At 62.6% G+C, this 55847-nt stretch carries 56 protein-coding genes (1 of these 56 cut by a window edge); 23 read left to right on the top strand and 33 right to left on the bottom strand.

The window, feature by feature from the left end; all coding sequences use genetic code 11:
• Positions 1–243 precede the first annotated feature (243 nt).
• Complete coding sequence (gene polA, locus ACX82Z_RS18640; RefSeq protein WP_459590520.1) at positions 244–3180, top strand: DNA polymerase I; 2937 nt, start codon at positions 244–246, stop codon at positions 3178–3180.
• A gap of 59 nt (positions 3181–3239) precedes the next feature.
• Here the strand turns inward: polA and ACX82Z_RS18635 are convergent, their stop codons facing one another.
• The 3 genes from ACX82Z_RS18635 to gyrB all read right to left on the bottom strand — a co-directional run bounded on the left by ACX82Z_RS18635 (position 3240) and on the right by gyrB (position 7166).
• Positions 3240–3878 (bottom strand): trimeric intracellular cation channel family protein, encoded by a 639-nt coding sequence (locus ACX82Z_RS18635; protein WP_459590519.1) that lies wholly within the window; start codon positions 3876–3878, stop codon positions 3240–3242.
• Between the two features lie 53 nt (positions 3879–3931).
• The gene (grpE, locus tag ACX82Z_RS18630; protein WP_459590518.1) at positions 3932–4579 is read right to left on the bottom strand and encodes a nucleotide exchange factor GrpE; all 648 of its coding nucleotides are present in this window, start codon (positions 4577–4579) and stop codon (positions 3932–3934) included.
• 112 nt (positions 4580–4691) lie between these two features.
• Positions 4692–7166: a DNA topoisomerase (ATP-hydrolyzing) subunit B gene (gyrB, locus tag ACX82Z_RS18625; protein WP_459590516.1), complete on the bottom strand. Its 2475-nt coding sequence runs from the start codon at positions 7164–7166 to the stop codon at positions 4692–4694.
• 268 nt (positions 7167–7434) lie between these two features.
• On the opposite strand from gyrB, the gene ACX82Z_RS18620 reads away from it, so the two are divergent.
• Positions 7435–9327 carry a PAS domain-containing sensor histidine kinase gene (locus ACX82Z_RS18620; protein WP_459590515.1) on the top strand — a complete coding sequence of 631 codons (1893 nt, stop codon included), beginning with the start codon at positions 7435–7437 and terminating at the stop codon, positions 9325–9327.
• A gap of 10 nt (positions 9328–9337) precedes the next feature.
• Here ACX82Z_RS18620 and ACX82Z_RS18615 read toward each other — a convergent pair whose 3' ends face one another.
• Positions 9338–9787 (bottom strand): response regulator, encoded by a 450-nt coding sequence (locus ACX82Z_RS18615; protein WP_459590513.1) that lies wholly within the window; start codon positions 9785–9787, stop codon positions 9338–9340.
• Positions 9788–10048: 261 nt separating this feature from the next.
• Here ACX82Z_RS18615 and ACX82Z_RS18610 point away from each other — a divergent pair, with 261 nt between their 5' ends.
• Complete coding sequence (locus ACX82Z_RS18610) at positions 10049–11419, top strand: cytochrome P450 (protein WP_459590512.1); 1371 nt, start codon at positions 10049–10051, stop codon at positions 11417–11419.
• 2 nt (positions 11420–11421) lie between these two features.
• Here the strand turns inward: ACX82Z_RS18610 and ACX82Z_RS18605 are convergent, their stop codons facing one another.
• The 7 genes from ACX82Z_RS18605 to rph form a co-directional block, all read right to left on the bottom strand.
• The gene (locus ACX82Z_RS18605) at positions 11422–12246 is read right to left on the bottom strand and encodes a cyclase family protein (RefSeq protein ID WP_459590511.1); all 825 of its coding nucleotides are present in this window, start codon (positions 12244–12246) and stop codon (positions 11422–11424) included.
• Positions 12247–12321: 75 nt separating this feature from the next.
• Positions 12322–12684, bottom strand: coding sequence for a YraN family protein (locus ACX82Z_RS18600; protein WP_459590510.1), 363 nt, complete (start codon positions 12682–12684; stop codon positions 12322–12324).
• A complete protein-coding gene (rsmI, locus tag ACX82Z_RS18595; protein WP_459590508.1) occupies positions 12677–13567 on the bottom strand; it encodes a 16S rRNA (cytidine(1402)-2'-O)-methyltransferase in 891 nt (296 codons plus the stop codon). Before rsmI ends, ACX82Z_RS18600 begins: the two co-directional genes overlap by 8 nt.
• 155 nt (positions 13568–13722) lie before the next feature.
• Positions 13723–14874, bottom strand: a complete 1152-nt coding sequence (hemW, locus tag ACX82Z_RS18590; RefSeq protein WP_459590507.1) for a radical SAM family heme chaperone HemW — start codon at positions 14872–14874, stop codon at positions 13723–13725.
• Positions 14871–15518: an RdgB/HAM1 family non-canonical purine NTP pyrophosphatase gene (gene rdgB, locus ACX82Z_RS18585; protein WP_459590506.1), complete on the bottom strand. Its 648-nt coding sequence runs from the start codon at positions 15516–15518 to the stop codon at positions 14871–14873. Before rdgB ends, hemW begins: the two co-directional genes overlap by 4 nt.
• Positions 15518–15949 carry a VOC family protein gene (locus ACX82Z_RS18580; protein ID WP_459590505.1) on the bottom strand — a complete coding sequence of 144 codons (432 nt, stop codon included), beginning with the start codon at positions 15947–15949 and terminating at the stop codon, positions 15518–15520. Before ACX82Z_RS18580 ends, rdgB begins: the two co-directional genes overlap by 1 nt.
• A gap of 2 nt (positions 15950–15951) precedes the next feature.
• The gene (gene rph / locus ACX82Z_RS18575) at positions 15952–16668 is read right to left on the bottom strand and encodes a ribonuclease PH (protein ID WP_459590504.1); all 717 of its coding nucleotides are present in this window, start codon (positions 16666–16668) and stop codon (positions 15952–15954) included.
• Positions 16669–16806: 138 nt separating this feature from the next.
• Between rph and hrcA the strand changes: the two genes are divergently transcribed.
• Positions 16807–17874 carry a heat-inducible transcriptional repressor HrcA gene (gene hrcA / locus ACX82Z_RS18570; protein ID WP_459590502.1) on the top strand — a complete coding sequence of 356 codons (1068 nt, stop codon included), beginning with the start codon at positions 16807–16809 and terminating at the stop codon, positions 17872–17874.
• 180 nt (positions 17875–18054) lie between these two features.
• Entirely contained in the window at positions 18055–18231 is a 177-nt protein-coding gene (locus ACX82Z_RS18565) for a hypothetical protein (RefSeq protein ID WP_459590501.1), read from the top strand.
• Between the two features lie 73 nt (positions 18232–18304).
• Here the strand turns inward: ACX82Z_RS18565 and rpsU are convergent, their stop codons facing one another.
• Positions 18305–18577 (bottom strand): 30S ribosomal protein S21, encoded by a 273-nt coding sequence (gene rpsU, locus ACX82Z_RS18560; RefSeq protein ID WP_459590500.1) that lies wholly within the window; start codon positions 18575–18577, stop codon positions 18305–18307.
• Positions 18578–18777: 200 nt separating this feature from the next.
• Positions 18778–20805: a putative bifunctional diguanylate cyclase/phosphodiesterase gene (locus ACX82Z_RS18555; protein WP_459590499.1), complete on the bottom strand. Its 2028-nt coding sequence runs from the start codon at positions 20803–20805 to the stop codon at positions 18778–18780.
• A gap of 212 nt (positions 20806–21017) precedes the next feature.
• Between ACX82Z_RS18555 and ACX82Z_RS18550 the strand changes: the two genes are divergently transcribed.
• Positions 21018–22007, top strand: a complete 990-nt coding sequence (locus tag ACX82Z_RS18550) for a class I SAM-dependent methyltransferase (RefSeq protein WP_459911874.1) — start codon at positions 21018–21020, stop codon at positions 22005–22007.
• 17 nt (positions 22008–22024) lie between these two features.
• Here ACX82Z_RS18550 and ACX82Z_RS18545 read toward each other — a convergent pair whose 3' ends face one another.
• From ACX82Z_RS18545 to cysG, 4 genes are read right to left on the bottom strand one after another with little or no spacing between them, the layout of a single operon-like run.
• The gene (locus tag ACX82Z_RS18545) at positions 22025–22558 is read right to left on the bottom strand and encodes a DUF934 domain-containing protein (RefSeq protein WP_459590498.1); all 534 of its coding nucleotides are present in this window, start codon (positions 22556–22558) and stop codon (positions 22025–22027) included.
• Between the two features lie 2 nt (positions 22559–22560).
• Complete coding sequence (locus ACX82Z_RS18540) at positions 22561–24213, bottom strand: nitrite/sulfite reductase (protein WP_459590497.1); 1653 nt, start codon at positions 24211–24213, stop codon at positions 22561–22563.
• Positions 24214–24231: 18 nt separating this feature from the next.
• Positions 24232–24540 carry a DUF2849 domain-containing protein gene (locus ACX82Z_RS18535; RefSeq protein ID WP_459590496.1) on the bottom strand — a complete coding sequence of 103 codons (309 nt, stop codon included), beginning with the start codon at positions 24538–24540 and terminating at the stop codon, positions 24232–24234.
• A complete protein-coding gene (cysG, locus tag ACX82Z_RS18530) occupies positions 24537–25985 on the bottom strand; it encodes a siroheme synthase CysG (protein WP_459590495.1) in 1449 nt (482 codons plus the stop codon). The genes ACX82Z_RS18535 and cysG overlap by 4 nt, the downstream gene beginning before the upstream one ends.
• Positions 25986–26188: 203 nt before the next feature.
• Between cysG and ACX82Z_RS18525 the strand changes: the two genes are divergently transcribed.
• Positions 26189–26641, top strand: coding sequence for a baeRF12 domain-containing protein (locus tag ACX82Z_RS18525; protein WP_459590493.1), 453 nt, complete (start codon positions 26189–26191; stop codon positions 26639–26641).
• Here ACX82Z_RS18525 and ACX82Z_RS18520 read toward each other — a convergent pair.
• The 3 genes from ACX82Z_RS18520 to ACX82Z_RS18510 form a co-directional block, all read right to left on the bottom strand.
• The gene (locus tag ACX82Z_RS18520) at positions 26638–27474 is read right to left on the bottom strand and encodes an alpha/beta fold hydrolase (RefSeq protein WP_459590492.1); all 837 of its coding nucleotides are present in this window, start codon (positions 27472–27474) and stop codon (positions 26638–26640) included. The two genes, ACX82Z_RS18525 and ACX82Z_RS18520, sit on opposite strands and share 4 nt — an antisense overlap.
• A complete protein-coding gene (locus ACX82Z_RS18515; protein WP_459590491.1) occupies positions 27471–28220 on the bottom strand; it encodes an SDR family NAD(P)-dependent oxidoreductase in 750 nt (249 codons plus the stop codon). Before ACX82Z_RS18515 ends, ACX82Z_RS18520 begins: the two co-directional genes overlap by 4 nt.
• 81 nt (positions 28221–28301) lie before the next feature.
• Positions 28302–30518, bottom strand: a complete 2217-nt coding sequence (locus tag ACX82Z_RS18510; RefSeq protein WP_459590490.1) for a transglycosylase domain-containing protein — start codon at positions 30516–30518, stop codon at positions 28302–28304.
• Between the two features lie 210 nt (positions 30519–30728).
• On the opposite strand from ACX82Z_RS18510, the gene ACX82Z_RS18505 reads away from it, so the two are divergent.
• On the top strand, positions 30729–31913 hold the full coding sequence (locus ACX82Z_RS18505) for a GGDEF domain-containing protein (protein WP_459590489.1): 1185 nt from the start codon (positions 30729–30731) through the stop codon (positions 31911–31913).
• 59 nt (positions 31914–31972) lie between these two features.
• Here ACX82Z_RS18505 and ACX82Z_RS18500 read toward each other — a convergent pair whose 3' ends face one another.
• Positions 31973–32230, bottom strand: a complete 258-nt coding sequence (locus ACX82Z_RS18500; protein ID WP_459590488.1) for a DUF1344 domain-containing protein — start codon at positions 32228–32230, stop codon at positions 31973–31975.
• A gap of 330 nt (positions 32231–32560) precedes the next feature.
• Between ACX82Z_RS18500 and ACX82Z_RS18495 the strand changes: the two genes are divergently transcribed.
• Positions 32561–33061 carry a superoxide dismutase family protein gene (locus ACX82Z_RS18495; RefSeq protein WP_459911873.1) on the top strand — a complete coding sequence of 167 codons (501 nt, stop codon included), beginning with the start codon at positions 32561–32563 and terminating at the stop codon, positions 33059–33061.
• Positions 33062–33077: 16 nt separating this feature from the next.
• On the opposite strand, the gene ACX82Z_RS18490 is transcribed toward ACX82Z_RS18495, so the two are convergent.
• Complete coding sequence (locus ACX82Z_RS18490) at positions 33078–34067, bottom strand: adenosine kinase (RefSeq protein WP_459590487.1); 990 nt, start codon at positions 34065–34067, stop codon at positions 33078–33080.
• Positions 34068–34197: 130 nt separating this feature from the next.
• Here ACX82Z_RS18490 and ACX82Z_RS18485 point away from each other — a divergent pair, with 130 nt between their 5' ends.
• Positions 34198–34917, top strand: a complete 720-nt coding sequence (locus tag ACX82Z_RS18485; protein WP_459590485.1) for a sulfate transporter family protein — start codon at positions 34198–34200, stop codon at positions 34915–34917.
• Here ACX82Z_RS18485 and ACX82Z_RS18480 read toward each other — a convergent pair whose 3' ends face one another.
• Complete coding sequence (locus ACX82Z_RS18480) at positions 34918–35859, bottom strand: nucleoside hydrolase (RefSeq protein ID WP_459590483.1); 942 nt, start codon at positions 35857–35859, stop codon at positions 34918–34920.
• Between the two features lie 115 nt (positions 35860–35974).
• On the opposite strand from ACX82Z_RS18480, the gene ACX82Z_RS18475 reads away from it, so the two are divergent.
• On the top strand, positions 35975–36400 hold the full coding sequence (locus ACX82Z_RS18475; RefSeq protein ID WP_459590481.1) for an Hsp20 family protein: 426 nt from the start codon (positions 35975–35977) through the stop codon (positions 36398–36400).
• 77 nt (positions 36401–36477) lie between these two features.
• Entirely contained in the window at positions 36478–36735 is a 258-nt protein-coding gene (locus ACX82Z_RS18470; RefSeq protein ID WP_459590479.1) for a BQ00720 family protein, read from the top strand.
• A gap of 54 nt (positions 36736–36789) precedes the next feature.
• On the opposite strand, the gene ptsN is transcribed toward ACX82Z_RS18470, so the two are convergent.
• Both ptsN and hpf read right to left on the bottom strand, forming a co-directional pair.
• On the bottom strand, positions 36790–37251 hold the full coding sequence (gene ptsN / locus ACX82Z_RS18465) for a PTS IIA-like nitrogen regulatory protein PtsN (RefSeq protein WP_459590477.1): 462 nt from the start codon (positions 37249–37251) through the stop codon (positions 36790–36792).
• A gap of 45 nt (positions 37252–37296) precedes the next feature.
• Positions 37297–37878, bottom strand: coding sequence for a ribosome hibernation-promoting factor, HPF/YfiA family (gene hpf, locus ACX82Z_RS18460; protein ID WP_459590475.1), 582 nt, complete (start codon positions 37876–37878; stop codon positions 37297–37299).
• Positions 37879–37881: 3 nt separating this feature from the next.
• Between hpf and ACX82Z_RS18455 the strand changes: the two genes are divergently transcribed.
• On the top strand, positions 37882–38076 hold the full coding sequence (locus ACX82Z_RS18455) for a hypothetical protein (protein ID WP_459590473.1): 195 nt from the start codon (positions 37882–37884) through the stop codon (positions 38074–38076).
• Positions 38077–38121: 45 nt separating this feature from the next.
• Here the strand turns inward: ACX82Z_RS18455 and rpoN are convergent, their stop codons facing one another.
• The 4 genes from rpoN to lptC form a co-directional block, all read right to left on the bottom strand.
• The gene (gene rpoN, locus ACX82Z_RS18450; protein WP_459590472.1) at positions 38122–39615 is read right to left on the bottom strand and encodes an RNA polymerase factor sigma-54; all 1494 of its coding nucleotides are present in this window, start codon (positions 39613–39615) and stop codon (positions 38122–38124) included.
• A 105-nt stretch (positions 39616–39720) separates the two neighbouring features.
• Positions 39721–40506, bottom strand: coding sequence for an LPS export ABC transporter ATP-binding protein (gene lptB, locus ACX82Z_RS18445; RefSeq protein ID WP_459590471.1), 786 nt, complete (start codon positions 40504–40506; stop codon positions 39721–39723).
• Between the two features lie 6 nt (positions 40507–40512).
• The gene (locus ACX82Z_RS18440) at positions 40513–41073 is read right to left on the bottom strand and encodes an LptA/OstA family protein (protein WP_459590470.1); all 561 of its coding nucleotides are present in this window, start codon (positions 41071–41073) and stop codon (positions 40513–40515) included.
• Positions 41070–41723 (bottom strand): LPS export ABC transporter periplasmic protein LptC, encoded by a 654-nt coding sequence (gene lptC / locus ACX82Z_RS18435; protein ID WP_459590469.1) that lies wholly within the window; start codon positions 41721–41723, stop codon positions 41070–41072. The genes ACX82Z_RS18440 and lptC overlap by 4 nt, the downstream gene beginning before the upstream one ends.
• A gap of 293 nt (positions 41724–42016) precedes the next feature.
• Here lptC and sppA point away from each other — a divergent pair, with 293 nt between their 5' ends.
• The 3 genes from sppA to ACX82Z_RS18420 are packed head-to-tail and all read left to right on the top strand — an operon-like array spanning position 42017 to position 43667.
• A complete protein-coding gene (sppA, locus tag ACX82Z_RS18430; RefSeq protein WP_459590468.1) occupies positions 42017–42985 on the top strand; it encodes a signal peptide peptidase SppA in 969 nt (322 codons plus the stop codon).
• 54 nt (positions 42986–43039) lie between these two features.
• On the top strand, positions 43040–43330 hold the full coding sequence (locus tag ACX82Z_RS18425) for an integration host factor subunit beta (RefSeq protein ID WP_459590467.1): 291 nt from the start codon (positions 43040–43042) through the stop codon (positions 43328–43330).
• A gap of 31 nt (positions 43331–43361) precedes the next feature.
• Positions 43362–43667 carry a DUF1049 domain-containing protein gene (locus tag ACX82Z_RS18420; protein ID WP_459590466.1) on the top strand — a complete coding sequence of 102 codons (306 nt, stop codon included), beginning with the start codon at positions 43362–43364 and terminating at the stop codon, positions 43665–43667.
• Positions 43668–43670: 3 nt separating this feature from the next.
• Here the strand turns inward: ACX82Z_RS18420 and ACX82Z_RS18415 are convergent, their stop codons facing one another.
• Together ACX82Z_RS18415 and ACX82Z_RS18410 are read right to left on the bottom strand one after the other, a co-directional pair.
• Positions 43671–44627, bottom strand: a complete 957-nt coding sequence (locus tag ACX82Z_RS18415; RefSeq protein WP_459590464.1) for an alpha/beta hydrolase — start codon at positions 44625–44627, stop codon at positions 43671–43673.
• A gap of 2 nt (positions 44628–44629) precedes the next feature.
• Positions 44630–45328: an HAD family hydrolase gene (locus tag ACX82Z_RS18410; protein WP_459590463.1), complete on the bottom strand. Its 699-nt coding sequence runs from the start codon at positions 45326–45328 to the stop codon at positions 44630–44632.
• 192 nt (positions 45329–45520) lie between these two features.
• On the opposite strand from ACX82Z_RS18410, the gene ACX82Z_RS18405 reads away from it, so the two are divergent.
• The 6 genes from ACX82Z_RS18405 (at position 45521) to olsB (ending at position 51514) form a co-directional block, all read left to right on the top strand.
• Positions 45521–46447 carry a class I SAM-dependent methyltransferase gene (locus tag ACX82Z_RS18405; protein ID WP_459911871.1) on the top strand — a complete coding sequence of 309 codons (927 nt, stop codon included), beginning with the start codon at positions 45521–45523 and terminating at the stop codon, positions 46445–46447.
• Positions 46444–47292 carry a TrmH family RNA methyltransferase gene (locus tag ACX82Z_RS18400; protein ID WP_459590461.1) on the top strand — a complete coding sequence of 283 codons (849 nt, stop codon included), beginning with the start codon at positions 46444–46446 and terminating at the stop codon, positions 47290–47292. Before ACX82Z_RS18405 ends, ACX82Z_RS18400 begins: the two co-directional genes overlap by 4 nt.
• Positions 47289–47795 (top strand): signal peptidase II, encoded by a 507-nt coding sequence (gene lspA / locus ACX82Z_RS18395; protein ID WP_459590460.1) that lies wholly within the window; start codon positions 47289–47291, stop codon positions 47793–47795. Before ACX82Z_RS18400 ends, lspA begins: the two co-directional genes overlap by 4 nt.
• Positions 47796–47853: 58 nt before the next feature.
• On the top strand, positions 47854–48843 hold the full coding sequence (acuI, locus tag ACX82Z_RS18390) for an acrylyl-CoA reductase (NADPH) (RefSeq protein WP_459590458.1): 990 nt from the start codon (positions 47854–47856) through the stop codon (positions 48841–48843).
• A 1-nt stretch (position 48844) separates the two neighbouring features.
• Positions 48845–50563 carry an ATP-binding protein gene (locus ACX82Z_RS18385; RefSeq protein WP_459590457.1) on the top strand — a complete coding sequence of 573 codons (1719 nt, stop codon included), beginning with the start codon at positions 48845–48847 and terminating at the stop codon, positions 50561–50563.
• An 81-nt stretch (positions 50564–50644) separates the two neighbouring features.
• Positions 50645–51514: a l-ornithine N(alpha)-acyltransferase gene (gene olsB / locus ACX82Z_RS18380; RefSeq protein WP_459590456.1), complete on the top strand. Its 870-nt coding sequence runs from the start codon at positions 50645–50647 to the stop codon at positions 51512–51514.
• Between the two features lie 8 nt (positions 51515–51522).
• Here olsB and ACX82Z_RS18375 read toward each other — a convergent pair whose 3' ends face one another.
• Positions 51523–52602, bottom strand: a complete 1080-nt coding sequence (locus ACX82Z_RS18375) for an endonuclease/exonuclease/phosphatase family protein (RefSeq protein WP_459590454.1) — start codon at positions 52600–52602, stop codon at positions 51523–51525.
• A gap of 73 nt (positions 52603–52675) precedes the next feature.
• A complete protein-coding gene (locus tag ACX82Z_RS18370; RefSeq protein ID WP_459590452.1) occupies positions 52676–54955 on the bottom strand; it encodes an NADP-dependent malic enzyme in 2280 nt (759 codons plus the stop codon).
• Positions 54956–55090: 135 nt separating this feature from the next.
• Here ACX82Z_RS18370 and mutS point away from each other — a divergent pair, with 135 nt between their 5' ends.
• Positions 55091–55847, top strand: partial view of a DNA mismatch repair protein MutS gene (gene mutS / locus ACX82Z_RS18365; RefSeq protein WP_459911869.1) — the 5' portion only. Its footprint extends 1931 nt past the window's final position; only the first 757 of its 2688 coding nucleotides appear in the window; it begins with the start codon at positions 55091–55093; its stop codon lies off the right edge, out of view.

Raw genomic sequence — 55847 nt, 5'->3', positions numbered from 1 at the left:
CAGCCCGGAGAGGGGGATGAGGCTGCCGCCTTTTAAGTCCGGTCGGGCGGGGGACGAGCCTTTTCCGGACTTCGGCATTTACATTGCCGATAGGTGATATCTGAGAATTTGAACGTGGCAATTCAAGGGCACGAACATTACAAGTGCGTAACGTAGCCGTGAGCCCTGCCGAGTTGTCATGAGCGGGCTTTCCCACCGCCTTGCCGATGGACAGGGCGATGGTGAGGCGCTACCTCAATTGCCATGAAAAAAGGCGATCACCTCTTCCTCGTCGATGGCTCCGGCTACATCTTCCGTGCCTATCACGCGCTCCCTCCGCTGACGCGCAAATCGGACGGACTGCCAATCGGGGCGGTCTCCGGTTTCTGCAACATGCTCTGGAAGCTGATGCAGAACGCGCGGGACACCGATGTCGGTGTCACGCCTACCCATTTCGCGGTGATCTTCGATTATTCGTCGAAGACGTTCCGCAACGAACTCTACGACAAATACAAAGCGAACCGGACCGAGCCGCCCGAAGACCTGATCCCCCAATTCGGCCTCATCCGGCAGGCGACGCGCGCCTTCGAACTGCCCTGCGTCGAGATGGAAGGGTTCGAGGCCGACGACCTGATCGCGACCTATGCGAAGCTTGCCTGCGAGGCCGGCGGCGACACGACGATCATCTCCTCCGACAAGGATCTGATGCAACTCGTGGGGCCGACTGTCTCCATGTACGATCCGATGAAAGACAAGGAGATCAATGTCCCTGAAGTCATCGAGAAATGGGGTGTGCCGCCGGAAAAGATGATCGACCTTCAGGCGCTGACGGGCGATTCGATCGATAACGTCCCCGGTGTGCCCGGCATCGGCCCGAAGACGGCCGCGCAGCTTCTGGAAGAATATGGCGACCTCGACACGCTTCTGGCCCGCGCCTCCGAGATCAAGCAGAACAAGCGCCGCGAAAACCTGATCGAACATGCCGCGATGGCGCGGCTGTCGCGTGAACTGGTGCGGCTCAAGGACGATGTGACGGTGACGGAAGGTCTCGACGCGTTCGTCCTCAAGCCGCCGAACGGCCCGAAGCTGATCGGCTTTTTGAAGGCGATGGAGTTCTCCTCGCTGACGAGGCGCGTGGCCGAAGCGACGGGCGCGGAGCCTTCCGAGATCGAGCCGATGCATGTCGAGGTGCAGGCTGGAAAAACCGCGCATGGTCCCGATCTGGACGTTCCCTCATCCGGCATGAGCGAGCCGGGGGAGGAAGGCGAGGTTGCGCCCGAGGCGCGCAACGGCCCAGCTACACCGCAGGACCTTGCAAAAACGCGCGCCGATGCGGCGATTGCCGGCAAGATCGACCGCACCGCCTATTTGACGATCCGCGATATCGATACGTTGAAGGCGTGGGTCGCCGAAGCCGTCGAAGCGGGCCGCGTGGCCTTCGACACCGAGACGACGTCGCTCGATCCGATGCAGGCGGAACTGTGCGGGTTCTCGCTCGCCGTCGCGCCGGGCAAGGCGGCCTATGTTCCGCTGATCCACAAATCCGGTGCGGGCGATCTGCTCGGCGGCGGTTTGGTGGAGAACCAGATACCCGTCTGCGAGGCGCTCGCCGCCATCAAGCCGATGATGGAGGACGCATCCGTCCTCAAGATCGCGCATAATTTGAAATATGACTGGCTGGTCCTGAAACGCCACGGCATCGCGGCCGACACTTGCGACGACACGATGCTGCTTTCCTATGTCGCCGACGCCGGAACGGGCGGGCAGGGCATGGATGCGCTGTCGGAGCGCTGGCTCGGCCATGTGCCGATTTCCTTCAAGGATGTGTGCGGTTCGGGCAAGTCGATGATCACCTTCGACTTCGTCGATCTGGAAAAGGCGACCGCCTACGCGGCCGAAGATGCCGACGTGACGTTGCGACTTTGGAATGTCCTCAAGCCGCGCGTGACCTCGAAAGGGCTGAACGCCGTTTACGAGCGTCTGGAGCGCCCGCTGGTGCCGGTTCTGGCGCGCATGGAAGAGCGCGGCATTTCGGTCGACCGGCAGATATTGTCGCGCCTATCGGGCGAGTTCGCGCAGCGCGCCGGCGCGTTCGAGGAGGAAGTCTACGAACTGGCTGGTGAGCGTTTCACCATCGGCTCGCCCAAGCAGCTCGGCGACATTTTGTTCGGTCGCATGGGGCTGCCGGGCGGCTCGAAGACCAAATCGGGCCAATGGTCGACCACCGCATCGGTGCTGGAGGACCTTGCGGCGGAGGGGCACGAACTGCCGCGCAAGATCGTCGACTGGCGGCAATTGTCGAAGCTGCGCTCGACCTATACGGACGCGCTTCCGGGCTATATCCACCCTGAAACGAAGCGTGTTCACACGTCTTACGCGCTGGCCGCGACGACGACTGGCCGACTCTCCTCGTCCGAGCCGAATCTCCAGAACATCCCGATCCGTACCGCCGAAGGCCGCAAGATCAGGACGGCCTTCATCGCTGGGCCGGGCAACAGGCTTATTTCTGCGGACTACAGCCAGATCGAACTGCGCGTTCTCGCCCATGTCGCCGAAATCCCGCAATTGCAGCAGGCTTTCGCCGATGGCGTCGACATTCACGCGATGACGGCGTCGGAAATGTTCAATGTGCCGGTCGAGGGCATGCCGTCCGAAGTGCGCCGACGCGCCAAGGCGATCAATTTCGGCATCATCTACGGCATCTCGGCCTTTGGGCTCGCCAACCAGCTTTCGATCGCCCGCGAGGAAGCGGGCAGCTACATCAAGAAGTATTTCGAGCGCTTTCCCGGCATCCGGGACTATATGGATGCGACCAAGGCGTTCGCGCGCGACAACGGTTATGTCGAGACGATCTTCGGCCGCCGCGTCCATTATCCCGAAATCCGCTCGGCCAATCCGTCCGTGCGCGCCTTCAACGAGCGCGCGGCCATCAATGCGCCGATCCAGGGATCTGCGGCCGACATCATCCGCCGCGCGATGGTCAAGATCGAGCCGGCTCTCGATGAGGCGGGGCTGGACCGAACGCAAATGCTTTTGCAGGTCCATGACGAACTGATCTTCGAAGCGCCGGAAGAGCAGGTCGAGGCAGCGATTCCGGTCATCACCAGCACGATGGAACATGCGGCGATGCCCGCACTCGCCATGAAGGTGCCGCTACAGGTCGACGCACGCGCCGCCGGCAACTGGGACGAAGCCCACTAAAGCATGATGCAGCCAAGTGGGATCACTTAGCGTCGCAGACATGCGCAGACAAAAATGAGTTAGTCCATCGGGATGTCTTCGGGCCTACGGCCGGGCCGGGATTTGTAGGGCGGGAAAACCCAGCCATAGGCTAGTGCGCCGCCGCGCACGAGGAAGGCAATGGAAAAGGCGATGAGCGCCGCGCCCGCTGCCGGCGCGTCGCCTAGATCGGCCAGCACATAGGCGAGTGAGCCGCATAACGCGGCCGTCACATAGATTTCGGGGCGCAGAAGAACGGACGGCTCGCCGGCCAGAAGGTCGCGCAGGATGCCGCCGAGCGTGGCTGTCAGCACGCCGGTGACGGTCGCGATCACCGGCGATCCCGTCACCAGAAGTCCCTTATAGGCACCGAAGACCGAATAGGCCGCAAGCCCCACCGCGTCGAGCCAAAGCAGGAGGCGATAGCGCGACTCGACGAGATGCGCGCCGAAGAACACTGCCAGCGTCACCGCCGCGCATACGAACAGATAATTGTGATTTGCGACCCAGAAGACCGGCACGCCGAGGATGAGGTCGCGAAACGTGCCGCCGCCGATCGCCGTCACACTGGCCAGAAACAGAAAGCCGATGATATCGAGCTGCTTGCGCGAGGCGGCGAGTGCACCGGTGGCGGCAAAGACCGCGATACCCGCATAGTCGAGGAAGATGATCGGGTTCATGGGCGGCCCCGCCTTGCTGAAACACGAAAAAGGCGCCCGAGGGCGCCCTTTGATTATGCGTCCTTTTCGGCCTGTGCGTTCGGCGGACCCGGCTCCGCCGGAGCGTCCGGCGAGGGAGCCGCCTTCGGGCCACCTTTCGAAACGCCCACCATCGCGGGGCGCAGGACGCGCTCGCCGATGACGTAGCCCGTCTGCACCACCTGCACAACCGTATTGTTCGGCACCTCGGTATTAGGCACCTCGAACATCGCCTGATGGAAGTTCGGATCGAAGCGTTCGCCCTCGGGCGAAAGCTTCCTGACGCCATGGCGCTCGAGCGCGGCCAGCATATCGCGCTCGGTCATCTCGACACCGTCGATCAGCGACTTGAAGCCGGCATCGTCCGATCCCTTTGCCTCGGCGGGGATGGCGTCCAGCGCGCGGCGCATGTTGTCGTTGACCGACAGCATGTCGCGCGCGAAGTTCGCGACCGCGTAGGACTTGGCGTCGGCAACCTCGCGCTGCGTACGGCGGCGCAGGTTTTCCATATCGGCCGCGATCCTGAGCGCGCGGTCCTTCAGGTCCTCGTTTTCCTTGGCAAGGCGCATGAAGGCCTCGAAATCGGCCTGCCCGCCCTGTCCCTCGGCAATGTCCGCCTCCGCTTCGAGGTTGATGTCCGCGGTCTGGTCAGTCGCGCGTTCGTTTTCCGGACGATCGTTCATGGCTGATCCCGTCTTTCAGATTATCGTGATTTTGAGGCCGATATCGAGTTTTACGGCGATGAAATCAAGAGGCGGCGCCTGACGATGCCGCCTCATTCGCGCGCAAAACCGTCTAGATGTCGAGATTGGCGACCGAGAGCGCGTTCTCCTGAATGAACTCGCGGCGTGGCTCGACCTCGTCGCCCATCAGGCGCGAGAACAGCGAATCGGCGTCGGTCGCGTCGTTGACCCTGACCTGCAACAGCGAACGTGCATTCGGGTCGAGCGTCGTTTCCCAAAGCTGCTCGGCGTTCATCTCGCCAAGGCCCTTGTAGCGCTGCATGGAGAGCCCTTTGCGCCCGGTCGCGAAGATCGCGTCGAGAAGAGCCATCGGGCCGGAGATGATTTCCGACTTGTCGTTGCGCTTCAAGGCCGGCTGCTTGGTGTAAACTTCCTGGAGCCGCGCCGTGTAGCGATCGATCGCGCGGGCATCGGCCGAGCCGATCAGTCCCGCATCGAGCACGACGACTTCGCGCACGCCGCGCACGGTGCGCTCGAAGACGAAACCGCCCGCGCCCTCGTTGGACGGGTTGATGCGCCCCTCCCAGCCGCGCTCGGTCTCCTCGGAGATCATGTCGAGCCGTTCGGCCACCTTCGTGACGATGTCGGCGGCCTCGGATGCGTTCGCCATGCGCTCGGCATTGAGTGCACCGGCGATCGCGGCCTGCTCGACGACCGAGCGCGAATAGCGCGTGTGAAGGCCCTGAACGAGCGTGCGCACGGCAAGCGCATCGGAGATGACGGCGCGCAGATCCTGCCCGGCGCGGACTTCCCCGGTCGACAGTTCTAGCGAGGCTTCTTCCAGACCCTGCCCGATCAGATATTCCTCGAAAGACGGCTCGTCCTTGATGTACTGGACCGACTTGCCGCGCGTGACCTTGTAGAGCGGCGGCTGGGCGATATAGAGGTGGCCGCGCTCGATCAGCTCCGGCATCTGCCGGAAGAAGAACGTCAAAAGCAGCGTACGGATATGCGCGCCGTCAACGTCGGCGTCGGTCATGATGATGATCTTGTGATAGCGCAGCTTGTCGGCGTTGAATTCGTCCTTGCCGATGCCGGTGCCGAGCGCAGTGATCATCGTGCCGATCATGTCGGACGAAAGCATCCGGTCGAAGCGCGCACGCTCCACGTTCAGGATCTTGCCGCGCAGCGGCAGGATCGCCTGGTTCTGGCGCGAACGCCCACCCTTGGCGGAGCCGCCGGCCGAGTCACCCTCGACGATGAAGATTTCGGACTTGGCGGGGTCGCGTTCCTGGCAGTCGGCCAGCTTGCCGGGCAGCGACGTGATGTCGAGCGCGCCTTTGCGGCGGGTCAGTTCGCGCGCCTTGCGAGCGGCCTCGCGCGCGGCGGCTGCCTCTATCACCTTGCTGATCAGCACCTTGGCTTCGCCCGGATGCTCTTCAAACCATGTGCCGAGCGCGTCGTTCACGAGGTTTTCGACGACAGGACGAACCTCGGAAGAGACCAGCTTGTCCTTGGTCTGCGAGGAAAATTTCGGGTCGGGAACCTTGACCGAAAGAACGGCGGTCAGGCCCTCGCGCGAATCGTCGCCGGTGATCGAGACCTTTTCCTTCTTCGTCAGACCCGAAACTTCGGCGTAGCCCGTCACCTGACGCGTCAGCGCGCCGCGAAAGCCGGCCAGATGCGTGCCGCCATCGCGCTGCGGGATGTTGTTGGTGAAGGCGAGCACGTTCTCGTGGTAGCTGTCGTTCCACCACATGGCGACTTCGACGGTGATGCCGTCGCGCTCGGCCTGAATGGCGATCGGCGCAGGAATGAGCGGCTTCTTGGCGCGGTCGAGATATTTGACGAACTCTTCCAGCCCGCCCTCATAAAGCAGTTCCTGCACCTTCACGTCGGCGTGGCGTTTGTCGGTGAGGACGATGCGCACACCCGAATTCAGGAAGGCGAGTTCGCGCAGGCGATGTTCGAGCGTTCCGTAATCGAACTCGATCATAGTGAAGGTTTCGGCGGAGGGGAAGAAAGTGATCTCCGTTCCCGAACGGCCTTCGTTGGTGCCGGGTTGCTTGTCCTCGACATAGGTGCCGGTGACGGTCAGCGGCCCGTCGGCATTGCCATGCGTGAAGCTCATCTCGTGAAGCTTGCCGCCGCGGCGAATCTTCATCTTCAGCCATGAGGACAGCGCGTTGACGACGGAGACGCCGACGCCATGCAGGCCGCCCGAAACCTTGTAGGAGTTCTGGTCGAACTTACCGCCGGCATGAAGCTGGGTCATGATGACCTCGGCCGCCGAGACGCCTTCGCCGGTATGGATGTCGGTTGGAATGCCGCGTCCGTTGTCGGTCACGGTGACCGAGCCGTCCGGGTTGAGCGTGACGGAAACCAGATCGGCATGGCCGGCCAGCGATTCGTCGATCGCGTTGTCGACGACCTCGTAGACCATGTGGTGCAGGCCCGAACCGTCGTCCGTGTCGCCGATATACATGCCAGGCCGCTTGCGAACGGCATCCAGCCCCTTCAAAACCTTGATGGATTCGGCGCCATATTCTGCCGGTGCGCCGGGAATGTTTTCTGGCGTATCGCTCATGAAATTCCGATCTTCGTAGACAAGGGCCGCTCGACATGAAACGAACGGTCGAATCAAGTGTTCTTGATAGCCCGAATATAGGGTTTTGAACCGCCGGCTCCAAGCTCGCCATGCGGGCAATGCACGGATAATAGGCCTGAATCAGGCGTTTTTGCAGCTTGAATCCGTTGCTTTGGGCGATCGAAGCAATCGCGAGCCATCATTGGCTCTTGCGCTCGAAGGTAACGAGCGTTCAGATGAGCAAGAAAGCACAGCGCAACCGATCCACATGACCGACCATTTCCCCGCGACCACAGACGATCGTCCCGCCGTTTCGGCCCGACAACTCTTCGAGGAGATGGATTGGGCGGCGACCGATATGGGGCCGGTTTCGAGCTGGCCGCGCGAACTTCTGGGCGTGGTCGGGATGATTTTCGCGTCCCCGCGCCCCATGTGCCTTCTCGTCGGGCAGGATGCCCGCATGGTCTATAACGACGCCTACCGCGTGATCGCAGGCGGTCGTCATCCAGCCTGTTTCGGCGAGCCGCTGCTGACGGCATGGCCGGAAGTTGCCGATTTCAATCGGAAGATGCTCGCGCAGGTCGGCGATGGCGGCACATTGTCGTTCCATGACCAGCAATTCGAGTTTTTGCGTAACGGCGATCCCGAAACGGTTTTCCTCGATCTGCACTATAGCGGCGTTCCCGATAACGAAGGCCGCGTGATCGGCGTCATCGCAATGGTCGAGGAGACGACCGACCGGGTCAATGCCCAATACGCGCTTCGATCGAACGAGGAGCAACTGGAGCTCGCGGCCGAAGGCGCAGGTCTGGTCGGGCACTGGAACTGGAATGTGGACGCCGACATCGTAACGGCCGACGCCAGCTTCGCAACGCTCTACAACGTTCCCGTCCCGGAGGCAGCGCGGGGCGTGCCGATCGGCCGCTTCATCGACGCCATTCACCCCGACGACCGTGAAACGCTCGGTCAGCGGATCGACACGGCGCTGCGTGAACGCGGCGATCTGCGCGTCCAGTACCGTATCATCAGGCCGAACGGGGAAATCGTCTGGATTCTCGCTCTCGGGCGTGTTTCTGGCGGCAACGGCCGGGAGCCGCTGCGCTTGCCGGGCATATCGATCGACGTGACCGATCAGCGCCGTGCGCAGGAGGCATTGGCTGAATCGGAGGCTAAGTTCCGCGCCATCGCGGACGCCATGCCGCAGATGGTATGGTCTACCACGCCGGACGGATTGCACGATTACTACAACGCCCGCTGGTACGAGTTCACCGGCGTTCCGCAAGGCTCGACGGACGGGGATGGCTGGAACGACATGTTCCACCCGGACGATCAGGCGCGGGCTTGGGACCGCTGGCAACATTCGCTGGAAACCGGCGATCCCTACCAGATCGAATATCGGCTGCGTCACAATTCGGGCGAGTATCGCTGGACGCTTGGTCGCGCTTTGCCGATCCGCGACAATGAGGGACGGATCGTGCGGTGGTTCGGAACGTGCACCGACATTCACGAGACGAAGCTTGCGGCGGAGGAGCGCGAGGTCGTCGCGCAGGAACTGTCGCATCGCATCAAGAACATCTTTTCCGTACTGGGTTCGATCGTCGGCCTGACCGCCCGTTCGCGGCCCGAGGCGCAGGGGTTTGCCGAGGAGTTGCGCGCCCGCATTCTGGCGCTCGGCACGGCGCACGAGTTCGTCAGGCCACGCGGGCTGGAACTAGGGCCTGGCTCGCATGCCTCGCTTCACGGCCTCATTTCGGCGCTGCTATCGGCCTATGACGACGGCGGGCGCATTGCGATCTCCGGCGCGGACATCGCCGTCAGTGAAGCGGCCGCCACGCCGATCGCCCTTATCTTTCATGAACTGGCCACCAATGCGGCGAAATACGGCTCGCTCGCCCATGATGGCGGGCGGCTCGACATATCGACGCGTCTCGAGGGCGACCGGTGCCTTGTCGTCTGGAAAGAAACACTTGCGAAAGACAGTGCGCGGATTTTCGCGCAGCCGGAAAAGACAGGCTTTGGTACTCGGCTGATCGAACTCAGCGTGCGTGGACAAATGGACGGGACGATTGCCCGTCAGTTCGATCCGGACGGATTGCGCGTCGAGATCGATCTTCCTCAGTGGGCGTTGCAGCGCTCGGCGCGGCTTTCACCGCGTCAGTGACGGGACCGTCTCAACTTGGAGTGGAGCCGCGCTCGGAAGCGGCTGTGTCGGGAAGCATGAACAATTGCAGCCGTGAGGGGGGCTCGGCATCCTGATGGCTGTGATAGGCCGCGACGGCATAGCGGATGCTGGCACGTAATTCGTCGTCGGCGACCGGCTTTCCGATCACCCCGAGCGTACCTGGAACACCGTCGCCGAGCTGGGTCGGATTGGCTGTCATGTAGAGGACTGTCACGTCGTGGCGGCTGGCGAGCTCACGGCCGATATCGATGCCTGTTGCGCCATCGCGCAAATTGACGTCGACCAGTGCAATATCCGCCTGACTACCGAGGGCGAGCGCCGCATCGCGATCAGCGGCGATGCCGACACACGCATAGCCGAGTTCCCCGATGACATGCTCGATTTCGATTGCGACGAATATTTCGTCTTCAACCACGATGATTTTGCAGTTCTCGTCCAATTCAAAACGTCCCACGCGCAGTCGTGACGCAATCTAACCCGAAAGGCGGGTATTCGTTGCACGACTAACATCGAATTCCTGATTTTTCTGTTTCAAGGTGATCATTTTGCCACCCGTACAGACTGTCGATCGGGGCTGAAATGCATGGGGGAGCGGCAGGTTCCATATCGGGCGCAGCCAAAATGTCGCGGCCGGGCAATGTGTTGGAGGACGGGCGAGGCGACACTAAGTGAAGTGCGAACAGCCACAAGGAGCCGCCCGATGACGGCCTTACAGTCGCCATTCGTTCCGCCTGCGCCACGCCCGCGCCAAAGCCCGCCTTCGACGCTCGGCATGATGCGGATCGTTTATAACAACCCGCTCGAACTGTGGGGCGAGCCGTCCTACAACGAGAAATGGATTTCGATCCATCCGCGCATCGGCGGCCCGATGGTGATCGCCAACGATCCCGGCCTCATCCGCTACGTGCTCGTGGAAAATGCCAAAAATTACAGGATGGCGCGCGTGCGCCAGAAGATTTTGCGGCCGATCCTGCGCGATGGTCTTCTGACGGCCGAAGGCGACGTTTGGAAACGCTCGCGCAAGGCGATGGCGCCCGTCTTCACGCCGCGCAACATCGATGGTTTCGCTGAGGCCATGCATCGATGTTCCGCTACATTCGCCGAGCGCTATGCGGTGACGGAACGCAGCGACATCTCGCGCGACATGACGATGTTGACCTACGACATCCTCGCCGAAACGCTTTTTTCGGGCGAGATCGCGGGCGAACCCGGCGCGTTTGCCCATCAGGTGGATCGCCTGTTCGAGACGATGGGCCGCGTCGATCCGATGGACCTTTTGGGCGCGCCCGACTGGCTGCCGCGCTTTACCCGCATACGCGGTAAAAAATCGCTGGAATTTTTCCGGAAGATCGTCGCCGACACGATGCTGCTGCGCAAGGCGCGGATCGAGCGCGGCGAGGACGTGCCGAACGATTTCCTGACCCTGCTTTTGAAGGCCGAGGGCGCGCAGGGTCTGTCGAGCGCGGAGATCGAGGACAACATCATCACCTTTATCGGCGCGGGTCACGAGACGACGGCGCGCGCGCTCGGCTGGACGCTTTACTGCCTGTCGCAGGCCCCGTGGGAGCGCGAGGCGATCGAGGCTGAAATCGATGCGGTGATGGCGCTGAACCTGCCGCCGCAGGCGTGGCTTTCGGCCATGCCGCTGACATGCGCCGCCTTCGAGGAGGCGATGCGGCTTTATCCGCCCGCGCCCTCCATCAACCGCGAGGCGATCGCGCCCGACCGCTATGAAGACCTCGAAATCGTGGCCGGCGCACAGGTTCTCGTCATGCCGTGGACGGTGCATCGCCATCGCGCGATCTGGGACAATCCCGAGGCGTTCATGCCCGCGCGCTTCCACCCCGAGAATCGCGACGCCATCGACCGCTATCAGTACCTGCCCTTCGGCGCAGGGCCGCGCATCTGCATCGGCTCGGTGTTCGCCATGCAGGAAGCGGTGATTGCGCTTGCCGTCCTGATGTCGCGCTATCGGTTCGACGCTTTGCCGGAAACGAAGCCCTGGCCGGTGCAGAAACTGACCACGCAGCCGCAGGGCGGCCTGCCGATGAAAATTACAAAAAGGTCCTGACGTCAGACCATCGCGAACACGCGGGCCGGTCCGCCCGTGCCGCCGCGAACCTTCGGCGCGCCGACGATCAGCGTCGCGCCCGAAACGGGAAGCGCGCCGAGATTGGCGATGCCCTCGATACCGTATCGGCCCGACGGCAACCACTCGTTATGGACGGCGAAGTCCGGCGACATGCCGTAATCGAGCGATAGTGTATCGACCGCTATCGCCTTCACATTGCCGGCTTCGATCAGCATCTGCGCCGCCTCGATGTGGAAGCCGGGAAAATGCATCGTGCCGTCGGCGTCAGCGTTGCGGAACCTGTCGTCGTGGAGATGCTTGCCCCATCCCGAAAACATAGCGACGCAAGCGCCGTCGGGCAGTTCTCCGTTCGCAAACACCCAGGCTTCGATATCGGAGGGCGTCACTTGCGCATCCGCGTCCGCTTCGGCCTTCTCGCGGATATCTACGATGACGAGCGGGCAGATCAGGTCCTCGACCGGGATTTCGGCGACCGAGCGGCCATCAGCCGAAAAGTGCAGCGGCGCGTCGACATGTGTGCCGGTATGTTCGTTGATGCGCCATTCGTTGAGGTTGAACGTATCCTGCGCGAAGGAGAATTTCTGTTCGATGAAAAGCTGCTGATCGCCGAAAAAGGTCGGGAATTCCTCGTAAAGCTCATGCGTCAAATCTTCGGCACGCGTCGTGCCCTGCGCGAGCGCTGGGCGAGCCGAAAAGCCCGTTGAGGCAATGGCGGCACCGGCCGCGACGGCGCCCGTTCCGCGAAAGAATGCGCGGCGCGACAGCATGTTGGATTTCACGTTCTCGATAACGCAGACATGGCACATGGACGGCTCTCCGGGCTGAATGACACGCGAGCGTGAACCCGAATTGACGTTGCGGCAAGCGCAAATTTTCGGCAGTCAGGTGCGGCCGTGAAAGATGTTTTGGACGTGAACCGGCCATCGGCGCGGCAGGATTGCGACCATGTCGAAGCGCATCGACAGACGCGCATGGTCCTTTTGGCGCGCCAGCCATTGGTCGGCTGCTGCCTCGATGCGGCGCTCCGACACGCCGCCGACGGCCTCCATCGCGGCGATCAGGGATCCGCGCGCCTTCACCTCGACGATGACGACGAGATCGCCGCGCCGCGCGACGATGTCGATCTCGCCGGATTTGGTGCGGAAGTTGCGCGCGAGAATGCGGTAGCCCTTCAGCCGCAGCGCCATGCAGGCGAGCCATTCCGCCCGATTTCCATGGCGATAGGCGGCGAGCCGATCAGCCATCGCCGCCTTCACGCAATTCGACCAAGCGGCGGAAAAGCTCCTGCTTCGCCAGGCCGGTCATCTTCGCCGCTTCGCCGGATGCCTTGGCGGCAGGCATGTCGCGCGCAAGCTCCAGCAACAAGCGGTCGACGTCCTGCCCTTCGGGCGCGGGCGCTTCCAGCGGCGGCCCGACGCAGACCACCACTTCGCCCTTCGGCGTATCGGCTTCTGCATAATGCGCCGCGAGTTCGCCGAGCGTTGCGCGCCGCGCCTCTTCGAATGTCTTGGTCAATTCGCGTGCCACTGTCGCGGGGCGATCGCCCAAGACATCCGCCATAGCCCTCAAGCTGTCGGCGAGGCGGCGCGGCGATTCGAAGAAGATCAGCGTCCCGGGAACGCGGGCGACCTCTTCGAGCCGCGACCGCCGCTGGCCGTCCTTCGCCGGCAGGAAACCGGCAAAGAAGAACGCGTCGGAAGGCAAGGCGGCAATCGAAAGCGCGGCAAGCGTCGACGACGCGCCGGGGATCGGCACGACGCGATGGCCAGCTTCCACCGCCTGTCCGACGAGCCGGAAGCCCGGATCGGAGACGAGCGGCGTTCCCGCATCCGAACACAGCGCCACAGACTGCCCGCTATCCAACGCGGCGATCAGCTTCGGTCCGGCCTCGGCGGCGTTATGCTCGTGATAGGCGATGAGTTTGCGACGCATGCCGTAGCGGTCGAGCAAAATGCGCGTGACGCGCGTATCTTCGCAGGCGACGATGTCGGCGGCAGCCAGCGTCTGAAGTGCGCGGATGGTGATGTCGCCAAGATTGCCGATGGGCGTCGCGACCAGATAGAGCGCGGCCGGCAGGGGCGGCGCGCTCATCGCGTTTTGCCCGATGATGAATGTGCGTTCGGTCATGCGGTCTTCATGGCATGACGGGACACGCTTTCAAAGCGCGGAACAAACGGGCGCGTTCCCGGTTCGTGTGGAACGAGGAGACCACCGACCATGTCGCTTATCATCCGGGACAGTTTCGAGCCCTATTACGACGGCAAACGTGTCAAGGAAGCGGTTCAGCGTGCCAGATCGGCGACGACCGCGTCGAGCACGATCATGCCTTCCGACGTCGCGCGCAATCGCGAATTTCCGACCGGTGCAACGAGACGTTCCTCCTGGAGCACGGCGACCCGTTTCGACGACAGCGAGCGGCCCGACAACGCCTCGTAGCGCGCAAGATCGATCCCCTCGGCAAGCCGAAGACCCATGAGCAGGAATTCGTCTGCCTCTTCCTCGCGTGTCAGCGTCTCGCCGCCGATGACGCCGTGTCCGTTTTTCTCGACATGGTCGAGCCACGTTTCGGGGTGTTTTTCGGTGAAGGTGACAATCCGACGGCGGTTTTCCACGAACCTTCCATGCGCGCCGGGCCCGACGCCGACATATTCGCCGTAGCGCCAATAGACCAGATTGTGACGGCTTTCCGCGCCCGGCCGCGCGTGGTTCGAGATTTCATAGGCTGGCAGGCCGCGCGCGGCGGTCACCTCCTGCGTCAAGGCGTAGAGATCGGCCGAATGATCGGCATCCGGCATCTGGAACTTTCCCGCCTCGTACAGAAGCTGAAAACGCGTTCCGCCCTCGATGGTCAACTGATAGAGCGACAGATGATCTGCCGCATAGGAGATCGCGCGATCGAGTTCGGCTTCCCAGACTGCGAGCGTTTGGTGCGGACGGGCATAAATCAGGTCGAAGGAAAGGCGCGGAAAGATTTCGCGCGCCAGACCGATCGCATGAAGCGCGCCTTCGACATCGTGCAGACGGCCAAGGAACTTCAGGTCTGCGTCGTTCAGAGCCTGCACGCCGAGCGAGACGCGGTTGACGCCCGCCGCGCGATAGCCGCGAAATCGCGAAGCCTCGACCGACGACGGGTTGGCTTCGAGCGTGATCTCGATTCCGTCCGGCACATGCCAGTGGCGCGCGACGCTCTCCAGCACCGCGCCGACCGTTGCCGGTTCCATCAGCGAGGGCGTGCCGCCCCCCAGAAAAATCGAGGTAACCTCGCGCGGGCCCGTGCGGGCGCGCATCGTCGCCATCTCGCGCTCGAACGCGGCAGCGAAACGCTGCTGGTCGACCGGCTGATGGCGTACATGGGAATTGAAGTCGCAATACGGGCATTTGGCCGCGCAGAACGGCCAATGAATATAAATTCCAAAGCCCGGTTCGTCGATCATGCCGCTCCCAGCATGTCGCGCGCGAAAAGCTGGAAGGCGCGGGCCCGGTGTGACAGCGCCTCGTCCTGACCGGGCTTCCAGCCGTGCTTTTCGGTCGCTTCCATCTCGCCGAAGGTCCGCTCATGGCCGGTCGGCTGGAACATCGGGTCGTAGCCGAAGCCGCTCGTCCCGCGCGGCGGCCAGACGAGCGTACCTTCCACCTCGCCGCGAAAATATTCGGCGTGCCCATCCGGCCAGGCAACACAGATGACGGAGACGAAGCGGCCCTGACGCTTCCCGGAAACCGTTGCGCCAGCTTTTTCCATCAGCATGTTGGTGCGCTCCATCGCAACGGCGAAGTCGCGCGTGCCGTCGGCCATCGTCGCCCAGTCGGCGGTGTAGACGCCCGGATCGCCGCCGAGCGCGTCGACCATCAGTCCCGAATCGTCCGAAATTGCCGGCAGGCCGGTTGCGATCGCGGCAGCGTTCGCCTTGATATAGGCGTTCTCCTCGAAGGTCGTTCCGGTCTCCTCGGGTTCTGGCAGGCCGTATTCGGCAGCCGATTTTGCCTCGAAGCCGAATGGAGCCATCAGGTCCGACATTTCTGCCAGCTTGCCCGCATTGTGGCTCGCGACCACGACTTTCCTGTCTTCCAGTACACGCATCAAAGCCCCCAGATTCTCGGTTCGGCGAACTCGATCGAATTGCCGGCCGGATCGCGAAAATAGATCGAACGTCCGACGGACGGTTCGTCCGGTTTCGATGACGGCCAGTTGAAGTCCGCCTCGATCGCAACGCCCTTACCCTCGAGATGGGCCTTCCAGCGCTCGATCTCGTCGCCCGTTGCGGCAAAGCACAGATGCCCCGCTCCGCGCGTGCCGTGTGGCGGCACAGGATATTTCGCGCCTTGTGCGGGCGGATGGATCGTCGCCTCGGCATTAAAGAGCAGCAGCACGCCCGAGCCGCAGCGGAAGAAGACGTGTCGCCCCTCGATCCTGACGATCCGCTCCAGCCCCATGATGTCGGCGTAGAACGCCTCGGCCGCATCGAGGTCGTCGACGTAAAGCGCGGATTCGAGGATCGACGAGGGCGTCATGGTCAGGCGATCGCCATCTTCTGCAGGTCGACGAGGCGCGCGATGCCCTTCTTCGCAAGTCCCATCAACTGCGCGAATTCCTCTTCGGAAAACGGTTCGCCCTCGGCCGTGCCCTGGATTTCGACGATACCGCCCCTACCGGTCATGACGAAATTGGCGTCGGTGCCGGCGGACGAATCCTCCAGATAGTCGAGGTCGATGACCGGATTGCCTTCATGGATGCCGCAGGAAATGGCAGCGACATGATCCTTCAGAACCTTGTCGACCTTCACCATCTGGCGCGTTTCCATCCAGCGCAGGCATTCGTGCAGCGCGACGAAGCCGCCGGTGATCGCCGCCGTGCGCGTGCCGCCATCGGCCTGGATCACGTCGCAGTCGACCGTGATCTGCACTTCGCCCAACGCCTGAAGGTCCACCACGGCGCGCAGCGAGCGGCCGATCAGACGCTGGATTTCCAGCGTGCGACCGCCCTGCTTGCCGGACGATGCCTCGCGGCGCATGCGGTCGCCCGTCGCGCGCGGCAACATGCCGTATTCGGCCGTCACCCAGCCCTTGCCCGAATTGCGCAGCCAGCCGGGAACGCGTTCCTCGAGGCTTGCCGTGCACAGAACGTGCGTGTCGCCAAACTTGACGAGGCAGGAGCCTTCGGCATGTTTGGAGATGCCGCATTCGAAGGAGATTGCCCGCATTTCGTCGGGCTGGCGCTTGGATGGCCGCATGGAGTTCTCTGCTTTTCTCGTCAGTTTCCGGTTTGCCCGGCTTCTAACCGCCCGGCGTTCGTGAGGCAAAGGAAAAGGAACACATGGTTCCCCGCAGCGCTCAAACTTCCTATATCTGGCGACAACCATGATGATCCAATGCATATGATGACCGATCCGACGCTGCCCAATCTCGATTCGCGCTCGCGCGACATCTTCCGGTTGATCGTCGACAATTACATGCGCGAGGGCGAGCCGCTCGGCTCGCGCAACCTGTCGCGGCTTTTGCCCGGATCGCTTTCACCGGCGACGATCCGCAACGTGATGTCGGACCTTGAGCACCTCGGACTCATCTATGCGCCGCATGTGTCGGCCGGGCGTTTGCCGACGCAAGCCGGACTTCGCTTCTTCGTCGATGCTTTCATGGAACTCGGCGACCTGACGAGCGACGAACGACGCCGCATCGAAAGCCAGGTGCGCGCGTCCGGTTCCGGCCAGACGCTGGAACACATTTTGACCGATGCGAGCCAGATGCTGTCCGGCCTGTCGCGCGGTGCGGGGCTGGTGCTGACGGCCAAGAGCGAAGCCGCGCTCAAGCATATCGAATTCATCCGGCTCGAACCCACCAAGGCGCTTGCCGTCATGGTAAGTCACAGCGGCGACGTCGAAAACCGCATCGTCGACCTTCCGGCGGGCGTGACTTCGTCCCAACTCATCGAGGCGTCGAACTTTCTCAACGCCCATATTCGCGGTCGAACACTGAGTGAAGCAAGGGCGGAAATCGGCCGGCTGAAAGAAGAGACGCGCACCGCGCTCGATTCTCTTTCACAGGATCTGGTGGAACGCGGTCTGGCGATCTGGGCGGGCGAGGGATCGGGACTTCAGGCCCGGCTTATCGTCCGCGGCCATGCAAACCTTCTGGAAAACATCACCGCACAGGCCGACATCGAACTTTTGCGGCACTTGTTTGAAGACCTCGAAACCAAGGACGGGATGCTCCAGCTTCTCGACCTCGCCGAAGCCGGGCCGGGAGTGCGTATCTTCATTGGGTCGGAGAACAAGCTGTTTTCGCTGTCCGGCTCATCGCTGGTCGTCGCGCCCTACCGCGACAGCGATTCGCGCGTCATCGGGGCGCTTGGCGTCATCGGGCCGACCCGGCTCAACTATGCCCGCATCGTACCGATGGTGGATTATACGGCCCAGATCGTCAGCCGCCTTCTCGGCTAGAGGAAACGACATTTCGGCGAAATCTGTGCCTGCGTAACGTTAGGCAAATTTAAGTAAAATTTTACTACAAATCTCACTTTCGATGGCTCTTTCGCTCGACTTGAGGAACCATCGATCCTGCATCCCTGTTGTTCGCGTGAATTTGAGGTTCGTGTCATGTGTACAAGGAAGCGAGTTGAAATGAGAGAGCCGCAGCTTTCCACGACGATCGCCAAGGAACTGACGTCGGAGACCAACCGGCGGTTTCTGGGACGCATGCCCGCATTCAAGGCGGACACTTCCATACCGGAGAGCCTGCGCGTTTTGCTCGAGCGACTGGAATCGGCCGAACAGGGCCTGCGCACCGTGCGGCACTGATAGCGCGCCTGCGCGCTTGACCAATAAAAAAGGCGGCCTTTCGGGCCGCCCTTTTTGATTCGATGAAAGCGTCTTATGCGGCTGACGTCGCCGGGCGTGCCGGGCGGGCGCCAACGGCGCGTGCCGGCTTCTTCTTCGAAGGCAGCAGGCCTTCACGCTGCGCCTGCTTGCGGGCGAGTTTGCGCGACCGGCGCACGGCTTCCGCCTTCTGGCGGGCGCGCTTTTCCGACGGCTTTTCATAGGCGCGGCGCGCCTTCATTTCGCGGAAGATGCCTTCACGCTGCATCTTCTTCTTCAGCGCGCGGAGCGCCTGTTCGACATTGTTTTCACGTACGACGACCTGCAATGTGATCCTGTCCTTTCTCGAATTGAAATGGCAACGGAACCGCGAGGCGCGGACCGATGCTACGGATTTTGCCGGAAGGAACCGACCGAACACCTCAAAGCCACGACGGGCTCACCGTGAAACTGCGTCACGCGGAGGGTGGATGAACCTTATATAGGCGTTTTCGCGAAAAAGGCAAAATCAGTGGTCGGCGCGTGACTTTAAACCGGCAGGCCGCGTCTTCGGGAGGCGGGGCCGCCGATCAGGGAGGTCGCGCTCATCGGACGCCCGAGCAGGTAGCCCTGCACCGTGTCGATGCCGAATTCGCGCACCAATTCGATCTGGGCGCGGCTTTCGACGCCTTCGACCAGAATCTTCGGGCCACGATTTCGCAACAGCCGGATGATGTCGTCGAGCATCGCGCGCCCGCGCGCAGTGCCCGCATCGTGCAGGAACGAACGGTCGATCTTGACGGTGTCGAACTCGATCAGGCGTAGCCATGAGAGGCCCGCAAACCCCGTTCCGAAATCGTCCAGCCATATCTCGACGCCGAGAAGGCGCAGGTCGTGGATACAGCGGATGATGTCGGAGTGGATTTCCATCTCCATACCTTCGGTGATCTCGAAGGCAAGCCGGTTGCCGGCAACGCCGGTCTTGACCAGGATCGAGGCTACCGACGCGGCGAAGCCTGGCATCTTCAGTTGCAGGGGCGACACGTTGACTGTGGCGATCTGGATGTCGGATCGCAGGAGAAGGTCCCGGCAGACGGTTTCGATCGACCAGCGCCCCAGATCGATGATCGCGCCGGTCCGCTCTGCCACCGGAATGAACTGCGCCGGCGAGATGGCAAGTCCGTCGAGGCTTCGAAGACGCATCAGCGCCTCGGCGGCAACGACATCGCCGCTCTGGACGTCCTCGATGGGCTGATAGACCATCGAGACCAGTTCTTTCTGGATGGCGATTCGCAAAAGCGCGGCGATGTTCTCGCTGTCGTCGATGCCCTCGAAGTCGGCGGGATCGAAGATGCGGATGCAATTGCGCCCGCTTGCCTTGGCCAGATAGAGCGCGCGGTCGGCCTCGTAGATCGTGTGTTCGAGCTTGGAGCCTTCGTGTCCGCGAACGATCGATGCGCCCACGGAAACCGTCACGATCGACGAGCCGTCGCGGCGCTGTTCGTGCGGCACGGCAAGATTTTCCACCGTTCGGCGGATTTCTTCGGCAAATGCCTCCAGTTCCTCGGGTTTGACGATCGTCGCCAGGATGATGAACTCTTCACCGCCGAAGCGCCCGATCGTGGCACCCCGCCGTTCTGCCGGTTCGCGCAGCGCTTCGGCCACCTCGATCAGGCAGCGATCGCCCTCCTGATGGCCGTAGAAATCGTTGAACCGCTTGAAGAAATCGACATCGACCAGAAGCACCGAAAAATAGGTGCGCTTTTGCTCGAAATCATCCCAAAGCGTGCGCATGCGCTCGTCGATGGCGCGTCGGTTATGAAGGCCCGTCAGAGGGTCGGCGCGTGACAGGCGATAAAGCTCTTCACCGCGTTCATCCGCGGCGCGCTGCTGCAGCCGTGCCTCGAGCGCGTTGATGAATACATTGAAGCGCTCGATGTTCAGCTTCAGATTCACGTAGGACGTGAAAACGAAGCAGGAAAGATAGAATGACGACAGCGCAAACCGATAGGCGAACGAGCCCGGGATGATGGTTAGCGCCACGAAGAATGCGACGAGGATGACTGCGGATGCCACGAGGGAAATGGCGAAACGCAGATTGAAGAAGAGGTTTGCTCCCATCATGAAGATCGAACCGAAAATCATGAAGTAGGAAAAGTTCGCAATTTCCTGTGTCTGGATCGCGGGCAGAAGCCAAACGACATATCCCGATACCATCGCGGCCGCGCAAACGATTTCAAGCCATATCGTACGGGCTCCTGAACGGCGCAGGAACTCGAAAATCGCGACAACCGTGATAGCGACGACAAAACGGGTGGTAATGGCCTGTACCGCGACATCGGGGATGAGAATGATGTCGGCAAGTGCAAATGAAATGTAGGCCAGCACGCCGATCCAAAGGCCACGACGCAGGTGGTCTCGCTGCACCGGTGCACGGTCTTCTTCGTAAAGCTGTGCCTTGACGGTCGCTGACAGGTCGCGAGCGTGCTCTACGCGTGGCAGTGCTGGATCCGCATCAGCAATACGCATCGGGGATTCGGAGCCATCAACTGCAACCGTCACGTCATTTCGGGTCATGGTCAACTCTTGTCGTGGCAAATGACGGTCGGTCCTTGGCTGTACCTGTAAATCTCCAGCGCGCTTTAAAATTCCACAATTCAACCACTTGTCGGTTAAGGCGTATAGCGGTCCTTAAGAACTTTTGATTATGATGCATGAACGGTTAAGCAAGGGGAATCGTTTTGAATCGAATCGCTCTCGACGGACAAAGCCTCGTCACACCCGAATCCATGGCTGCCGAGCTTCGGCAACTTGGTCGTCAGGAGGGCGACAAGACCTACGAGCAGGCACTCGACATTCTCGCGCTGACGCTCTCCATGGCCAAACAGCAGTTTGAAAATGGAGGCGATCCCGTCGACATCATCCATCGCACGGCGGCCGAATTGCACGTATTGCGGCGTTCCTGCGCAACCGGGGTCTGGCAAAAACTCGTGCCGATCGCCCAGGAACATCCAGTCGGCGATTATTTTCTTGAAGATCCGTTCACCCGCTGGTGCTTTGAGATTCCGCGCGGCTATTCGGGTGACGCGATCACGCAGGATTTCATTTACGGGCACGAAAGCGTCAACGAAGCGATCGACCAGGCCTCAGAGCTGGGAAAGACCCTTTACGCCTGTACCCACATGTCGCGCACATCGATCGCCGGGCGCGAGCGGTGCGAGATTCTGGCCCGTGAGGTCGATGCGTCGGCTGCGGCCCGCAGCGAGCCGATCGAAGTGCTGACGATCGCTTCCGGGCATCTTCGCGAGGCGGCCAAGTCGCAGGCACTCAAGGAGGACCGGATCAAGCGCTGGATCGCGCTCGATCAGGACCCGCTCAGCGTCGGTTCGGTCGTGCGCGATTATCAGGGCACGGTCATCGAGGGCGTCGACGGATCGGTCAAAGGCATTTTGGGCAATGCCTACAATCTTGGCCAGTTCGACCTGGTCTATGCGTCTGGCCTTTACGATTACCTGTCGCGCGGGGTCGCGGCGCGGCTGACGCGCAAGTGCATGTCGCTGTTGAAGCCGGGCGGATCGTTCCTGTTCGCCAATTTTACGGACGAGATCGTCGATGACGGCTTCATGGAAACCTTCATGAACTGGGCGCTCATGCTCCGGTCGGACGAGGACATGTGGGACATCATCAACCGCTCGGTCGACCGCAACACGATCGACGCGCGCGTGTTCTACGGTGAGAACCGCAACATCGTTTATGGCGTGATCACCAGGAAAGATTAAGCGCTTCGGCGTGCCGGTCAGGAGACCGGCACGCGTCGCCACGCATAGGCCGGTGCGTTTTCCGGCATCGCGGCCGCTTTTGCAGCAGGCTGGTAGAAGACTTCCAACCCTCCGGGTCTCCCGGCTTCCAGCCGTGCCAGCGTCGGCCCGTTGGTCACTTCGAATTCGTCAAAGCCGGTGCGCAGCATATGCGCGACGAGATCGATCAACACGTCGCCGTGAGCGCGGATCGTTCCCTTGAAGCCATAGCGACTGCGCAAAAGCTCGGCCTTGGAAAACGAACGACCGTCGGTGTAGGCGGGAAAGCCGAGCGAGATGAGCGACAGGCGATCCAGATGCGGGACGATCGCATCGAGGCTTTCGCCGGGTTCGAGATGAACCCCGAGCCGGCCCGGCTCGTTGCGCCGCGCTTCGACATGGTCGAGGAAGGCGGCGAGCGGCAGTATCACATTGTCGAAGGCATCGACCTGTGGTTCGCCATCGATTCGCGTCCAGCCTTCGTCGATGAAGCCTGCTTCGGTCCATAGGCGCGGTGCGTTGTCGTCGCTCATGATCAAGCTGCCTTCGCCTCGGCGCCGTAAAGCGCGTGCTTAAAGGGTGAGGCACCCAATCTGCGATAGGCCGAAAGGAAGGTTTCGGACTTTTCGGTTCTCAGCGACAGATAGGTGTCGACGACCGTCTCGATCGCGTCGGTGATCTCGCTTGCGGTGAAGCCGCGCCCGACGATCTCGCCGATCGAGGTGTTTTCGTCCCCCGAGCCGCCGAGCGTGATCTGGTAGAGTTCCGTGCCTTTCTTCTCGACACCCAATATGCCGATATGGCCGACGTGATGGTGGCCGCAGGCATTGATGCAGCCGGAAATCTTGAGCTTTAGTTCGCCGATCTCCTCCTGCCGCGCCTGATTGCCGAAGCGCGTGGAAATCTCCTGCGCAACCGAAATCGAGCGGGCATTGGCAAGCGCGCAATAATCAAGACCCGGGCAGGCGATGATATCCGTGACGAGACCCGAATTCGCCGTCGCCAGACCGATCTTCGCAAGCCGATCAAAGACCGCTTCGAGATCGGCGCGCGCGACATGCGGCAGAATCAGGTTCTGCTCGTGGCTGACGCGGATTTCGTCGAAGGCGAATTCTTCGGCCAGATCGGCGATCGCATCCATCTGCGCGTCCGACGCGTCCCCCGGCACTTCGCCGATTCCTTTTAGCGAGATCGTCACCGAGGCGTATTCGCGATTGCGGTGCGCGTTGACGTTGTGGGCGAGCCAGCTTGAAAAAGCCGGATTGGCTGATTGCTCGACATGCGAGCGTGCGGGCAGTTCCGGCAGCGCGAAATAGCGCTCGATGGCGTCGATGTCGGCCTGTGGCAGCTTCAGTTCGCCGCTGCGGATTTCGGCGAATTCCGCCTCGATCTGGCGCTTCAGTTCTTCCGTGCCGGTCTCGTGGACGAGGATTTTGATGCGCGCTTTGTACTTGTTGTCGCGCCGGCCGTTGAGGTTGTAGACGCGCAGGATCGCGGTCGTATAGGTCAGAAGATCGGCTTCGGGGAGGAAGTCGCGCACCTTCTTGGCCACCATCGGCGTGCGACCCTGACCGCCGCCGACATAGACGGCGAAGCCAAGTTCGCCTGCCGCGTTGCGCTTCAGATGCAGGCCGATGTCATGAACCTGAATCGCAGCCCGGTCGCGCTCAGCGCCTGTCACCGCGATCTTGAATTTTCGCGGCAGGAACGAGAATTCGGGATGGACCGACGACCATTGCCGCAGGATTTCCGCGTAAGGACGCGGGTCGGCGACTTCATCGGCGGCGGCGCCCGCGAAATGATCGGCGGTCACGTTGCGAATGCAGTTTCCCGAGGTTTGCAACGCATGCATCTCGACGGATGCGAGGTCTTGCAGAATTTGCGGAATGTCGCCCAGCGCCGGCCAGTTGAACTGAAGGTTCTGGCGCGTGGTGAAGTGACCGTAGCCCTTGTCGTAGGTGCGCGCGATATGGGCGAGCATGCGCATCTGCTTGGACGACAGCGTGCCGTAGGGGATAGCGATGCGCAGCATGTAGGCGTGAAGCTGGAGATAGACACCGTTCATAAGCCGCAGCGGCTTGAACTGGTCCTCGGTCAATTCGCCCGCGAGCCGCCGCTCGACCTGATCGGCGAATTCGGCGGTGCGGGCTTTCACGAATGCGTGGTCGAACTCATCGTAACGATACATGGAACGGCTCTTCCAAAATCAGGCGGCGACACGCACGCCCGGACGGGCCTGCTTGCCAAGATCAAGGCGATTGGTGGGACCGGCGGCGCGAATGCGCTCACGAAGGCGCTTCGGGACAATCCGGCCGTCGACGAGATCGATATCGACGAGCGCCAGATCGACCACCTCGTTCTTGCAAATCGCGGCCTTTCCGGCGCGTTCCAGCTTTTCCTCGGTGGCGATGTCGCGCGCGATCTCCGCGCCGTCGATCGCCTCGACCCAGCCATGATCCGCGCCGAGCCAAACGGCTTCGCCGTCGATGAGGCGGTTGGCGGTTACGATCTTCATGTCGCGCTCTCCTTCACAGCAATTCGGGCGGCCAGCGGCCGTGAATGTTCGAAATTGGCTCCGGCGACGGCATCGCCGATAATCGTCATGACGGGGCCGGCAAGATCGTCGCGTGTCTGCAATTGCGGCAGGTCGGCGAGCGTGCCGTGGAACAGGCGCTTGCCCGAGAGGCTGGCATTTTCGACGACCGCCACGGCGGTATCGGGAGCAAGACCGGCGTCGATCAGGCGTTGTGCAACATCGGCGGCGACCGAGCGGCCCATATAGACGGCGACCGTCGCGCCATCGATGGCAAGACGCGCCCAGTCGGGAAGCGGGCCGCCCTTCAAATCGTGACCCGTGGTGAACACCATCGAGGAGGAGACGCCCCGCAAGGTGAGCGGCAACTCGAAATCGGCGGCGGCGGCGAAGGCGGCGGTCACGCCCGGCACGACCTCATAGGAAATTCCCGCATCGCGTAGCGCCGCCATCTCTTCGCCGGCCCGGCCGAAGACCAGCGGATCGCCCGATTTCAGGCGAACGACGCGCTTGCCGTGACGGCCAAGCTCGACCAGAAGCGCGTTGATCTCGCTTTGCGTCTTGGAGTGGCAACCCTTGCGCTTTCCGGCCGCGATCCGCTCGGCGTCGCGGCGGCCCATGGCGATGACGGCCTCGGGCACCAGTGCGTCGTGGACGATCACATCCGCTTCCATCAGGAGGCGATGGGCGCGCAACGTCAACAGGTCTTCGGCGCCCGGACCGGCACCAACCAATGCGACGTGGCCGGGCGCAACGCCGCCGCGCCGCAAAAGCGCCGAGGCGGTATCACGCGCATTGTCCATATCGCCAGCGTCGACGTGGCGCGCGGTTTCGCCGGTGAAGAATTCCTTCCAGAAGCGACGGCGCGCGACGCCGCGCGGAACAAGCCGCTCGACTGCTTCGCGATAGCCGGCCGCAAGATTCGCGAGAAGCCCGAGCCGCGGGCTTAGCATCCGGTCGACGCGGGACCGGATCATCTGTGCGAGCACGGGACCGGCGCCTTCGGTGCCGATCGCGACGGCGACCGGCGCACGATTGACCAGAGCGGGCGTGAAGAAGTCGCATAGCTCGGGCCGGTCGACGGCGTTCACGAGAATGGAGCGCGCCCGCGCGTCGGCCACAATGCGCCGATCGGCTTCAAGATCGTGGGTTGCGGCGAAAACCAGCACCGCATCCTCGATAAGTCCGGCGCGATAGCGTTCGCGAACGATATCGATCCCGTTGGTATTCGCCCAGGCGGTGAGCGCGCGTTCGGGGCTGAGCGCGACGATGCGCAGCTTTGCGCTCGACTGTGACATCAGCCGAGCTTTGGCGAGCGCCTCGTCGCCTTCGCCGACGATGACGACGATGCAACCCTCGACCTTGGCGAAGATGGGGAAGGCATTAAGCCGCGAAACGGGCGCGCTGGTGGGGAAGTAACCTGACATGCCTGCATTCTCGCCAAACCAACGCCGCTGGGTAAGAAACGGCGTCGTGCGCAGATCATGCAGGCACAATCATTTTTCGCTCATAATCGCGATGAGAGAAAAATTATTCTACTTCGATCGCGAAACAGTCCGGAAATCGAACGGAACGCGCGCCGTCCGGGCGGCGTTTGATTGGCGAGACAAACACGAACGAGGAGTGTCCGATGAGCGCGATCAAGATCGATCATGACGCATGGGTTATCGTCGCAGATGGCGAAAAAGCCCTGTTCCTGCGCAACGAGGGCGATGCCGAATACCCGCATCTCGAAGTCTTTCGCGAAATTCGCGACGACAATCCGCCGACCCGCGATCAGGGGACGGACCGGCCCGGTCGCTTGCAGGACGCAGGCGGCACCGCGCATCGCAGCGCCGTGGAGGAAACCGACTGGCATCGCATCGAAAAAGAGCGCTTCGCCAAGGAAATAGCCGACCGGCTCTACCAACTCGCCCATCGCGATCAATTCAAGAAGCTGATCGTCGTCGCTCCGCCGCTGGTCCTCGGCGAAATGCGCAAGGAGTTCCACAAGGAGGTAAGCGACCGCATTACGGCGGAAGTCTCCAAGACGCTGACCAACCATCCGATCGACGAGATCGAGAAGAACCTGATGGCGGCCTAGCTTTTCAGGAAATCACGCAGCAGCTCGATTTCGCGCCCGCTCGTCAGTGTCGGCGCGTGCCCATATCCTTCGAGCGTAACGAGGCGCGATCTGGGGCCGCGCTTCGTCATTGCACTGGCAATTCCAGCCGACAGAAGATCGGATGTTTCCCCGCGCAACAGAAGCGTCGGAGCCTCGATCGCATCATAGACGGGCCAGATATCGAAATCGCCGGTCTGTCCCTTGAAGGGTTCGACGATCCTCGGATCGTAATGGACGGTAATGCGTCCGTCGTCGGTGCGACGCGCGGAAGTATCGGCCATGCGCCGCCAGAACGCGTCCTCGTTTCTGCCGAATGGCGCATAGACCGTTCGCAGCCAGGCTTCGAATTCGTCCATGGTCCGGAAAACGGGCGGATTGCCGACATAGTCGACGATCCGCGCCAATCCTTTGCCCGAAATCTCAGGCCCGACATCGTTGATGACGAGATGAGAAATCCGGTTTTTCAGCGAGCCGGCGGCGAGCACCATGCCCAGAAGACCGCCCATTGACGTGCCGATCCAGCGCACATGGTCGATGCGGTAATGATCGAGCATCGCCTCGGTTATCTTGCCGTAGATCGCATAGGAATAATCGGCCGGGTCCGCCGCCCATGAGGAAAGTCCGCGCCCGATCGTGTCGGGACAGATGACGAAATACGCGCTTGCAAGCGCTTGCGCGGCTTCGTCGAAATCGCGGCCGGTGCGCGCTAGCCCGTGCCACATGACGAGCGCCGGGTTTGTCCGGTCGCCCCATTCGGTGACGTGCAGTTCGAAGCCGGCAGCGTCGATATAGACCGACCGGCAGGCCATCATACGTGCTGGCCGCCATTGATGTGAATTTCCGCGCCCGTCATATAGGAAGACTGCTCGGAGCACAGGAAGAAAATCGTTTCCGCCACTTCGGACGTCGAGCCAAGCCGGCGCAGCGGGATCGTCTCGACGATCTTTTCCGTGCCCGGCGACAGGATCGAGGTTTCGATTTCGCCCGGCGCGATGGAGTTCACCCGAATGCCGTGCGGGCCGAAATCGGCGGCCATTTCCCGCGACAGCGATGAAAGCGCGGCCTTCGATGTAGCATAGGCCGTGCCGGCGAAGGGATGGACGCGGCTGCCGACGATCGATGTGACGTTGACAATCGAGCCTTTTGCTGCCGCAAGTTCCTTGAACAGACCGCGCGCGAGCATGATTGGCGCGAAGAAGTTCACCTGGAACACATCGCGCCACACATGCATCGGCGTCTCGAACGAGTTCATGCGCTTGCCGCCCTCGATCTTCGGCGAAATCGCGGCGTTGTTGACCAGCGCGTTGAGCTGCCCACCCTGTTCCTCCAGCCGGTGGCGGATTTCCGCGACCGCCGAGCCGACATCCTCAGGATCGGACAGGTCGATCTTGATGTGATCTTCGGGGCCGGCCGGCCAGGGGCAATCTTCTGCGAAAGCCTGCCGCGAACAGGTGATGACGCGCCATCCCTCGCGCGAAAAACGCTTGACGGTCGCATGGCCGATACCCCGGCTCGCGCCCGTCAGTACCAGTGTCTTGCGTGGGGTGGTCTCGGCCATGGGGTCATCCTTGCATGATCACCCGTATCTAGACGAGGCCGGTCCACTTTACGAGGGGCGATATCCGCTCCGCATGCACGATCAGTTGTTCCCCATGATGATGTCCATGATCGAACCGATCGGCCCCTGCCGCTGCTGCTGCGCATGCTGCTGGCCGCCGATATCGGCGGGCGGCTGGATCGAGCCGGTCGTGCCGCTGTCCTGTTGCGGATAGGCATAATTCGGGTCTTGCGAGGGAATGCCGCGATCAGACGCCAGAAGATCCTCGATGCGCTGGAACGTGTCGGGCGTCCAGCGGCCGGGCAGGTTGGCGACCGCCACGCCCTCATGCGCGCCTTCCATGAAGGTCTTCCAGGCTTTTGCCGGAAGCTGGCCGCCGGTGATGTTCTTCATCGGCTTGCCGTCGTCATTGCCGAACCAGACGCCGGTGGTGAGCGCGGCGGTGTAGCCGACGAACCATGCATCGCGCGAGTTCTGGCTGGTACCGGTCTTGCCGGCGGCCGGCCAACCGAAATCGGCGTTGCGCCCGGTGCCGGTGCCGACCGTCTCGGACATCATGTAGTTCATCATGCCGACGATCTCGGGCGAGGCGACCTGAACACCGTTTGAGGCCGGGCGCTGATAGAGCACTTCGCCGTCGATGGTCGTCACGCGCTCGACGAAATGGATGTCGTGACGCACGCCGCCGGTCGAAAACGGCACGTAGGCGGCAGTCAGTTCGAGCGGCGTGACCTCGGACGTGCCGAGCGAGATGGACAGGTTCGGCTGGAGGTCGGATTCGATGCCCATGCGCCATGCGGCTTCGACGATTGCGGACGGCCCGACCTCATGCGCCAGCACGGCGGCGATGGTGTTCGACGATCGCGCAAGCGCCTGCGAGAGGGTCATCGGCCCGTTATATTTGTTGTTGAAGTTCTGCGGCGACCATTTGCCGATCGTCACCGGCGCGTCGTTGCGAATCGTGTCGGGGAAAAGGCCCTGTTCCATCGCCGCCATCCACACGAACGACTTGAAGGCCGAGCCCGGCTGACGGCGCGCTTCGGAGGCGCGGTCGAACTGCGAATTGGCATAGTCGTAACCGCCGACCATGGCGCGCACCGCGCCGTTGGTGTCGATGGAAACGAGCGCGCCCTGGCTGACATCATGGCTCGACTTGTTCTCGTCGACCATCTGCCGGATCGCTTTTTCGCCGAGTTCCTGCAGGTCGAGGTCGATCGTCGCCTCGACGATCATGTCCTTTTGAACATCGCCGCCGATCAGGCCCGGCAACTCGCCCATGATGCGGTCGGCGACGTAGTTTTCCGAGCCTGTCCAGAAGGCGGCGGCGCGCACGGGGGGCGCGGAAATGGCGGATGCAAGCTCGCTGTCCCCGATCATGCCCTGGTCGCGCATGGCGGCCAGAACGAGCTGGGCGCGGTTTTCCGCAGCATTCGGATCGCGCGCCGGCGACAGTCGCGATGGCGCGACGAGCAACCCCGCCAGCATCGAGGCTTCGGAAAGCGTCACATCGCGCGCGGACTTGCCGAAATAGCGCCGGGACGCCGCTTCCACGCCATAGGCGCCCGAGCCGAAATAGACCCGGTTCAGGTACATTTCGAGGATCTGGTCCTTCGAATGCTCGTGCTCCAGCCAGAAGGCCATCAGCACTTCGCGGATCTTGCGGTCGTAAGAGCGTTCGTTGGTCAGGAACAGGTTCTTGGCAAGCTGCTGCGTCAGCGTCGAGCCGCCCTGCACCACGCGGCCGTTGACGACGTTTTCGTACATCGCGCGCGCAAGACCCTGCGGATCGACGCCGAAATGCGAATAGAAGCGCCGATCCTCGATCGCGACGACGGCCTGCGGGATATAGGGCGACATTTCGTGCAGCCCGATGGATTCGCCGCCCATCATGCCGCGATTGGCGACCTGCCGGCCTTCGATATCCATGATCTTGACGTTCGGCGGCCGATCCGGGATCGCCCAGGTCGAGGCGCTCGGCATCTGCGCGGCATAGAAGACCAGAACGCCCGCCGCCGCGACCCCGCCCCAGATCGCGAGGACGAACGACCAGTAAGTCGCTTTTCGCAAGGCACCGAACAACCCGCCGCCGGAACTGCGCTTTCGGCCACGCTTTTTGGTTCGTTGCTGGCTGCGCCCTTCGCCGCGCGCTTTCGGCGCGGCCTTTCGCGAAGCTGGACTCTTGGACGAACCCCGCTTGCCGTTCCGGCCGACGAGCCGGTCGTCTTCGCTGACGAATAGGCCGGGCCCTTCGTTCGATGCCGATCCGCCGAAGCTCGGCTCGATTCGTCTGTCGCCCATGGCCCCCGATGCCCGTCTTGTTGTTTGCCTGATGGTCGCTGTCGCTGAAGATTAATTGCGGCGCTTTAAGGGTTGGTTAAGCGTGACACGCGCTTGCCGTGTGCATTCGCCTTAAAACCTTTGCCAAAAATCGCTTTTCGCAACCGCAGGTTTACGGTGGGCTTACCTTTTCATGGGTAACTCGGCACGGGTTTGAGGGGTGGGAAACAAATGTCCGGCAATTATCTGCTGTCGATCGGCGTTCCGCTTATCTCGATCTTTTTTGCGTTCACGTTCGGCTTCTTGTGGCGACAGCGCCCGGACCAGACGCATATCCGGGACTGGACGCTGGTCTATGTGTTCGGCGTTATCGGCTTTGCGATCGAACTTTTGCGCATCTATGGCCTCGGCGATGTCGTGTCGCTGTTTTCCAATGTCTTCCACGGTCTGGGCGCGCTTTTCACCGCGCGCGGCGTGTTTTCGCGCTATGGCGGCCGCAATCGCGATCGCGCGCTTTGGCTGCTTTACGGCATGGGCATGGCGGGCGTCGTTTTCTTCACCTTCATCATACCGAACGTCATCGGCCGTGCCGGTACGATGAGTGTTGCGATTGCAACCATGCTTCTGATGGCTGCGTGGCGCGTTTTGCGCAGCCCGGAAAAGGATACGATCGACAGCTTTGTCATCGGCGCGATGACCGTGGTCGCCATCGCCATCCTGATACGCCCCACCGTCGGTTTCTTCGCCGGCGTTCCCACGCAGATCGGCACTTTGAATCCCGGTTCGCTGTTCGTGGTGGCTTTGAAGCTGCAATCTCTGCTGGGGTGGCTCGCCTTCGCGATCCTGTTCCTGCTTCGCTCTGCGGCCGACGTGACTCGCGACCTGGAGGAGCAGGTGCGGCGAGATTCCATGACCGGCCTTCTCAACCGGCGCGGCTTCTTCGAAAAGGCGGCGCTCGATCTTGGATGTCGCGCTCGCGACCTGCCATGCTCGATCCTGATCGTCGACATCGACCATTTCAAATCGATCAATGACCGGTTCGGCCACGCGACCGGTGATCGGGCGATTCAAGGCGTAGGTACGATCCTTGCCGAACTGCCTTTCGATCCGATCGTCGCACGGATCGGCGGCGAGGAATTTGCGGTTCTTTTGCCGGCCACGTCCCTGAAGGCGGCTGCGCTCTTCAGCGAAGGATTGCGCGGCAGCATCGCGGACTGGCGCGATACGGAAGCGCCGCGCGGACTGGCCGTAACCGCAAGCATCGGCGTTGCCGAGTTTCCGGCCGGCGACGATCTGGCCGAAGCCATGCGCCAGGCCGACATCGCTCTTTATGCTGCAAAGCGCGGCGGGCGGAACAAGGTTGCGGGCGCCGATTGGCACGACCACCGGGCTGAGAGCCTTCTTTCGATTGCGTGAGTTGCCATGCAAAAGCCCGCCGCCTGTGATGGCGACGGGCTTTCTGTAAGGCGAACGGCCTACTTCGCAGCCATTACTGATTCGGCCTGGTGCTTGCCGGCCTTCATGTCCCAGGTCACGTTGACCTTCTCGCCCGCCTTGAAGCTGGAATCCTTCACGGACATGGGCAGGTTGTAGACGGTGCCGTTGTCGAGGGTGAGGGTGTGTGCCTTGGAATCGATCGACTTGATCATGCCGGTCGTCGTTTCGGCGGCGAAGGCCGCAGGAGCGAGCGCAAGTCCGGCGGCAACCGCCACTGGAATGAAGAGAGCACGCATGTGTTTGGTCCTTGACAGTCGTTCCCAATAAAAGCCGTTCTTCGGCGTGGGAACGCGCCTTGAAGCCGTCTGGAGAACGTCGCGTCGCGATCGGGCCTTGGCAGATCGCCGGCGTTTCCCGACTTCGAGCGCGAAGATGCGCCGGTCTTTCGCTCGTTTCAAATTACGGAAAGATAATTTTCCGCGCAGCAAATTTCGCCGCAATCCGGGTTCGCGCGGTGGGTCGGTCGGGCGGAACAATCGGACCGCAAGGCCATTGCATTTCCATATCAATATGACGGGAGATGCATGATGAAACGGATTTTGACGGCAACGGCGGCCATCGCCTTGATGACGGGCGCGGCATTCGCTCAGGATGACGCCGAGCAAGCTGCACCCGCCGAGACGACGAGCGCGACCGCAAGCTTCGTCGATATGGAGGGCGCGGACAATGGCACCGCAACGCTGACGGGAACGCCGAACGGTGTCCTGATCGAGATCGAGATATCCGGACTGCCGGCCGGCGACTGGCTCGCCTTCCACGTTCACGAGACCGGCGAATGCGATGCGGCCACGCATCACGATTCGGCCGGCGGCCACTTCAACCCCGGTGACGCGCCGCACGGTTATCTGGCCGACGGCGGCCCGCATGCCGGCGACATGCCGAACCAGTATGTCGGTGAGGACGGCACGCTGCGCGCGCAGGTCTTCAATTCGATGATTACCTTGGGTGACGGCGGCGAGGCCGATATCGCCGGCCGCGCATTGATGATCCATGGCGGTGCGGACGATTACGAGACGCAGCCGACGGGCGATGCCGGCGACCGCTATGCCTGCGGCGTCATCGAATAATCGGTGCGCTTAAACGCTAAACCAGCCCGCGTTCCGTCGCTGCCTGTTTCAGGCTGAGCATGGGGCGCGGGCCGATCTGCTGGATGACCAACCCGGCGGCAAGCGATCCGAGCTTGCCGCAATCGGCAAGCGAACGGCTATTCGTGTAGCCATAAAGAAAGCCCGCCGCATAAAGGTCGCCCGCGCCGGTCGTGTCGACCAGTTCGGAAATCTCGATTGCCTCGACGATTTCGCGCTCCGCTCCGCGTACCACGACAGAACCACGCTCCGAGCGCGTGACGGCGGCAAGCTTGCAATCCTTGGCGATGGCGTCGAGACCGGCTTCGAACGAGGTCTGGTAGAGCGCCTTGAGTTCGTTTTCATTGGAAAAGACGATGTCGACGGTGCCGGAGCGCATGAGGTCGAGGAACTCGTCTCGGTAGCGATCGACGCAAAACGAATCCGACAAAGTCATCGCGACCTCGCGGCCGGCCTCGTGCGCGTGTCTGGCCGTCATGCGGATCGCGTCTTTCGCCAGTGGCGGGTCCCAAAGATAGCCCTCGAAATAAGTGACCTTGGCACCCTTCGCCTTGTCGGCCTCGACATCGTCGGGACCGAGTTCGACGCATGCGCCGAGATATGTGTTCATCGAGCGTTCGCCGTCCGGCGTGACGAAAATCATGGAGCGAGCGGTCGGCGGCGTGCCGGTCAGCGGCTTCGTGTCGAACGCGACGCCCTGCGCGCGGATGTCGTGCGTATAGACATTGCCGAGATGATCGGCCGAAACCTTGCCGAAATAGGCTGAGCGTCCGCCAAAGCTGGCGATGCCAGCGGCCGTGTTTCCCGCGCTTCCGCCCGACGCCTCGATGGCAGGTCCCATGCGCGAATAAAGGAGTTCGGCGCGTTCCGCGTCGATCAGGTTCATGGCACCCTTGATGATGTCGTTTTCCGCCAGAAACGCTTCGTCGCAGCGTGCGATGATGTCCACGATCGCGTTGCCGACGCACAGCACATCATAGTCGCTCATCAAGGTCTCCGGTCATCATGTCGGGGGAATAAAGGCGGGTTTATCCGTAGAGGCGTCGAAGTGCAAATGCGATTGCCTTGCCGCGGTGGTGCGCGCCGCCTATCTCACGCCAAACACGGGAACTCGCCGCATGATCCTGACCGCCGCACGCCGCGCCGCTGCAAACCTGACCGAACCGGAATTTCGCACGACGTTCTGGAAGACGATCGGGCTGACGCTGCTCGTCCTGATCGCGCTATGGTTCGGCCTGCGCTATCTGTTCGAGTGGCTTTTGCTGCCATGGCTGTCGGTGATGGCTCCCGACATGCCCGGCTGGGCCGAGCGCTGGGCAGACTGGTTCGGCGTCTTTGCGGGCATTGCGGCCGGGCTGGGTCTGGCAGCTGGACTGGCGCTCCTCATTGCGCCGGTCACCGCCATCATCGCCGGCCTTTTTCTCGACGACGTCGCCGAGGTGGTCGAAAAGCGGCAATACCCCGAAGACCCACCGGGAGAAGCGGTTCCACTCGTGCGGGCTGCGATCCTGTCGCTGAAATTCTTCGGCATCGTCATTCTCGGCAACCTTCTGGCCCTGACACTGCTTCTGGTGCCGGGCGTGAATTTGATCGCCTTTTTCGTCGTCAACGGCTATTTGCTAGGCCGTGAATTCTTCGAATTCGCCGCCATGCGCTTTCGCTCGGAGGACGAGGCGAAGGCGCTGCGCAAGCGCCATTCAGGTACTGTGCTGATCGCGGGCTTCATGATCGCCGCCTTGCTTGCCGTGCCTGTCCTCAATCTCGCGACGCCGCTCTTTGCGGCGGCGCTGATGGTGCATCTGCACAAGGCGATTTCGAAGCGGGATGCGCTCGCCTGATTACAAGCGGGCCAGCCGCTCCGTCAAAAGCGCGAAGAAACCGTCGGCATCGATGTCGCGCATGACTTTCGCGTTCTTTTCGCGGCCCGTGACGCCCCACCAGTCGACGACGGTGGCACCCATCGTCAGTTCGGACGCCGTTTCGATAGCCACGTTGCACTCCCGACCCATGAACAATTCGGGCTGGATGAGATAGGCGATTACGCATGGGTCGTGCAGCGGCCCGCCATCGGTGCCGTATTTGCTTTCATCGTAGCGCTCGAAGAAATCGAGAAGCTCGGCCGTCGCCTTGCCGACCGGAGTGTTGATGGCCCGGATGCCCTCGACGCGCGCGCGCGTCGTCAGCGCCTTGTGGGTCACGTCGAGCGGCATCATCACGATGGGCACACCCGAGCGGAACACGATGTCGGCCGCGTGCGGGTCAACATAGATGTTGAACTCGGCCGAAGGCGTCACGTTGCCCTGCTCGAAATAGCCGCCGCCCATAAGCACGATCTGCTTGATGCGGCTTGCGATCTTCGGTTCGCGGATCAGCGCCAGCGCAATGTTCGTCAGCGGCCCGAGGGGGCAAAGCGTCACGGTGCCCGGCTCTTCGGTCATCAGCGTGCGGACGATGAAGTCGACCGCGTGCTCGTCCTGCAAAGCCATGGTCGGCTCGGGCAGGTCCGGACCGTCGAGACCGGTCTTGCCGTGCACTTCTTCGGCGGTGACGAGTGCGCGCATCAACGGGCGTATAGCACCCGAATAGACTTTGACGTCTCGCCGGCCGGCAAGCTCGCAGATCTTGAGCGCATTCTTTCCCGTCAGCGAAAGCGGCACGTTGCCGGCGACGGCGGTGATGCCGACGATGTCGAGTTCGGGGCTTGCCAGCGCCAGAAGGATCGCCACGGCGTCGTCCTGACCGGGGTCCGTATCGATGATGATCTTGGCTGGCTGCGGCATGTGTCTCGTGTCCCTTCTGCGACTTGAACTGCGTATGGCGACAATCCATATCATAATCAACGGCCATGACGCCTTCGGGGTCGGGCCAGCACCGTCGCTCTTCGAGGACACGCATATGACGCGAATGACACCTTTTTCGAATCCGCTTTTGCTCGGTTTCGATACGATGGAAAAGACGCTGGAGCGCGTTGCCAAGGCGGGCGACAGCTATCCTCCCTACAATATCGAACGCATTTCCCCGGGCGAGAACGGCAACAATCGTCTGCGCATAACGCTTGCGGTCGCCGGGTTCGGCGAGAGCGATCTCGATGTGTCCATCGAGGAAAGTCAGCTCGTCGTGCGTGGCAAACAGGTCGATGACGGGACGCGCGAATTCCTGCACCGCGGCATCGCGGCGCGCCAGTTCCAGCGCATCTTCGTCCTTGCGGACGGCATGCGCGTGACGAGCGCGGCCTTGCGCAATGGCTTGCTGGAGATTGATCTCGACCGTCCGGAACCTGAAAGACTGGTAAAGAAGATCAACATTTCGGTGAAAGACTGATCCATGGGATCAGTCGGAACCGATAGCTCGGCTGCGGGTTGGTTCACTGAACGGCCCGCCATGCTCAGGAGGCTCAAATGACTGAGAATTATCACGAAAACCCGCTGACCAACGACGAACTTGCCCATCTGGGCGAGGGTACGGTGGCTTATCTGCGCCAGATGGACTCCGACGATCTGCGCGGCAAGTTCCCCGAGATGCCGGAGATCGCATCCGGCCTGAAATTGTGGGCGGTCTTCGCCGCTGATGGCCGGCCGATCCTTCTGACGGATCAGCGTGAAACCGCGCTGGCGGGCGCGATGCAAAACGATCTGACACCCGTCAGCATCCACTGACCGGGCAAAGAAAAGGCGGCTTCGAGCCGCCTTTTTCGTGTCGCGCCTGTTCGTTCAGGCCGCGCCGATGGCATTCTCCGAAAGGAAGCTGTGAATTGCCGACGCGTCCGTCGTGCCCCTGATCTTGGCGACGATGTCGCTGTCACGCAAAAGGCGGGCCGTGCGTGACAGGGCCTTGAGGTGATCGGCTCCCGCGCCTTCGGGCGCCAGAAGCAGGAAGACCAAATCCACGGGTTGATCGTCGAGCGCTTCGAAATCGATCGGCGTTGCAAGGCGTGCGAAGACGCCTGTGATGTGATCGATGCCCGCAAGCTTTCCGTGGGGAATGGCGATGCCGTTGCCAACGCCCGTGGAGCCGAGCCGTTCGCGTTGCAGGATGGTATCGAAGATTTCACGCTCGGGCAGACCGGTGATCGATGCCGCCTTTTCGGCAAGAAGCTGGAGAACCTGCTTCTTCGAATTCGCCTTGAGTGCCGGCATCACTGCCGACACTTCGATCAGATCGCTCAGATCCATGGAAAAAGCCTCTTGGATTGACCGGCGAGCCCCCGCCGCCGGTGCCTAGTTCGTGCCCAGGGCCGAAGACGGGTCGATCCAGCCGATATTCCCGTCCGGGCGACGATATACGATATTGACGAGGTCCGTTCCCGCATTGCGGAAGACGACGACCGGCGTGTCCTGGGTGTCGAGTTCGATGACCGCGTTGGCGACCGACAGGGTCTTGAGGGCGACGGTGGATTCGGCAACGACCGCGGGCGCGTAGTCGTCCGGCACTTCCTCGTCGTCATCGCCGACTGGCGCCATGACGCGGTAGGCCATGTCGACGGGATCGACACCGTTGGTGCCCGTATTGTGCGATTTCAGGCGGCGCTTGTAGCGACGCAGGCGCTTTTCGATGCGCTCGGCCGCACCGTCGAAAGCAAGTTGCGGGTCCTGCGCCTGGCCTGTGGCCTGGAGAACCATTCCGGTATCGATATGGATCGTACAGTCGGCGGTAAAACGTGAACCTGACTTCTCCACGGTGACGCGGCCTGAAAATCCGCCGTCGAAATACTTGTCGACGGCATCGCCGATCCGGCTTTCGATGCGCGCGCGGAACGCGTCGCCGATTTCCATGTGCTTTCCCGAAATACGCAGGCTCATGAGATGTATGACCTTCTGTTCATGCTGATCAAGGTGGTTTGCCCCCACCCGGACTACGTAGTCGAGTTTATACCCGTGACCAGCCTGCACAAGGTTTTCCCGCCCGATCTTTCACCCACTAACGTCGAATGGGGCGCGTCGGCGCATGAGGATTACCGGACGGCATCGACGCCCGGTTCGTTGCGGCGCGGCTTCTAGTCCCTAAACGCCATCTTGTCAACGAAGGCGCCAGAGCGCGGCGGCTTAAGCGGTCAGCGCCGCACGCGCGCGTTTTTCGCGCCGCCGCTGGACGGAGGAAGCGATGTTCATGCCCTCGCGATATTTCGCGACGGTCCGCCGGGCGATCTCGATTCCCTCCTTGACAAGGACGGCGACGATGGCGTCGTCGGAAAGGACGTTGCCCGGATGCTCCGCGTCGATCATCGCGCGGATGCGGTCGCGCACCGCCTCGGACGAATGCGCGTCTCCGCCGCCTGCGGCCGCGATGGCGACTGTGAAGAAATAGCGGAATTCGAAGACGCCGCGCGGCGTCATCATGAATTTGTTTGCCGTGACGCGGCTGACGGTCGATTCATGCATGCCGATCGCCTCGGCGACCTGCTTCAGGTTCAGGGGCCGCAGATGCCGCACGCCATGGGCCAGAAACGCGTCCTGCTGGCGCACGATCTCGGCTGCGACCTTGAGGATCGTCTTTGCGCGCTGGTCGAGCGAGCGCGCCAACCAATTGGCGCTCTGCAGGCATTCGGAGACGAATTCGCGGTCTCGGCTGTCGCGCGATCCGCGCGATACGGTTGCCGCATATGTCTGGTTGACGAGAACGCGCGGTAGCGCATCCGCGTTAAGGTCGATCGCCCACGAGCCGTCCGGCGCGGCGCGCACGACCACGTCGGGTTTGATGATTTCCGCCGTCTCGACGGTGAAGGCGTGGCCGGGCCGCGGGTCGAGCCCGCGCAATTCGGCCAGCATGTCGAGAAGGTCGGCCTCATCGACCCCGCACAGCCGCTTCAGGCCTGCGAAATCGCGCCGTGCGACGAGTTCCAGATTGCCGATCATCGCAGCCATTGCCGGATCGAGCCTGTCGCGGGCGCGCAATTGCAGCGAAAGACACTCGGAAAGATCACGCGCGAAAAGACCGGCCGGATCGAACGTCTGGCAGGAGGCTAGAACGTGCTTGACATCGCCTTGCGCCGCGCCGAGGCGATCGGCGATTTCGCCGATGTCGGCGCGCATATAGCCGTCGTCGTCGAGCGCGTCGGCCAGTTCGCCGGCAATCAGCCGATCCTTCGGATCGCGGATGGTGAGGGCGATCTGTTCACGCACATGCTGGCGCAGATCGGGCCGCGCCGCCGTGAGTTCGAGAAAATCGAAATCATTGTCGACCTGGCCGGTTGAAACCCGGCTGGACGAGGGCAAGGCACCGATGCCCGGTTCGTCGGGAAAGACGTTTTCGAGCGACGTGTCGAGCTGGTCGGACATGCGCTGCGAGCTCGACTGGTCGCTGGCATCGAACCATTGGTCGACACCGTCCTCGGAGGACGGTTCGCTACCCGAAGGCTCGTCATTGACGGGTTCCTCGGCTTCTGCTCTTTCCAGAAGCGGGTTGCGCTCGATTTCGGCATCGATGAACGCGTCGAGCTCGAGCTGGGTGAACTGCAGCAGACGGATCGACTGCAGCAATTGCGGTGTCATCACCAGCGATTGCGATTGCCGCAGTTGTAGTCTCGCGCCAAGCCCCATATTGCCCTGTCCCGTCAGGATCGTGATCGACCTCTTGTCAGGGCAACAAAACTGGCCCGGGACTTGCTTGTCAAGACGATCGGGCGTTTTCCGGGTCGGATTTGGCTAAAGAGTAAACCCTTCGCCCAGATAAAGCCGCCGAACATCCGGGTTGGCGACGATTTCGGGCGGCCGGCCGTGCGTGAGTACTTGTCCGGCATGGATGATATAGGCGCGGTCGATCAGGCCGAGCGTCTCGCGCACATTGTGGTCGGTGACCAGAACGCCGATGCCGCGCGAGGTCAGTTGCCGCACCAGATGCTGGATGTCGGAGACGGCGATCGGATCGACGCCGGCGAAAGGCTCGTCGAGCAGCATGAACTTCGGATTGCTGGCGAGCGAGCGCGCGATTTCGAGGCGGCGGCGCTCGCCGCCCGACAGCGAGATGGAGGTCGCCTTGCGCAGATGCGCGATGTGGAACTCGTCCAGAAGCTCGTCGAGGCGCTCCTCGCGCCGTGCGCGGTTCTTTTCGGTGATTTCAAGGATGCCGCGAATGTTCTGTTCGACCGAAAGGCCGCGAAAAATGGAGGCCTCCTGCGGCAGATAGCCGATACCGAGCCGCGCACGCCGATACATCGGCAGCGACGTCACGTCGTTGCCGTCGATCTCGATCGTGCCCTGATCGACGGGGACGAGCCCGGTGACCATGTAAAAGCACGTCGTCTTGCCGGCGCCGTTCGGTCCGAGAAGTCCCACCGCTTCGCCGGCGCGTACGCCGATCGAAACGCCCGAGACGACCTGGCGGCCCTTGTAGCTCTTCGTCAGCCCGCGTGCGATGAGCGTGCCCTTGAAGCGGCTGCGGTCGTCGGCGGCCGCCTGCGGCTCGCCCGCAATGTCCGTCTGGTTCAGCATGCCGGGTTACTGGCCTCGCGAACCCGGCTGAAGCAGCATACGTACACGCCCGCCGCCCTGACTGCCGCAGCCGTCAAGATTGGCGACGCCCGTGCTCATCTGAACGGTCAGCGCGCAGCCGACGATGACGTTATCGCCTTCCGTCAGGACGACCTCGCTGCCCGTCAGCGTGAGTTGGTCGGTGCGCATGTCGAACGTGCCGCGGTCGCCGGTCGCGACCTGCGTCGCGGTCGCGATATGGACAGTACCCTCGACTTCGAGGCGCTCGATATCAGACGAACCGGTCGACGGCGTCGAGCCGCCAGCTCCGTCACTGACATAGTGGACCACCATGCGCCCGGCGCGCAGCGTCGTCTCGCCCTGCACGACCTGCACATTTCCGGTGAAGACAGCCGTTCCCTCGTTGTCGCGAACCTCCAGCCGGTCGCTTTCGATCTCGATCGGCTGGTCGCCTTCGAGTTGCAGCCCGGACATGCGCCCGGTCTGCTGCGCGTGCGCGGTCGCCGTCAGCATCAACGCGATCCCCATCGCGCACAGTGCGGGCAAGCCGCCGATCCCCCTCATCATTGCATCACCCCGTTTGTCGTGGCCGCCGATTGCAGCTTGTCGCCTTCGATGCGCATGCGCACCCGGTTTTCGAAGATCATGATCGTACCATCATCGATGATCTGCATGGAGTCGGCGCTAACGCGCGTGCCGTCAAGATCGATTTCGACCGGATCGGACGTTTCCAGTGTTCCAGACGAAATATCGACCGATGCCGACTGGAAGCGGGCGTCGATGCCCTTTTCCGTGCGTGCCCGCATCGGGCTCGTCACTTCCAGGCGATTGGCGGCGCGGTCGAACGTTCCGGTTTCGGCCGTCACGGTGATCCAGTCGTCCGCGTCGAGCGGCAATCTGGCGTCGATGCCCTCGAGATCGATGCGGTTGCCGTCGCCGATCAACTGAGATGCGCGCGAGGCCGTCATCGAATAGGCGCGGTTATCGGAGGTGAAGCCGTCGAGCTTGGGGTCCTGCATCACGAGGCGGCCGTTTTCGACCGAGGTGGAACCGAGCTGGAAGCCGAGCGAGCCTGGCGAGGAAATATAGATCGCTGCGATGAAGACGGCGGCGAATACAATCGCGCCGATCGGCAAAACAGTCTTCAAAAGGCGCACGCGGCGCGAATGACGACGTGCCTTTTCGAACGGATCGTTCGATATCTCCAAGCGTGTCATTGCCAGTACCTTTGTCGGATCTGCGGTCGCCAAGGGGCGGAGCCTTGCGGCTTTTGCGTGAAAAACAACATCAGAGCAAGCACGGCCAGCGAAGGAAGCCTATCGCCTGCGGTACCTGAAATTTCGATGAACAAAAATCTCCGCGGACTTATTAGCGGCCAATATGGTGTTTTTCCGGCTGATGAAAAGGTCTATGCCGCGCGCAAACGGCGCTGCTGCCCCTTCTATCGCCGCGCGCCTTGCAGTAAGACAGCGGGTTCTGACCCACCCTTTTGACGAGAGGACGAGGCGGCATGGCCGGACGAGCCGACGATCTGATCGACCGCAGGCGGCTGCGGCGCAAACTTTCCTTCTGGCGCATTGCCGCAATCGTGCTTGTTGCGGCGATTGTCGTGGGCGCGGCGAGCTATTTCTGGCGCGGCGCAACGGGCGCGGCTGCAAGCCACATCGCCCGGATCAACATCCACGGCACGATCACCGAGGATGACGAACTTTTGAAGCGGCTGGAGCGCGTCCGCGAATCCGCGCTCGTCCAGGGCGTCGTCCTTCATATCAACTCGCCGGGCGGCACGACCGCGGGTGGCGAGGCGCTGTTCGAGGAAATCCGTAAGCTTGCGGCCGAAAAGCCAGTCGTGGCGCAGGTTGGAACGCTCGCCGCTTCAGCAGGCTACATGGTGGCGAGCGCCGCCGATCATATCGTCGCGCGTCAGTCGTCCATCGTCGGTTCGATCGGTGTCCTGATCCAGTATCCGGACCTGACGGGGCTGATGGAAAACTGGGGCATCGGGGTCGATGGCGTGAAATCCTCGCCGCTGAAGGCCGAGCCGTCGCCCTTCACGCCGACGACCGACGAGGAACGCGCCATGATCCGCGCGCTGGTCATGGACAGCTACGACTGGTTCGTCGGCCTCGTGGAGGATCGCCGCTCGATGTCGCGGCAGGAGGTTCTGGCTCTTGCCGACGGGTCGATCTTCACCGGACGTCAGGCGCTCGAAAGCCGTCTGGTGGATACGCTCGGCGGCGAAGACGAAGCGGTCGCGTGGCTGGGCACGCGCGGCGTCGACGGCGACCTTTCGGTGGTCGAATGGAGACCGCGCAACGAGGGCGGCTGGTTCTCGCTCGGATCGCAGGCGACGATCGCCGGGCTGATCGGACTGGACCGGCTGGCGGACGACCTTTTTGCAAAGGCCGGGCTGGAGCCGTTGTTTCTTGACGGCCTCGTATCGGTCTGGCAACCTCGCGCCTCTTTGAAGGCCGACTAAAAAACGAATGAAATCATCTAGCTAGATGCGGTGTCCTAACAGAGGGATAGAGCGATGATCAAATCAGAACTGGTGCAGACGATTGCCAACCGCAATCCGCATCTCTTCCTGCGCGACGTGGAAAATATCGTCAACGCGATCTTTGACGAGATCGCAGACGCACTGGCGCAGGGCAATCGCGTCGAGTTGCGCGGCTTCGGCGCTTTTTCGGTCAAGAACCGGCCCGCGCGCACCGGCCGGAACCCGCGCACCGGCGAGGCCGTTGAAGTCGAGGAAAAATGGGTTCCCTTCTTCAAGACGGGCAAGGAACTGCGTGAGCGACTGAACGTCGACGCGCCGTCCTGACGCTCTTCAAACGCAACAGCAGGAAGCACGCATGCGCAAATTCATCGGCCTCGCCGTCTACATTCCGGTCGCGATCATCCTGATCGCCGTCGCGGTGGCGAACCGCGGCTGGGTGCCGCTGTCGATCGATCCGTTCAACGCCGACAATCCGGCGCTGACGGTCGAAGCGCCGCTTTTCGTGCTTTTGTTCCTGGCGCTGATCCTCGGCATGTTTCTCGGCTCGATCGCGACCTGGATGCGCCAGGCGCCCTACCGGAAGATGGCGCGTCAATATCGGTCGGGCCATAGCGAGCCGGTCGACGCCGCCGGCAAGGCGGTCGCCCGTCCGCGCGCCTGAGCGTCAGCGTTCAGCCGAACGAACGAACTCCGCGATCGCTTCTACCACGCCCGTCGCCAGCGGCAGGTCCGGGTCGACATAGGTCGCAATATTGCCCGCCCGGTCGCCTGCAGGCGCGACTTTCAAAACGTGGTTCATCTCGGGAATGATCAAAAACTCCGCCGACGGATAGGCGGCGGCGAGACGCGCGGCGTCGTCCTCGCCGATCTGCATGTCGCGCCCGCCCTGAACGATCTTTAGCGGAACATGCACATTCCCAATGAGGCTGGCGGGATCGCGCCCGAAAGCGTCGATCAGGAAAGGCTGGATCGCCGGTGAAAAAAGGCCGCCAAGCGCCGGATTCATGGTGGTGACGTCAACGGTCTCGCCTGCTTCCAGCGCCTCGACGGCACGTTCGGCATCCTCCATCAGCGGCGCGTTGGCCGCATCGGCGCGCAATTGCGTCAAGATCGTCTGGCCAAGCGGGCGCGAGGGCGTGGCGACGAGGATGAGACCACACAAATTCTCCGCCTGTTGCGCGGCGACGAGCGCGGTCAGCCCGCCTTCGCTATGGCCGAGCAGGAATGCGCAATGCGCGCCGGTTGCCTCCATTGCGGTATCGATCCACGCCTGCGCGTCGGCGGCATAGTCATCGAAGGTGACCGCGTTGGGATCGCCGAAATCGCCGGTGCTGGCGAACAGGCCCCTTTTGTCGACGCGGATCGTTGGCACGCCTTCGGCAGCGAGGTCTTCGGCCAGAAGGCGATAGGGTGCGGCACTGATGCCGAGCGGGCTGTTACCGTCGCGGTCGGTGAGGCCGGACCCGGGAATGATGACGACAGGCGGGGTTACGGCCGGACTTTCGGGAGTCGTCAGCATACCCGCCAAAGGCCCGTTTTCGACCTCGACGAAAATCTCGCGCTCTTCGGCAATCGCAGGCGTCGCCAGAAGCGTGGCGGCGAGGAAAGCGGCTTTTTTCAACGTCAGGTTCCCTCGATTTCCTCGATCAGCGGCGCAAGCCCCGACAGATCGTCCATTTCACGGTAGCGCGGATTGGCTTCCGGCTTTTCGGCATGTTCGTAAGTCCATGTCAAAGCATGCGGAATATAGACGCCCCAGCTTCCGACTTCGAGCGCAGGAAGGACGTCGGACTTGAGCGAATTGCCGATCATCATTGCGTTCTGCAAATTACCCGCGAAGACGCGCCGGTAGGTCGCCGCCGACTTGTCCGAGACGATCTCGATGGCGTCGAAATGATCGCCGAGCCCTGAGGCGGCGAGCTTGCGCTCCTGATCGAAGAGATCGCCCTTGGTGATCAGCACGAGCCGGTGCCGGCCCGCGAGCGCTTCGAGCGTCTCGGTGACATAAGGCAACGTTTCGACCGGATGGCGCAGCATCTCTCGTCCGGCGGCAAGAAGCTTCGCGATCGTCTCGGCGGGAATTTTGCCGTCGGTCACTTCGATCGCCGTCTCGATCATCGAAAGCGTGAAGCCTTTGATGCCGAAGCCGTAATGTCCGAGATTGCGCTTTTCGGCTTCCAGCAGGCGTTCGGTCAGGTGCTCTTTTTCGGCGTGGTCGGCGAGGAGTTCGGCAAAATGCGCCTCGGTCATGCGGAAGAACTGCTCGTTCTGCCAGAGCGTGTCGTCGGCATCGAAGCCGATCGTGTGAAGTTTTTGCGCCATGTCCGCGTTCTAATGCCTCCATGAGCATCGGAAAAGCCGCTTTCCTTGCGATATCCGCGCCTCTATGTCAGAAGCGCGCGACCGTTTTCCAGGAGACATCAGAAGTTGAAGCCGAAGGAGCGCCAGAAGCGCCGCGACAGGCAAGACAGGCCCGAACGCGCACCGCGCGAGGCGACGCCGGCTCAAAAGCCCGTGCGCGACCTGTCGCGCCGCACTGGCGCGCTGCCCGCCGAAAGACTGCCGTTGATCCTCGAAGTCGAACCCAATGACGACTACGCGCTGATCGATTCCGGCGCGGGGCAGAAACTCGAGCAATATGGCCCCTACCGTATCGTGCGTCCCGAGGGGCAGGCGATCTGGCAGCCGGCGCTCGGCCCCCGCGACTGGGAGAATGTCGACGCGATTTTCACCGGCGACACGGACGAGGAGGGGATGGGCCGCTGGCGCTTCCCGAAAACCGCGCTAGGCGAGACCTGGCCGATGAAGCATGACGGCATCGATTATCTCGGCCGTTTCACCTCGTTCCGCCATGTCGGCGTCTTTCCCGAACAGGCTTCGCACTGGCGTCAGATGGAAGACTGGATCAAGGCGGCGAAGCGCCCGGTCAAGGTGCTGAATCTTTTCGGCTATACCGGCCTTGCCTCGCTCGTCGCAGCGCGCGCCGGCGCGGAAGTCACCCATGTCGACGCATCGAAGAAGGCGATCGGCTGGGCACGCGAAAATCAGGACATGGCCGGTCTTGCCGACAAGCCGATCCGCTGGATCTGCGAGGATGCGATGAAGTTCGTCGAGCGCGAGGAACGGCGCGGCAACGGCTACGACATCATCCTGTTCGATCCGCCTGCCTACGGGCGTGGACCAAAGGGCGAGGTCTGGCAGCTTTTCGAGGATTTGCCGGCGATGGCCGACATCTGTCGCGCGATCCTGACCGAAAAGCCGATCGGCGTCGTATTGACCGCCTATTCGATCCGCTCGTCCTTCTTCGCGATCCATGCGCTGATGCGCGATATTTTCGCCAGCCGCGGCGGGCGCGTGGAATCGGGCGAACTCATCATCCGGGAAAAGTCTGCCGGCCGGGCGCTCTCGACCTCGTTGTTCTCGCGCTGGGTGGCCGAATGAGCGAGCATCGAACCCCGCGTGTCGGGCAGGTGAAGGAAATCACCAGCCTTTCGAACCCGATCGTCAAGGACATCAAGGCGCTTGCGCTGAAGAAGTATCGCGACGAGCAGAACGCCTTCATGGCCGAGGGCCTGAAGCTTGTCATCGATGCGCTCGACGGTGGCTGGACGATCCGCACGCTGATTTATTCCAAGGCCGGGCGAGGCAATCCGGCGGTCGAGAAGGTCGCCTCCCGCACCGTCGCGAGCGGTGGGCTGGTTCTGGAAGTTTCCGAAAAGGTGCTCGGTGCGATCACGCGGCGCGACAATCCGCAAATGGTGGTCGGCGTTTTCGAGCAGAAGTTGACAAAGCTCGCCGACATCGCGCCATCCGGCGACGATGTGTGGATCGCGCTCGACCGGGTGCGCGATCCGGGCAATCTGGGCACCATCATTCGCACGGTCGACGCGGTCGGCGCGAAAGGCGTCATCCTCGTCGGCGAGACGACCGATCCGTTCTCGCTGGAAACGGTGCGCGCCACGATGGGCTCGGTCTTTTCCGTACCGGTGGCTCGCGCGGCTCCCGATGCGTTCCTGCAATGGATGGCGAAGACGAAGGCGGCGCTGATCGGTACGCATCTGAAGGGCTCGGTCGATTACCGCACGCCGTCATACGCAGGCCGGCCGGTCGTTCTCCTGATGGGCAACGAGCAGCAGGGCCTGCCCGAGAATCTGGCCGCGGCCTGCGAAGAACTGGTGCGCATTCCACAGGCAGGGCGGGCGGATTCGCTCAATCTGTCGGTCGCCACCGGCATCATGCTTTATGAAGTGCGCCGCGCTGCGCTCGCAATCGGAGACAGACTGTGACCGTCAACCGCAAAACATTGATCGGCTACGGTCTGGTCGTCATCCTCGCCGTCGCGGTGGACCAGTGGATCAAATATGCTGTCGAGACCGGCATGGCGATGCATGAGCGCATCGAGATACTGCCGTTCTTCTCGCTGTTTCGCACGCACAATACCGGCATCGCGTTTTCGCTTCTGTCGGACTTCGGCTCCGTCGGCCTCGTCGTCCTGACGACGGTGGTGACCGGCTTCGTGCTCTATCTCGCCCGGCAGACGGACGCGCATCAGCGCTGGGCGCGCATCGGTTTCGCGCTGATCATCGGCGGCGCGATCGGCAACCTCATTGACCGGGTCTTTCTCGGCTATGTGGTGGATTACCTGCTCTTCCACCTGCCAAACTGGTCCTTCGCGGTGTTCAATCTCGCCGACGCCTTCATCACTGTCGGCGCGGGGCTGGTCATCGTGGAGGAACTGATCGCCTGGCGCAAAAGCCGGCGCGCCGGGAACTCGCAGCTCGAAGATTGACGCAGGACGGGCAAGGTCCCAAAGTCCGGGCAACAAGGGCACGGATCAGGGAGTGAGCATGCCGGACAGCTTCAAGGCCATCCTCGTCAGCCGCGACGAGAACAAGGTGCAGTCGGTCGACGAGGTCGAACTGACGGATGCCGACCTGATGGACGGCGACGTGACCGTCTCGGTCGAAGCGACCACGGTCAACTACAAGGACGGACTGGCCATCACCGGCAAGGCGCCGGTCGTGCGGCGATGGCCGCTCATTCCCGGTATCGATTTCGCTGGCACGGTGACGTCGTCGAGCCATCCCGACTGGAAGGAAGGCGACAAGGTCGTGCTCAATGGCTGGGGTGTTGGCGAAACGCATCACGGCGCTTATGCGGCCCGCGCCCGCGTCAACGGCGACTGGCTGGTCAGGCTGCCTGACGGCATCAGCGCGCGCGACGCGATGGCGGTCGGCACCGCCGGCTATACGGCGATGCTGTGCGTCATGGCGCTGGAGCGGCATGGCATCGTGCCGGCGCGTGGTCCGGTCGTCGTTACGGGCGCAGCCGGCGGCGTCGGCTCCGTCGCGATCGCCATCCTCGCAAGGCTCGGCTACCACGTCATCGCCTCGACGGGGCGCACGTCCGAAACCGCCTATCTGAAATCGCTCGGCGCGCAGGACATCATCGACCGCGAGGAACTGTCCCAGCCCGCCAAGCCGCTGAACAAGGAGCGCTGGGCCGGCGGCATCGACGCGGTCGGCAGCAACACGCTGGCGAACGTCCTGTCGATGACGTCCTATGGCGGCGCAGTGGCCGCGTGCGGCCTTGCCGGCGGCATGGACCTGCCGACCAGCGTCATGCCCTTCATCCTGCGCGGTGTGTCGCTGCTCGGCGTCGATTCGGTCATGGCTCCGCGCGCGCTTCGCGAGGAAGCGTGGCGGCGCATCGCGACCGATCTCGACACGGCAAAGCTTTCCGACCTGTCGACGACGATCCCCTTCTCCGGCATCCGGCAAGCGGCGCAGGACATCGTCGAAGGCAAGATACGCGGCCGCGTCGTCGTCGAGATGTGAAATGCTGCGTGTGGCCGTCAACACGCTTGCAATTATGGCGGCCGCCTTCCTGCTTTTGATGGCGGTGGTCGCCTTTTTCGTCGGCTCGCATCCGGTCGTCGTTGCTGCATTGGCGGTTTGCGGCCTCGGTATTGCGGCGGCGCGTTTTTTTAGAGCAAACGTGTCACGCGTCGAACTCGAGGACGCCGTGCGCAAGGCTCGGGAGGCAGAGGCGGCGGACGCGGCCAAATCGCGCTTCGTCGCAACTGTCAGCCACGAAATCCGAACGCCGATGAACGGCATCATGGGCATGGCGCGGCTGCTCGGCCAGACGGAACTGACGCCCGAACAGGCGACCTATGTGGGTGCCATCACGACATCGTCGAACGCGCTTCTGGCTCTGGTCGAGGATCTGCTCGATCATTCGAAGATGGAAAATGGCCGGCTCGAACTCGATTTGCGCCCGGCATCGCCACGCGAACTTGCCGAAAACGTCGTCGAACTCTTGGCTTCGCGCGCACATGCAAAGGGCATCGGCCTAGGGCTCCATGTCGCGCGCGACGTGCCCGACCGGGCCATTTTCGACGGCGGCAAGATGCGCCAAGTTCTGCTCAATCTCGTCGGCAACGCGATAAAGTTCACCGACCGTGGCGGTGTCCTCGTCGCCGTCTCTTGCCGAAACGCGCACGGCCGCGCCATGCTGCGTTTCGAGGTGCGCGATACGGGACCGGGGCTGGAACCCGCCGATCTGGAACGCATCTTCCATGAATTCGAACAGGCCGGCGAGGAAACGGCCTCGCGTCAGGTCGGAGCCGGGCTCGGCCTCGCGATCTCGCGGCGGATCGCCGAGGCGATGGGCGGTGAACTTTCGGCGACGAGCCAACGCGGCGAAGGCTCGGCCTTCACGGCCGAGATTCCGGTGGACGTCCTCGATCATGCCGCGATGGCGGCGGATGCGCTCGTCGGCAACCGGGTTCTGATCGTGTCGCGCAACGGCATCGAAAGCGAGGCGATGCGCCTGACCATCGCCGACAATGGCGGTATCGCAACTGCCGCGAAGAGCGTCGAGGAGGTGGGGCGGATCGAGACCGACGGCCACGACATACTCATCATCGATGCCGAGCTTGAGGACGATCGGGGCACGGCATTGACCCGTTTGCGCGAGGCGCTCGGCGGCTCAGCGCGTGCAATCATTTTCATCGATCCTAAGGCGCGGGGCCGGGTCGGACATTTCCGCGCTCACGGATATGCCCATTTCCTGCCGCGCCCCTTGCGCCGCGACACGCTATTGAAGGTGCTGCTCGACGATGTCGGCCATCGCGATTCGCAAAGACCGCTCACCCGCACGCCATCCGGTGCCGCGCTCGCCGTTCTGGTCGCCGAGGACAACGAGATCAATGCGCTTTTGGCGCGGTCGGCCCTGACGCGTGCCGGCCACCGCGTGGATATCGTGTCCAACGGGCGGCAGGCCGTGGAAGCCGCGACCTCGCGGCCGGGCATGCGGCATGACGTCATTTTGATGGACTACCAGATGCCGGTCATGGACGGCATGGAGGCGATCGCGGCAATCCGCGCCCATGAGAGCGCGAACGGCCTGCTGCCGGTGCCGATCATCGTCCTGACGGCGGATGAACGCGCCGAGATCAGCGAGGCGATGCTTGCACGCGGGGCCAACGGCGTTCTCGCCAAGCCGGTCGATCCCGAGCACCTGATCTCGGCGCTGGAAGCCCTTCGCGCCTGACCGCGCTATGACTTTTCCGGCCTGTCATGCTAGTGTTGCGATGCGCCTGTAACCCCCTCTTCACGAGGTGGAGACAGGCAGATGAACCCGATCCTTCTTCCGAGCCAAGAGACGACCGGCCTTGTCATGACGGATGAGACCTTTGCGCCCCATCGGAGAGACGGCCTTCTCGGCCGCATCGGTACCCTCGAAGTGCGCCTCGCCATAAGCGACGCCGAGGTCGAGGCAGCGCAGTGCCTGCGCTATCGCGTTTTCTTCGCCGAGCGCGGCGTGACGGGAGATGCTGCGCTTGCGCGCGATGCCGATCGGTTCGACGCGGTGTGCGACCATCTTCTCGTGCTGGATGCGTCGCTTCCGGGGCCTGATGAGGCACGCGTCGTCGGCACCTACAGGCTGTTGCCGCAGGCAAAGGCGATCGCTTCGGGCGGCTTCTATTCGAATCAGGAATTCGATCTTGGCGGGCTTGCCTCTCGGCTTCCAGGTCTCAACATTCTCGAGCTCGGCCGTTCCTGCGTTCTCCCGGCCTATCGCTCGAAGCGCACGGTAGAGCTTTTGTGGCAGGGCATCTGGGCCTATACGCGCCATCGCGGCATCAATCTGATGGCAGGCTGCGCTTCCTTCGATGGGATCGTGCCCGCGCGCCATGCCGAAGCGCTCTCCTTCCTGCATCACAATTGCCGCGCGGAAGGGGACTTCTCCGTGCGCGCGGTCGATGATCGCTTTCACACGATGGACCTGATGCCGGCCGAAGCTGTGCAGGCCCGTCAGGCGCTCGCCGCCATGCCGCCGCTGATCAAGGGCTATCTGCGTTTGGGTGCCATGGTGGGCGAAGGTTGCGTGGTGGATGAGCCGTTCGGGACGACCGACGTGTTCGTCATTTTGCCCGTGGAAAAGATTTCGGCACGCTACATCGCCTATTATGGGGCCGATGCCGAGCGCTTCGCCGCCTGAAATCCTGGCTACTTTTCCCAGTCCGTTCCGATCGCTTCTTCGTCGCGGGCGCGTGCGTCCTTCACGACCTCCTGCGCATCCTTGATGTCGCCGCTATCCGGGGTGTCGGGTCGCGAATGTGCCTTTTCCTCGTCGCAGAACAACAACTCGAACAGCACGGGAAAATGATCGGAGCCGCTGGCGGCAAGCCGCTCCATGCCGACCAGTCGAAACTCGGGCGAGTGGAAAAGGTGGTCGAGCGGCCAGCGCAGGAACGGCAGGCGCGCATCGAAGGTGGAAAAGACGCGCCGGCCGATGCGCGGATCGAGCAGCCCGCTGACCTTGCGAAATCGCTCGGTCGTTAGCGACCATGCAACGTCGTTCAAATCCCCGGTGACGATGACGGGCAGGGTCTCGTCCTTCACCTTGAGTGCGGCGAGCGCCGTCTCGCCGTCGCGGCCTTCGGTGCCCTTGTGGGGGACTGGCGGTTCCGGATGGAGGCAGTAAAGCCGGAATGATCGTCCGTCCTCGACGGTGACGGTGGCGATGACGGACGGCACGCCATCGGTCAGAAGCTCCTCCACCGTTAAATTCGACAGGGGAAGCTTCGACGCTACGATCATGCCGTAGGAATTGTCGCGCGCCTCGTCGACGACGTGGTCATAGGTATCGAGCAGCGAGGCAAGGCCGTCGCGCCACTTGTCGTCGACTTCCATGAAGACGGCGATGTCGGGGTCCACGCGCGCGATTTCCGTGCGCATGGCCTCATAGCGGTCATTACCCATCTTGACGTTGGCAGAGGCAAGCTTGAGCGAGACGCCCTTGTCGCCGGGGCCGGCATCGACAGTCTGCTTGCGCCACAAGGGCGTGTAACGGACGATATGCCTGCCCTGGATGACGATGATGGCCGCGAGCGCCATTTGCATGACGCGCCAGGCGGTCTCGTCGCCGCCGAAGACGGTGCTGGCTATCAAAAGCGCCAGCGCGAGCCAGAAGATTTGCTGGCGCGGAAAGTCGCCGACGCGCACGATGCCGTGCGAGGCGGGCAGGAACGGCAGGACGGTCGCGACGACGAGAAAGAGCGTGAACGCGGCAATTGTCAGGAACACGCAATTTTCTCCGGGAAAGCGGGCAAGTGAACCATAATGTGTTTCCCCGCCCGGCGTTCCAGCGAGGCGAGGTTCAGCTTACCGAACTGTAGGCGGCGATGGCCGCCATGTTGACGATGTCGCTGTCCTTGGCGTTCAGCGAGACGATCTGGACCGGCTTGTTAAGCCCGACGAGTAACGGCCCGATGACAGTGCATCCGCCCAGTTCCTGAAGCATCTTCGTGGCGATGGACGCCGAGTGAAAGGCCGGCATGACAAGGACGTTCGCCGGGCCGGAAAGCCGGCAGAACGGATACTGTGCCATCAGCTTCGGGTTGAGCGCGACATCGGCGGCCATTTCGCCGTCATATTCGAAATCGACGCGGCGCTTGTCGAGAAGCCTGACCGCCTCCTGCACGCGCTCGGAGCGCTCGCCGGCCGGATGCCCGAAGGTGGAATAGGCGAGCATGGCGACGCGGGGTTCATACCCCATCCGTCGCGCGAACCCGGCCGCTTCCTCCGCGATGTCGGCGATCTCGACGGCGTTCGGCATGTCGTGGACGGCGGTGTCCGCGACGATGACGGTGCGCCCGCGGCACAGGGCGATGGAAGCGCCGATGACGCGGTGGCCGGGCCGTGCGTCGATCGTGCGGCGCACGTCGTCGAGAACGGTCGAATAGTTGCGCGTAACGCCCGTCACCATGCCGTCGGCGTCGCCGAGCGCGACCATCGTCGCGGCGAAATGGTTGCGGTCGTTGTTGATGAGGCGTTGCGCATCGCGGAAGAGATAGCCCTTTCGTTGCAGGCGCTCATAGAGATAGTCGGCATAAATGCCGTTGCGGCGCGACAGGCGTGCATTGATGATCTCGATGCCGGGTCGGTCGAGATCGACACCGGCATTGCGGGCGTTTTCCGCAATCACGTCGTCGCGGCCGAGCAGGATCGCCGTGCCGAGCTTCTGGCTGGCATAGGAGACGGCGGCGCGCATGACCTGTTCTTCCTCGCCTTCGGCAAAGACGATACGCTTGGGCTGGCGGCGCACGCGGTCGTAGATGCGCTGGAGCGTCGAGGCGATCGGGTCGCGCCGCGCCGACAGTTCCTGCTGGTACTTTTCAAGGTTGAGGATCGGCTTGCGCGCCACGCCGGTATCCATCGCAGCGCGGGCGACGGCCGCCGGAATGGCCGAGATCAGGCGCGGGTCGAACGGCACGGGGATGATGTAGTTCGGGCCGAATTTCGGCCGGTTGCCCTGATAGGCGGCCGCCACGTCGTCCGGCACGTCCTGACGGGCAAGATCGGCGAGCGCCTGTGCGGCGGCAACTTTCATATCGTCATTGATGGTCGTCGCGCGTACGTCGAGCGCGCCGCGGAAGATGTAGGGGAAGCCGAGGACGTTGTTGACCTGATTGGGATAATCGGAACGCCCCGTCGCCATGATCGCGTCGGTACGGATTTCGGCGACTTCCTCCGGCGTGATCTCGGGATCGGGGTTGGCCATGGCGAAGATGATCGGGTTCTTGGCCATCGACTGAACCATGGCCGGTGTCAGCGCGCCCTTGGCCGACAGGCCGAAGAAGACGTCCGCGCCTTCGACGGCGTCGGCCAGCGAACGCGCCTTGGTCGGCGCGGCGTGCGCCGACTTCCACTGGTTCATGCCCTCTTCGCGGCCCTGATAGACGACGCCTTTGGTGTCGCACAGGATGACGTTGGACGGCGTAAAGCCGAGCGACTTGACGAGTTCGATACAGGCGATGCCGGCCGCGCCCGCGCCGTTACAGACGAGCTTCGTCGTCGCCATGTCGCGACCGGTCAGATGCAGCGCGTTGATGAGGCCGGCGACCGCGATGATCGCGGTGCCGTGCTGGTCGTCGTGAAAGACGGGAATGTCCATCACCTCGCGCAGACGCTGCTCGATGATGAAGCATTCGGGGGCCTTGATGTCCTCGAGGTTGATGCCGCCGAAAGAGGGGCCGAGAAGCTTGACGCAGTTGATGAACTCGTCGGCGTCCTCGGTGTCGACTTCGAGGTCGATGGAATCGACATCCGCGAAGCGCTTGAAGAGCACGGCCTTGCCCTCCATCACCGGCTTGGAGGCCAGTGCGCCCAGATTGCCGAGACCGAGGATCGCGGTGCCGTTCGAAATGACGGCGACCATGTTGCCGCGCGTCGTGTAGTCGAAGGCGCGGGACGGGTCCTCCGCGATCGCCTTGACCGGAACCGCCACCCCCGGAGAATAGGCCAGCGACAGGTCGCGCTGCGTCGCCATCGGCTTGGTCGGGTTGATCTCCAGCTTTCCGGGCCGCCCCTGCGCATGGAAATCGAGCGCTTCGGCAGGGCTGACGGACGGCGTGGACGGTTCGGTCTTTTTCGGCATGATATTCGTTTTTCCTCCGGCCCGGTCGCGTTCTTGTGGAGTTTTGCCGGGCATTTGCGAATAAGGCTACACTTCGCCGCTGTAAATCGCCAAGCAGGGAGACCAAGTTTTTCGATGTCAGCGTCGAAGGCCGACATGAACCAGCATATGCCCGTTCCACAAGCCGGCGGTGGCACGCCGATGATCGAACAGTTCATCGAGATCAAGGCGGCGAATCCCGATTCGCTCCTGTTCTACCGCATGGGCGATTTCTACGAGTTGTTCTTCCATGATGCGGAAGTGGCCGCGCGTGCGCTCGGCATCACGCTGACCAAGCGCGGCAAGCATCGCGGCGAGGATATCCCGATGTGCGGCGTGCCGGTCCACGCTGCCGACGACTATCTGCAAAAATTGATCGGGCAGGGCTTTCGTGTCGCGGTTTGCGAGCAGGTGGAAGACCCCGCCGAGGCGAAGAAGCGCGGCTCGAAATCGGTCGTGCGGCGCGATGTGGTGCGGCTCGTCACGCCCGGCACGATCACCGAGGAAAAGCTGCTCGCGCCTGCGGAAGCCAGTTACCTGATGGCGCTCGGGCGCACGCGCGGCTCCGACGAGCTTGCATTGGCGTGGATCGACATTTCGACCGGCGCCTTCAAGGTTTGCCGCACGAATGCCGAGTGTCTTTTGACCGACATATTGCGCGTCGATCCGCGCGAGGTGGTCATGGCCGACACGGCGTTTCACGAGCCGGAATTGCGCGCGACCTTCGACGTCATCGGCCGCCTCGCCAATCCGCAGCCGGCGACCCTTTTCGATTCATCCGCCGCTTCCGGCCGCATTGCGCGGTTCTACGAGGTCGCCACGCCGGACAGCTTCGGCGAGTTTTCGAGGGCCGAGCTTTCGGCGATTGCAGGCG

The sequence above is a fragment of the Aliihoeflea sp. PC F10.4 genome, from assembly GCF_054612275.1.
Note: the sequence above shows the minus strand (reverse complement) of the source record. Positions and strands in the feature narration are given on the sequence as shown.

Bases quoted from the DNA above. Each gene is read 5' to 3' on its own strand.
- hrcA (WP_459590502.1), top strand. From the start codon at position 16,807: ATGCATATGATGACCGATCCGACGCTGCCCAATCTCGATTCGCGCTCG.
- ACX82Z_RS18550 (WP_459911874.1), top strand. From the start codon at position 21,018: ATGGCTGCCGAGCTTCGGCAACTTGGTCGTCAGGAGGGCGACAAGACC.
- ACX82Z_RS18535 (WP_459590496.1), bottom strand. From the start codon at position 24,540: ATGAAGATCGTAACCGCCAACCGCCTCATCGACGGCGAAGCCGTTTGG.
- rdgB (WP_459590506.1), bottom strand. From the start codon at position 15,518: ATGCGTGTACTGGAAGACAGGAAAGTCGTGGTCGCGAGCCACAATGCG.
- ACX82Z_RS18580 (WP_459590505.1), bottom strand. From the start codon at position 15,949: ATGACGCCCTCGTCGATCCTCGAATCCGCGCTTTACGTCGACGACCTC.
- rsmI (WP_459590508.1), bottom strand. From the start codon at position 13,567: ATGACCGAACGCACATTCATCATCGGGCAAAACGCGATGAGCGCGCCG.
- grpE (WP_459590518.1), bottom strand. From the start codon at position 4,579: ATGAACGATCGTCCGGAAAACGAACGCGCGACTGACCAGACCGCGGAC.
- ACX82Z_RS18600 (WP_459590510.1), bottom strand. From the start codon at position 12,684: ATGGCTGATCGGCTCGCCGCCTATCGCCATGGAAATCGGGCGGAATGG.
- hpf (WP_459590475.1), bottom strand. From the start codon at position 37,878: ATGAGCCTGCGTATTTCGGGAAAGCACATGGAAATCGGCGACGCGTTC.
- ACX82Z_RS18635 (WP_459590519.1), bottom strand. From the start codon at position 3,878: ATGAACCCGATCATCTTCCTCGACTATGCGGGTATCGCGGTCTTTGCC.
- olsB (WP_459590456.1), top strand. From the start codon at position 50,645: ATGAACCCGATCCTTCTTCCGAGCCAAGAGACGACCGGCCTTGTCATG.
- ACX82Z_RS18455 (WP_459590473.1), top strand. From the start codon at position 37,882: ATGTATGACCTTCTGTTCATGCTGATCAAGGTGGTTTGCCCCCACCCG.
- ACX82Z_RS18420 (WP_459590466.1), top strand. From the start codon at position 43,362: ATGCGCAAATTCATCGGCCTCGCCGTCTACATTCCGGTCGCGATCATC.
- hemW (WP_459590507.1), bottom strand. From the start codon at position 14,874: ATGATCGACGAACCGGGCTTTGGAATTTATATTCATTGGCCGTTCTGC.
- ACX82Z_RS18515 (WP_459590491.1), bottom strand. From the start codon at position 28,220: ATGGCCGAGACCACCCCACGCAAGACACTGGTACTGACGGGCGCGAGC.
- ACX82Z_RS18475 (WP_459590481.1), top strand. From the start codon at position 35,975: ATGACGCGAATGACACCTTTTTCGAATCCGCTTTTGCTCGGTTTCGAT.
- ACX82Z_RS18610 (WP_459590512.1), top strand. From the start codon at position 10,049: ATGACGGCCTTACAGTCGCCATTCGTTCCGCCTGCGCCACGCCCGCGC.
- ACX82Z_RS18440 (WP_459590470.1), bottom strand. From the start codon at position 41,073: ATGATGAGGGGGATCGGCGGCTTGCCCGCACTGTGCGCGATGGGGATC.
- ACX82Z_RS18505 (WP_459590489.1), top strand. From the start codon at position 30,729: ATGTCCGGCAATTATCTGCTGTCGATCGGCGTTCCGCTTATCTCGATC.
- ACX82Z_RS18620 (WP_459590515.1), top strand. From the start codon at position 7,435: ATGACCGACCATTTCCCCGCGACCACAGACGATCGTCCCGCCGTTTCG.
- ACX82Z_RS18495 (WP_459911873.1), top strand. From the start codon at position 32,561: ATGACGGGCGCGGCATTCGCTCAGGATGACGCCGAGCAAGCTGCACCC.
- lptB (WP_459590471.1), bottom strand. From the start codon at position 40,506: ATGCTGAACCAGACGGACATTGCGGGCGAGCCGCAGGCGGCCGCCGAC.
- ACX82Z_RS18470 (WP_459590479.1), top strand. From the start codon at position 36,478: ATGACTGAGAATTATCACGAAAACCCGCTGACCAACGACGAACTTGCC.
- ACX82Z_RS18555 (WP_459590499.1), bottom strand. From the start codon at position 20,805: ATGACCCGAAATGACGTGACGGTTGCAGTTGATGGCTCCGAATCCCCG.
- sppA (WP_459590468.1), top strand. From the start codon at position 42,017: ATGGCCGGACGAGCCGACGATCTGATCGACCGCAGGCGGCTGCGGCGC.
- ACX82Z_RS18480 (WP_459590483.1), bottom strand. From the start codon at position 35,859: ATGCCGCAGCCAGCCAAGATCATCATCGATACGGACCCCGGTCAGGAC.
- ACX82Z_RS18485 (WP_459590485.1), top strand. From the start codon at position 34,198: ATGATCCTGACCGCCGCACGCCGCGCCGCTGCAAACCTGACCGAACCG.
- ACX82Z_RS18500 (WP_459590488.1), bottom strand. From the start codon at position 32,230: ATGCGTGCTCTCTTCATTCCAGTGGCGGTTGCCGCCGGACTTGCGCTC.
- lptC (WP_459590469.1), bottom strand. From the start codon at position 41,723: ATGACACGCTTGGAGATATCGAACGATCCGTTCGAAAAGGCACGTCGT.
- ACX82Z_RS18545 (WP_459590498.1), bottom strand. From the start codon at position 22,558: ATGAGCGACGACAACGCACCGCGCCTATGGACCGAAGCAGGCTTCATC.
- ACX82Z_RS18385 (WP_459590457.1), top strand. From the start codon at position 48,845: ATGCTGCGTGTGGCCGTCAACACGCTTGCAATTATGGCGGCCGCCTTC.
- rpoN (WP_459590472.1), bottom strand. From the start codon at position 39,615: ATGGGGCTTGGCGCGAGACTACAACTGCGGCAATCGCAATCGCTGGTG.
- ACX82Z_RS18565 (WP_459590501.1), top strand. From the start codon at position 18,055: ATGAGAGAGCCGCAGCTTTCCACGACGATCGCCAAGGAACTGACGTCG.
- ACX82Z_RS18525 (WP_459590493.1), top strand. From the start codon at position 26,189: ATGAGCGCGATCAAGATCGATCATGACGCATGGGTTATCGTCGCAGAT.
- ACX82Z_RS18410 (WP_459590463.1), bottom strand. From the start codon at position 45,328: ATGGCGCAAAAACTTCACACGATCGGCTTCGATGCCGACGACACGCTC.
- ACX82Z_RS18510 (WP_459590490.1), bottom strand. From the start codon at position 30,518: ATGGGCGACAGACGAATCGAGCCGAGCTTCGGCGGATCGGCATCGAAC.
- polA (WP_459590520.1), top strand. From the start codon at position 244: ATGAAAAAAGGCGATCACCTCTTCCTCGTCGATGGCTCCGGCTACATC.
- ACX82Z_RS18400 (WP_459590461.1), top strand. From the start codon at position 46,444: ATGAGCGAGCATCGAACCCCGCGTGTCGGGCAGGTGAAGGAAATCACC.
- ACX82Z_RS18425 (WP_459590467.1), top strand. From the start codon at position 43,040: ATGATCAAATCAGAACTGGTGCAGACGATTGCCAACCGCAATCCGCAT.
- ACX82Z_RS18490 (WP_459590487.1), bottom strand. From the start codon at position 34,067: ATGAGCGACTATGATGTGCTGTGCGTCGGCAACGCGATCGTGGACATC.
- ACX82Z_RS18520 (WP_459590492.1), bottom strand. From the start codon at position 27,474: ATGATGGCCTGCCGGTCGGTCTATATCGACGCTGCCGGCTTCGAACTG.
- acuI (WP_459590458.1), top strand. From the start codon at position 47,854: ATGCCGGACAGCTTCAAGGCCATCCTCGTCAGCCGCGACGAGAACAAG.
- ptsN (WP_459590477.1), bottom strand. From the start codon at position 37,251: ATGGATCTGAGCGATCTGATCGAAGTGTCGGCAGTGATGCCGGCACTC.
- ACX82Z_RS18605 (WP_459590511.1), bottom strand. From the start codon at position 12,246: ATGTGCCATGTCTGCGTTATCGAGAACGTGAAATCCAACATGCTGTCG.
- ACX82Z_RS18540 (WP_459590497.1), bottom strand. From the start codon at position 24,213: ATGTATCGTTACGATGAGTTCGACCACGCATTCGTGAAAGCCCGCACC.
- gyrB (WP_459590516.1), bottom strand. From the start codon at position 7,166: ATGAGCGATACGCCAGAAAACATTCCCGGCGCACCGGCAGAATATGGC.
- ACX82Z_RS18370 (WP_459590452.1), bottom strand. From the start codon at position 54,955: ATGCCGAAAAAGACCGAACCGTCCACGCCGTCCGTCAGCCCTGCCGAA.
- rph (WP_459590504.1), bottom strand. From the start codon at position 16,668: ATGCGGCCATCCAAGCGCCAGCCCGACGAAATGCGGGCAATCTCCTTC.
- cysG (WP_459590495.1), bottom strand. From the start codon at position 25,985: ATGTCAGGTTACTTCCCCACCAGCGCGCCCGTTTCGCGGCTTAATGCC.